Source organism: Corynebacterium sp. HMSC061H03, assembly GCF_001838215.1.
In the GTDB taxonomy this organism is placed as follows: domain Bacteria; phylum Actinomycetota; class Actinomycetes; order Mycobacteriales; family Mycobacteriaceae; genus Corynebacterium; species Corynebacterium jeikeium_D.
The window spans coordinates 57,672-114,056 of record NZ_KV836073.1; the positions used below are offsets into that span (position 1 = coordinate 57,672).

Below are 56,385 nucleotides of genomic sequence, written 5' to 3' on the forward strand. Positions count from 1 at the left end.
TCTCGCCGGCTATGAACCGCAATATTCCGGTTCAGATTAAGGCGGCTACTGGTGGCGGCGATGCGTCCCTGTACATGCTCGACGGTCTGTGGGGCTTTAATAAGGGCGCGTCCGGTTGGATTTGGTCGGGTCACATTGCTCAGACCTTCGCCAATGACAACATCACTCTGGTTGCGCCGGCTGCTGGCGATGGCTCCTTCTACACCGACTGGAATACCCCGGCTGTGACTGCTGAGGGTCCGAAGATCCAGAAGTGGGAGACCTTCCTGACTCAGGAGCTGCCGGTCTATCTGCAGCGTGAGTTTGGTGTCAACCCGAACCGCAACGCAATCGCTGGTTTGTCCATGGGTGCGGCTGCGGCGGTTTCTTTGGCAGCCCGCCACCGTGACCAGTTCAAGCATGTTACTTCGCTGTCCGGTTACTACCAGATGTCGAACGAGGTAGTTGCTACGGGTACCACTGCAATGGTGGCTAGCACTGGTGTAGTGAATCCGACTGGCATGTGGGGTCTTCCGGTTCCGGCTTCGGCGGAACGCCAGGCCCATGACCCTTCGATGCTGCTCGACCAGCTCAAGGGGCTGCCGATGTATGTTTCCTCCGCCCAGGGTGTTCAGAGCCTGTGGAGTGATCCGGAGGTTTTGAACCGTCCGGTGCCGCAGCTCCCTGACACCGTCTGGCGTGCCGTGATGGAGTCCGTATCCCGCGCTTCGACGCAGCGCTTTGAGCAGGATGCTCGCGCTGCCGGCCTCAATGCGCAGTTTGTCTACAGCCCGAACGGTATCCACTCGTGGGAGCTGTGGGGTCGTGATGCCGCGCTTGCTCGCCCGCACATTCTTCGGGCGCTGGGCCTTTAGGTCGATAGTTATTTCAGGGCGCTCTGGCGCGCTGACCTAGCGCTGGTGCTGGATGACTTCTTAAAGGGGCTAGCTTCTTAAGAAGTCTCAATTTTGAAGAAAGACCAATCCTTTTGTTGGGATTGGTCTTTTTTCTGTGTCGAGTCCGGGTTTGGATGCTGAGCGGAAGGTGTGGGTAACGGCCTACAGAGGGGCGCAAAGAGTTGCGCTGTCAAAGCTTGAATTCAGTTCCTTTTGCGTGTGTCTCCACGGTTTTTACCCGTAAGAGGGTAAACATGAGAGTCGAACCTTAAAGTAAAGGGTGAAGCTATTCAGGTAGCTATACCGTTTGTTTCGCAGAACGTGTGTGAGATTCTTCGTGCAGCGGCACGCCGGAGGAGGGGAACCTTCGGATACGTTGCTGGTCACCACGTAATTCTGCGAAGCCGAACGGTAAACGCATAGCTCTAGCGCCGCGTGATGCTATCTGCAGGTGCCTAACCGGCGCCGGTGCAACACTCAACGTCTCAAATAATTTCAACCAGCGACTTTGTAAAGGGAAGCCCTCTTATGCGCGTAACCGCTAGATTCCTCCGTGGTGGCCTCGGCAACAGCCGGAAGTCATCGCGGGCGTTGACCGCACTTTTGGCACTACCGTTGACTCTCGCTCTCGGTGCCCCTGCTGCAGTGGCGGCTCCCGAGCCAGCTCAGCCAGGTCTGCCTAGCTACGAGGAACTTCAGGCCGTTCAGGGGCAGTTGGCGCAATCTGGAGACCTGGGAGACCTTGCTAAGGCCGCTGAAGCAGCGCAAGCTGCTGGTGCGCAGCTACCTGGCCTGGGTATGCCGAAGCCGATGCCAGGGCCGGAGCGTACGCCATTTAAAGTCGATACTCCCGCAGTGGCGAACCTCCCCAGCGGAGTCAGCGTAGACAAGGTCGAGTGGTACACAGATCACCACGTCATTGCGCACATTCGCTCGGCTGCCATGCCGGAGAAGCCAATCCAGGTTGAGATTTTGCTGCCGCGCGATTGGTATCGCGACAAGGACCGCACATTCCCGAGCGTCTACCACCTTGACGGTATGGCATCGTTTGATGACTACTCCGGTTGGATTCGCGCTACTAATATCGAGCGCTTCTACGAGGACAAGAATGTCCTGGTGGTTATGCCTGCCGGCGGTACATCGTCCTTCTACTCTGACTGGGATCAGCCGGATAACGGTCAGAACTACAAGTGGGAGAGCTTCATCACTAAGGAGCTCGTGCCGGTTATCACCAACGGCTTCCGCGGCAACGATGAACGCGGCATCATCGGTATCTCCATGGGAGCCACCGGTGCTTACAACGTCGCAGCGCACTCGCCGGAGCTGTGGAAGTTTGCCGGTAGCCTCTCTGGTTACCTGGACATGACTTCGCCGGGCATGCCGCAGGCAATCTCTCTGGCGATGAAGAACACCGGTGGCTATGACGCGACGAAGATGTGGGGCCCGCTCGGTTCGCAGCGTTGGAAGGACAATGATCCGAAGCTGAACATCGACAAGCTCAAGGGCATGTCGCTGTACATCTCGGCGGGTAACGGCAACACCGGTGAGTGGGACGTGCCGTCGCAGATCGATCCGACGAAGCCGGACAATCCGACCGGTTACGCATTGGAAGTGCTTTCCCGCATGACCAGTGAGACCTTCATCCGAAATGCTCGCGAAAAGGGCGTCGAGCCGGTTGTGAACTTCCGGAGCTCGGGTACTCACACCTGGCCGTACTGGCAATTCGAGGTCAGTCAGGCCTGGCCAACGCTGGCCGATGCACTGCAGTTGCCGGAGTCCGATCGTGGCGCGGTCTGCCGTGTAGGCGGCGAGATTGAGAAGGCCGTCGCATCGCTGCCAGGAATTGGCACCTGCCTGTCGGATGAGTATGGCGTCGCCAAGAATGGCGTGGCTCAGGACTTTACCGGCGGTACCGCCTACTGGCACCCGGATTCCGGGGCACATGTGGTCTGGGGGCGCATCGGTTCCCGTTACAACGAGCTCGGTGGTCCGTCCTCGCCGCTCGGCTACCCAGTGACCAACGAACTGGCTACGCCGGATGGCTCGGGACGCTTCGTTCACTTCGAAAAGGGCTCGATTTACTGGACTCCGGAAGGCGGAGCCCACGAAGTCACCGGCGACATTATGAACGTCTGGGGCAAGGCCGGCTTCGAGACCGGTCCGCTGGGCTACCCAGTCGCCAACCACCGCGATATTCCGGGCGGTGTCGCCCAGGACTTCCAGGGTGGCACCATCGTCAAGATCGGCGGCGAAGAACCTCGCATCGTGCGTGGTGAAATCGGCCGTGTCTACAAGGAGCTCGGTGGCGCTGAGTCCGATTTGGGTCTGCCTGTCGACGGCGACGAGGTCAAGCTCGCCCGCGGCGCTTTCCAGCGCTTCGAACACGGTGCCATTTACTGGACTCCGGAAACTGGTGCACAGCCGGTGCGCTCCAACGACATCACTGACCACTGGGGCAGCACTGGCTACGAAAATGGCCCGTTCGGCTACCCGGTCGGCCCACTGCAGCCAGTCAAGGCCGGCGGTCTTGAGCAGCAGTTCGAGGGTGGCTGGATTCGTCAGCTCAACGGCAAGATTGTCGAAGAGCGCAATAAGCCAGAAGCGCCGGCCCCAGCCGCCGACAACGGTGATGACAAGTAAGCCAACCAAAGCAGGGCACTGAATAAGGGATAGACAAATGTCCATGAACAAGTCCTTCCGGACACTGGCTACAACCACAGCTGTTGCGCTGCTGACCTTCGGAGTGGCCGCCTGTGGCAGTTCCACAGTGGAATCTTCGGAGGTCACCTCGTCAACGACTACGAAGACCTCCACGACGTCGTCAAGCACGAAGACTTCTGCGCCGAAGTCGAGCGAAAAGTCTGCGCCGGAGATCACAGATCCCCAAGCTAAGCGCGTGGACGAAGCGCCCGATGGGCAGATGAAGCTCAGCGAGGCGGACGATTCATACCTCGGAGCGCTGGAAAAAGCGGGAATCGATGTTGATGGGGTGGAGGATCAGCTCATCGGTACAGGTCGCGCGGCATGCGCGGACGCACCGGAGGAGGAGCGTCAAGTCATCGCGCTGGCGATTGCCGGCCAGCTGGTCGCACAGGGGCGCTCACAAGAAAGCGCCGAAGAAGTGGCGAAGACTATTGCAAGCTCCGCTAAAAAGGCGTATTGCTAGCACTCATGCGTAAAGTGCTGACAATTCTGGCGGTCATTGTGCTGGTGGCCGCTATTGGCTTCGGCGTAGTGCAATGGCTCAACGACGACCAAGGCGGTCAAACCCCACCGACCCCCGGCGACGATGGCGGGGTTCTGGCCGAACAACCCGAGTGGTGCCCGGCGGTAGAAGTTATCGCCGTGCCCGGAACTGCGGAATCGCGTGCTGACGATGATCCGATGGCCCCGACCGCGAACCCGCATTCGCTGCTGCTTGGCCTGACGAACTCGATCTCAGGGTCCTACTCGGAGGGTGATGTCAAGGTCTGGACTACGCCGTACCCGGCACAGATTAAGACGCATCAGCTGCCCGACCAACTCACTTACGATGATTCGCAGGCAGTCGGGCGCGATGTCACCGCTAAGGAAATGGCTGACTTGCACGGGCAGTGTCCACTGACGGACTTCGTCCTGATGGGCTTCTCCCAGGGGGCAGCTATCGCAGGTGATTTGGCCTCTGACATCGGCAATGGCCGCGGTGTAGTTCCGGCCGAGCGCATTGCGGGCGTGGCTCTGTTGGGCGACCCGCGGCGTGACCCCAACCAGGGCGTGAACCAGGGCGTTCCGCTGGCTGGTGTGGGCGTCGAGCTGTCATTGCAGCCGCTCGGCGGTATTGTGCAGGCTGTGGTTCCGGGCGCAACGATGCGCGGTCCACGAGACGGCTTTGGGCCACTTAATGACAAGATCCAGAATGTCTGCGTGCCATCGGACTCCTTCTGTGATGTGCCTCCGGGAGTGGCCGATGCGATTGCACGAGCGCAGGAGATGATTGCCGGCGCGGGTGCGCACGCAACCTACGCCACCAATGATGTTGCAATTCCGGGGACGACTCCGCTGGCCTGGACTGAGGGTTGGGCTCGCGAACTGATTGAGCAATCGCTGGCGCGGTAGTAGGTGCAGCTCAAAATGTGCGAGACGCCCCCGACGGGGACTTGCTGTTAGAATCTTGCTCAAGAACTGGTGTTTAATATTCCAAAACAACAGTTTCACTAAAATTTCGAAAGAAATTGACAAAGTTGCAGGAAGCAGTCTGACGGAACCGGTTATTATCGCCCAAGGAACTGCTGTTCATGACCGGGGAAATCTAGGCGAAAAGGTAGGGTGCAATGACGAATCCGACAAACCCATATGGAGATTTCGACGAAGACGGTATGCCGAGGTCCAAGGGGAAGTTCGCTAACAGCTCAGGTGCTTACAGCTCCGGTATGCCGTACTCGGATCCATACCCACCGCAGCAGCCGAACGTGGGGCAGGGCTATCAGGACCCGAGCCAGCACAATTTCCACAACGGGTACTCGAACCCGTATCAGAGTGGTTACCCAAACCAGCAGGTGCCGGCGTATTCCGCTGGCTTCAGCGGCCCGAACCCGCACCAGGGCTACGGGGTCGCAGGTTCCCCTGTCTCGGATAAGTCCAAGATTGCAGCGGCTCTGCTTGCCTTCTTCCTGGGCACCCTCGGTGTTCACAATTTCTACCTGGGGCACAACTCGCGTGGTGCTATTCAGCTAGCACTGACGGTATTCGGCTGGATTACCGCCATTTTCCTGGTTGGCTTCTTCCTCATTATCGGCGTCAGCATTTGGGCATTTATCGAGTTCATTTTGATTCTCGTCGGTAGCGGCTCCTACGCCTATGACGCAAATGGGCGCCGCCTGCAATCGTAGGAGCCTCGTCCGAAGCCACTAGTTCCTGAAGCCGTGCACCGGCGCGGGGATGTAGCCGCCGCGGGCAATGAACTCGGCATTGCCCTTGGCATTGACATCAATGACCGGCGCGTAGCCGAGCAGACCACCGAAGTTCACCTCATCGCCCGGGTTGGTACCCGGCACCGGAATGAGGCGGGCTGCGGTGGTTTTGTGGTTCATCACGCCGATGGCGGCCTCGTCGGCAATCATGCCGGAAATCGTGGTCGCAGGCGTGTCTCCCGGGATCGCAATCATGTCGAAGCCCACCGAGCAAATAGAGGTCATCGCCTCCAGCTTGTCCATGCTGATCGACCCCGCGCGCACAGCGTCAATCATGCCCTTGTCCTCAGAGACCGGAATGAACGACCCGGACAGTCCACCGACGCGTGAACACGCCATCAGGCCGCCTTTCTTGACGGCGTCGTTAAGCAGTGCCAGCGCGGCAGTGGTGCCGTGCGTGCCGACCTGCTCCAACCCCATATGCTCGAGAATATGAGCGACGGAGTCGCCCATCTCGGCGGTCGGCGCGAGCGAGAGATCCACGATGCCAAAAGGCACGCCCAGGCGCTCCGACGCCATCGTGCCGACCAGCTGACCCGTGCGTGTGATCTTGAACGCTGCCTTCTTAATCTCCTCGGCGACTTCGTTAAAGCTGGCGCCATGCAGATCGCCGAGCGCGCGATCGACCACACCCGGACCCGAAACGCCGACGGACACGACACAATCCGGCTCTCCAACGCCGTGGAACGCGCCGGCCATGAAAGGATTGTCGCCCACCGCATTGGCGAAAACCACCAGCTTGGCACAGGCAATCGAGCTGCGGTCAGCGGTTTGCGCCGCAGCTTCCTTCACTACCTCGCCCATGCGGCGCACCGCATCCATGTTGATGCCCGCGCGTGACGACGCAACGTTGACCGAACTGCACACCAATTCGGTCTCGCTAAGAGCGTGGGGAATGGAGTCGATGAGCCGCTTCTCGCTGGTGGTCGCGCCCTTTTCGACGAGCGCCGAGTAGCCGCCGAGGAAGTTCACCCCAGAATCGCGGGCGGCGCGGTCGAGCGCCTTGGCAACCACTGTGGGATCGCCTTCGCAACCGGCCGTGATGAGGGAAACTGGTGTGACGGAGATGCGCTTATTGACGATCGGAATGCCCAGCTCCGCCTCGATACCCTCGCAGACCTCCACGAGGCGAGCGGCCTGCCTGGTTACGCGGTCATACACCGCCTGTGCGGTGGCTTCCATTTCAGAGCGAGAGCACTCGAGCAGGGAAATGCCCATGGTGACCGTCCGGATATCCAGACGGTACTTCTCGATCATGTCAATGGTGTCGAGGAACTTAGATTGCGCGAAGTTGAAATCCATCCTGGTCGCGCCCTTTAAATCTCGTTGACGGCGTTGAACAGCGCCTCAGACTGGATTCGAATGACAAGCCCCTCCCGCTTGCCGACGGAATCCATGTAACCCTGCAGCGTGCTGATAGGGGTGGCCTTCTCGTTGAACTCCACCCGCAGGATCATGGTGAACCATTTATCCATGAGGGTCTGGGAAACATCGACGATGTTGACGTCCTGCTCCGCCAGAGCAGTGGTGACGGCGGCGATGATGCCGGTGTGATCCTCGCCGGTGACGGTAATGATGGCAAACATGGCCTCAATTTTAGCCGGTGGGGAGGTGGGAAAAATCTGTGGATGGCGGTTGTGCTGGTGGCAAGTTTGTGGCGAAGCATGTTCAGGGCCACCCAAAACACTTCACGACACCTATGTCACCTCGTGCCATCTGTGGAGGCGGCATGAGGTGACATAGGTGTCGTGAAGTGGGGAGGAGGGGGAGGGGCGTGGGCGTGGGCTGTGCCAGAGCGGGGGCCAGCCTTACGGAGCCAGCCCTACCGGACGTCGACGAACTCCTTGACAATCCACTTGCGCAGTGCGAGCAGAATCAAGCCCAGGACAACCGAGGCGATACCCAGGGTGATGAAGAAGGTGTTCTCAGCAGCGGCATCCTCATAGTTGTAGAAGCCGGCCAGGGTGCCTGCCAGTGAAGTACCCATAGCGACTGCCATCAGCCAGACGGCCATCATGCGCGACGGGAATGCTGCCGGAGCGACCTTGGTAGCAAGGGCGTTGCCGACCGGGCTCAGCATGAGCTCACCCATGGTGAACAGGAAGAGAATCCAGATAATCGCATACAGCGGAGTGGAGTTCTCACCGCCACCGGAGAATGGGATGAAGAAGAACAGCGAGATACCGATGATGATGTTGGCGACACCGAACTTCACTGGGGTGGACCACTGGCGGTCACCAAGCTTGGACCAGGCGGCTGCAAAGACCATCGAGAAGGCGATGATGAAGATCGGGTTGATCGAGTTAATCCAGGCCGGGGACATTTCCCAACCGAAGATCTCGCGGTCGAGGCGGATATCTGAGTAGATGGCCAGCACCGTGAACTGCTGCTGGAAGATACCGAAGAACAGCACGCCTGAGACGAACATCGGAATAAAGCCAATCAGGCGAGTCTTCTCCGGAGCCGTCGTAAGTGGCGAGGAGTACATCTGCCACCACAGCACCACAGCGGCGATCAGTGCAATCACTGTGACCACAGTGGAAAGAGTCGTGACCGGAACAATTCCGGTGGAAACCAGCGTAACCGAGACAACAGTGATCACCACTGCGATGCCAATCCATACCGGGTACTGCTTCTTCGGCAGCGGGTTCGGAATCTCATGGCCAGCCTCGGCGATGGTGGACTTGCGCATCAGGATGTACTGAATCAGACCGGCAGCCATACCGATAGCGGCCAGGCCGAAGCCCCAGTGGAAGCCCTTCATGCCCCAGATCCAGCCGGTGAGCAGTGGGCCGAACAGGGCACCGATATTGACGCCCATGTAGAAGATGGAGAAGCCGGCATCACGACGCGGGTCGTCCTTGGCGTAGAGCTGACCCAGCACGACCTGTGCGTTGGTCTTCACACCGCCGGAGCCGATTGCGATGGAGACAAGGCCAATAGCCAGGCCAATCACGCCGGGGATGAATGCCAAGGAGATGTGGCCAAACATGACCAGGATGGCGGAGTAGAACAGTGTCCGCTCCGAGCCAAGGATACGGTCAGCAACCAGAGAGGCAACGAGTGCGGCCATGTAGACAAGACCGCCGTAAGCACCGACGATGGAGGTAGCAGCACCCTTGTCCAGGCCGAGACCGCCCTGAGTGGTCTCGTAGTACATGTAGAAAGCCAGGATGGCCTGCATGCCGTAGAAGCTGAAGCGCTCCCACATTTCGATGCCGAAGAGGTTGGCGAGACCCCACGGTTGGCCCATGAAGGTACGGTCTTCGCTGGACCCTGCGGGGTTATGAGTTCGTTGGGTCTCAGCAGTTGGTTGATTGCCGAGAGCCTCGTCAGAAGATTTGTCCATTCTTCAATTATCGAGGCGGAGTGCAAAAATTAAAAACCAGATTTAGTCAGTGAACTAAACCGAAGGGCTAGGGATGGGTCCGAAGGCTTAGTCCAGAGACTTACGAGCAACCGCATTCGACGCTGCTCGCCAACCCAGCAGCAGCAAGGCGCTCATGACTGAGGCAACCAGAATGAAGGACCAGTGCGGGACTGCCGAATTGCGGGTGGCCCACACAGCTAGGCCGACGACGACAGTGCCGAGCCACACAATTGCGCCTGAACTCACTGCACGCGGGTTCGGCTCGTTCTTAATCAGCGCGGTGCCCAGGAGGACACCGAATGCGAACGGCCACCAGGTATCGAGGATATTGATGAAGGTAAAAGAATCCTCGGGAGTGTTGTGAGCCAGGCGCGCTAACACGGCGAAAATAAAGATGGCGAGGATGTCAATCAAGAACGTCGATACGCGTGTGTTCATGCTTCTTAGTCTAGCGACCCCTCAGATTGGTGGGGGACCAGCGACCAGCGGCGAGGAAGCCATTAGCGGTCAGCGACTGGCTGATGCTCGGGCTGATCCTTGTGGTCGAAGCCGAGGGCGTAGATAATCCAGCCCACAATTGCCACTAGGACGAAGGAAACGATGCGGTAGACCAGCACCGCTGCAAAGGCCTCGGCGCCGGTGGTGCCGCCTGCGATGAGAGCCGCGGTCAAAGCGGCCTCGACAGTGCCGATGCCGCCCGGTGTGGCCTGGATGAAACCTGCGAGCTTGCCGGTTACGAAGGCCAGCAGCACCTTCGTAGCGGAGATGTCATCGACACCAACGGCCCGGATGGCGGCGTAGAGACAGACGATTTCCGCGACCCAGTTGATAAAGGACCAGGTGAAGGAAAGGGCCAAAGTTTGTACGGGCAACTTCACGCTGGTCAGCTGTTTGACGGACTCTTCAAGTCGGTCGACATCGGTGTCCGCGGGCTTCTTTCGAATCTTGTTAAAGACACGTAGACACCATGCACCTGCCTTGTTGAGGAAAGCCGGGTTCTGCGAAATCCGCCACAGCAAAATGGTGGCTAGTAAAACCGCAATTGCCATAGCGATGAGCACTGCGGTCGTGCCACCCTGTCCGACGAAGAAGAGGCTGCCAAGCCCCAGAAATGCCAGACCTAAAAACGACAACGCGCCCGAAAAAAGCACGAACCAGCTGACAAGGACCGCGGATGCGCCCCACTGCATCATGCGCTTAATCTGCAGCGCCGTGGAGAATGCGGCACCACCGGGAACGGTGACCGCCCACGCGTTGGATGCGAGGGTTAGCGCATTGGTGCTACGGCGAGTGGCTGCTTTTACGCCTCCAGCCCGCAACAGCAGACGCATCACTTCCGCCATCGCGTAGAGCGAAAAAGCCACGGAAAAAATGGCGATGAACAGCCACTTAGCGTCGACATCCGCAAGGATTTGGAGCCCCTGGACGACGCTGTCCCAGTTTCTTACCGTCAAGACGATACCGGCAATCACGAGGGCCACGAGGATTATCGATCGTAGCCAGCTCGAATTGCCGGTTTTGAGGACTTTTTTAAGTCGTGACATAAATAAGAAGCCTGTTCGTCTTCCTGTTCGTCTCCCTAGACGTCGCCGCGGTGGTCTCCCTAGTCGTCGTTCTTGCCGTCGCGCTCCTTGAGCAACGACGTGAGCGGACGGAACGGCTGCAGCCACGCACCGCCATCAGGCAGGCGGTCGAGATCGATACGCGGTAGCGGCTCGCGGAAGACGCCCTTGATTTCCTCCAGGTCAACGAAGCGAATCGCATCGGAGGCCAGCGCCCAGGAAGCGTGCTCGTGAAAACCGATGACGGTTACCCGAATCCCCTCGGATGCGAGCTTTTCCAGCAGCTCCTGGAAATTCTGGCCATCGGCGGACGCAACGACGACACTGCGCAACACGCCCTCGTCGTAACGCCGTTGGATGTGCGCAATCATGTCCGGGTCAACGTCGGTGTCCTCTTCGATCTTCGGCTTTGCGAAGACCGCGAAACCGACATTGCGCAGAGCCTCGACCCAGGGGCGGACAATCTCCGCTGAGCCCGGGTTGACGTTGGTGAATACCGTGGCCTCGGGGAGGACATCGGAACCGATGTTGTGGGATACGCGCTCGGCTTCGTCGATAAGCCATTTGCCCACGGCGTCGAAGCGCGGGCGGTGTGCGGCGGTCGGGCGGGATCCCAAAATGGCGCCGAGCCCCATGTCCAAGTTCGGGGCATCCCACACGAGCAGTGCGGTGGGGTGCGTCTCGGTGGTGTTGTAGCTGGCAGAGGTGTTTTGGGTAGTGCTCATGTTCCTATGCCTCTTTCTTGCGCCAGATGAACTCGTGGATGTCGTGGTCGAGGTTCAGGCCGCGGGCTTCGAACTTGGTCGTCGGTCGGTCGAGAAGCATGGGGGATTCCGGCCAGGGCCAGTCGATAGGCTCGAGCGTCGGCTCGACCTCGCGGAGCTCCTCGATCCACTCTGCGTAGTCCGCATGGTCGGTGGCGGCGTGGAAAATGCCGCCGGGCTTCAGGCGCGAAGAAATCAGGCGCAACGTGCCGGACTGTACAATGCGGCGCTTGTGGTGGCGTGCCTTCGGCCACGGGTCCGGGAAGAACAGGCGCACGCCGGCCAGCGACTCCGGCTCGATCATGCGCTGCAAAACCTCAACGCCGTCGCCGCGGACCATGCGGATGTTCGACACCTCATTGCGCACGGTGGCGGAGAGCAGCTTCGCCAGGCCAGGGCGGTAGAGCTCAACGGCGATGATGTTGTGGTCCGGTTCTTGCGGAGCCATAGCCACGGTGGATGTGCCGGTGCCGCAGCCAATCTCGACGATGGTCGGGCCCTTGCGGCCGAACCATTCCTCCACGTCAATAACTTCGTCGGAGAGGACCTTGCCGTAAGTGTCCCAGTTGTCTTCCCAGATTTTTTCCTGGTTGGGGGTCAAAGTGCCGCGGCGGAAGGACAGATTGCCGATGCGCGGGTAGTCAAGACCGTCGTCGAATTGGGTCTTTTCCGGACGACCTGCAGGCAATTCGCCCTTCTTCGGCTGGCGCTCATGCGATTGTTCCGTCTGCTTGTCGCCCTGTGTTGGCAATGGTTCAGATTCCCGCGAAACCGCAGGCTGTTCGATATTTTCAGAAAAATCAGAAGTAGTCACGCTCCCTATTGTCCACGACAACGGTCAACTATCCAATCATTGCCCCTAGGATTTTTGTTGTTGTCCTGGCGGTTTCACTTCGGTTGACGATGCCGCGTCGTCCCGAACTGGCGGCATGGCGGGACAAGTTGTTTTGTCGACTTGCCGAATCCGCGGTCCGCTGTAGGCTGAACGCGAAGCCGCGCTTATTCGTTGGTTGAAGCGGTGCTTGGGGTCTGCCTAGTGCAGTGTTTCAGGGCGCGGATTCTGGCCCACGGGCCGTATGGGGGTTACGCAGGTTTTTAACTAAACCACGCAGGGGATTTATGGGAGGGGACTAGGCCGGATGGACCTTATTTCCGCAACTGACGTCACGGAAACAACACAGCCGTCAACAGGATCTACATCGTCGTCGTTGCGCGCCGCTGTGGTGGACTGGCTGTCAGAACGGCAGGTCACGCACTCGGACACCACACACACGAGCGGTGCGGAGGTATGCGTCGCCAAGGCGCTTGAGCGTGAGAAACGGCCATCGATAATCTGCGCGCGATTGCGCAGGGGCGTGCGCGAAACCGCTGTGCGCGAGGCGTTTTCGCAATGTCACGCGGAGCTGGCCGACAAGCTGTCCGTCCCTGTCGCGCTGGTCATCGAGCAACAACCGATTCGCCATTCGCTTGCCGACGAGTATTGCGACATCACCACAAACGAGACAGCTGAACACACCTTTTTGTTCAGCTCCGCGTTGCGGAAGATTGCTGAACGCCACGGGGCGAAAGGCGGATCACGCGATGATGACAGGCTACTCGCGGTGCAGTTGACTGAGATCGCGGCGGCCTTTCCCGCGGCTAGAGACAGCCTGGAGGAGCTGTTATGGCAGCACCGGACGTAGTTGAGCCACTCCCGGTCTCGGCGGAGGGGTCTGAGCAGCCACCGCTTCTTGTCACCAAAGCCGGGGACGCAGCGGACCGCGCGGAATTCTCGCAGATTGTTGATACTGCGACTCCGCCACGTCGCCTGGAGTTCGTGGATAAACGCAGCGCCGTCGTGCTCTATGTTGCAGACAGCGAGGTGCAGCCCACGCGGGAGTGCGTCAGCACGATTGCAGCAATTAGCCAAGCCACCGGCCGTGTTGCAGTTGGCCTGATTGGCAATGGTGAGTATGCCGAGGCCTGGCGTCAGGAAATCGACAGCACAATCCCGATGGGAGCGCTGGACGAGAGGATGGCCAGAACCCTGGTTCTGCTGGCAGAAGGCCCGCCCAGAAACCCGGGGGAAACACTGAGTGCGCGCCGGGCTCGAAATGTGCGAGCTCAGCTGGCACAGGAGCGATCGCGCGGAGCCGGGGCGGCGGCGCGATTGCAGCGGAAGATGCAGTTGGCAGCTGAGAGTGCAGTGCAGGATGCACTCCAGGAAGTGGCTGACGGCTCCGCAGGTGATCAGGCGGAACTTCAGGGTCGTGCCGAGGTCGCAGCGACGTGGCTGCAACAGCGGTGTGGCGACGAATTGGGTCTTCGTGTGGAAGTCTCAGTGCCCGCTCCAGCAAGCCCGGCTCGCCCCAGTTATGCCATGGACGCTCTGGTGGCGGTGGCATCGCTTGGCGTGGCGGTCGGTGCAGTGCGGATCGTCCACGGATTGCTGATGTGGATTGGGGTGCCGACGCTTGCGGCGCAGCTGGTCGCACTTGCAATAGGCCTCGGTGTTGCGGTGGTGGCGGTGGGCGCAACGATTCGTCGTAACGCACGCCAACGCACCGCGCAGTGGCGGGCAAATTACCTTGCCCATCTGCGACGAAGATGGACACAGTCCGTGGAGATGACGGTGCGTGAGGCCCTTGGTGCGCGGGGTCCGGGATGGCGAATAGAGCAGCTGGCGGAGTACACCGGAACGCCTGCACGATAGCTGTGACAGCGAAGAGAAATAGGGGGATATTACGATGGATGAGTTTTCTTTACTGCAGTACTTTTCCGATCAACCCGCGTCCGATGGCGGGGTGGAGGCGCGTTCGCTCGCTACTCCGTGTGGTTTGGAGGCGGCGACACCGATTGATGGGCAGTCGGCGGACGTTGGTGGCGCCGGGCTGGTTGTGGAGGTCGATGGGCAGCTGTACGACCTCGGCGACGACGAGGGGTCAATTACGCTTGCCGACGATTCCGGGTTGTCAATCTATTCAGATCTGGACGGTGACGGCACGGTGGATCACGTTACGACGGTCCGTTTTGACGGCACTTGGGAGTCTTGGAGCAGTGATGATGTGAGGGCTGCTGACGCGATGGGCGAAGCAGCAGTGGAACCGGCATCAGCCGCGGGGAAGTGGGATGCGTACTCATGGGAGCAATCCGCTCGGGGCAGCTGGGACTAACGACTTTGGAACCACGGTGCGCGGGGGTACCCGTGTCTCGGTTGCTTACAAATGGGGGTAACTGCACCCAAAGGGTTAATGGTTGTCAATTTATGTGGTGAGGCTGGCCTTATTCACTGGTTATGGCCGTAAATGAACAGGTCGCAAGAATGGGGCGAGGAAAATTATTTGTTGTAAAGCTGTGATGTAACGGCTTGTAAATGCGGGAACGAGCAGATTGTCGATGTGGGGCCCGGCAACTTTCGGTATCCCCCGGTAGCCTTAAATTAAGACGCGAATCAATGAGTCAGGAGAACTGATGTCCGCACCTTCTATTCCTGGTCTCGAGGGCCAGGCCCCGACCGAGAACTCCGAACTGCTGCGCTGGATTGCTGAGGTCGTAGAACTGACCCAGCCAGACAAGGTTGTCTTTGCTGATGGCTCGGAAGAAGAGTGGAACCGCCTTACCCAGGACCTGGTTGATAAGGGAACTCTTATCAAGCTGAATGAGGAAAAGCGCCCGAACTCTTTCCTTGCCCGCTCTAACCCGAAGGACGTTGCTCGTGTGGAGTCCCGCACGTTCATCGCTTCTGAAAAGGAAGAGGACGCTGGCCCGACCAACAACTGGGCGGATCCGGTCGAGCTGAAGAAGGAAATGACCGAGCACTACCGCGGTTCCATGAAGGGCCGCACCATGTTCGTCGTTCCGTTCTGCATGGGTCCGATCACCGACCCGGAGCCGAAGCTGGGTGTTCAGCTGACCGACTCGGAGTACGTGGTTCTCTCTATGCGAATCATGACCCGCATGGGTCAGGATGCCCTGGACAAGATTGGCCCGGACGGAGACTTCGTCCACGCTCTGCACTCCGTTGGCGCTCCGCTGGAGGAGGGCCAGGAGGACGTTGCATGGCCGTGCAACGATGAGAAGTACATCACCCAGTTCCCGGAGACCAAGGAGATTTGGTCCTACGGTTCCGGCTACGGCGGAAACGCCATCCTGGCCAAGAAGTGCTACGCACTGCGTATCGCTTCGGTCATGGCCAAGGAAGAGGGCTGGATGGCTGAGCACATGCTCATCCTGAAGCTCACTAATCCGGAGGGCAAGGCCTACCACATCGCCGCTGCATTCCCGTCTGCATGTGGTAAGACCAACCTGGCTATGCTGACTCCGACCATCGAGGGCTGGAAGGCCGAGGTCGTCGGCGACGACATTGCATGGCTGAAGTTCGGTGAGGACGGTCGCCTGTACGCTGTTAACCCGGAGAACGGCTTCTTCGGTGTTGCGCCGGGCACCAACTACTCCTCCAACCCGAACGCCATGAAGACCATGGAGGCCGGTAACACCCTGTTCACCAACGTCGCACTGACCGACGATGGTGACGTCTGGTGGGAAGGCGTGGAAGGCAAGCCGGATCACCTCATTGACTGGAAGGGCAATGACTGGACTCCGGATTCCGACGAGCTGTCCTCGCACCCGAACTCCCGTTACTGCACCCCGATTTCGCAGTGCCCGGTCGCCGCACCGGAGTACGACGACCCGCAGGGTGTCCCGATCGACGCCATCCTGTTCGGTGGCCGCCGCCCGGACACTGTGCCGCTGGTAACCCAGGCACTGTCCTGGAACCACGCAACCTTCATCGGTGCAACCCTGGCTTCCGGCCAGACCGCTGCTTCCGCTGAGGCCAAGGTCGGCTCCCTGCGTCACGACCCGATGGCAATGCTGCCGTTCATTGGCTACAACGTCGGTGACTACCTGCAGCACTGGATCGACATGGGCGCCAAGGGCGGCGACAAGATGCCAGAGGTCTTCCTGGTCAACTGGTTCCGCCGTGGCGAAGACGGCCGCTTCCTGTGGCCGGGCTTCGGTGACAACTCTCGCGTTCTCAAGTGGATCATCGACCGCATTGAGGGCCGTGTTGGCGCCAAGGAGACCGTTGTTGGTCACACCGCTAAGGCAGAGGACCTGGACCTGACTGGCCTGGACATCGACTTCGCCGATGTCAAGGAAGCCCTGAAGGCACCGGCTGCTAAGTGGCAGGGTGACCTCCCGGACAACGAGGAGTGGCTGAAGTTCCTCGGCGACCGCGTTCCGCAGGAGGTCTGGGACGAGTTCGAGGCTCTGAAGGCCCGTATCGAGAAGAGCCTGCAGGACTAAGATCTTGCTAGCTAGCCTTGCTAAAAGCTAGAACCTAGAACCACCCCCTTGTTGCCCGAAGTGGCTGGCAAGGGGGTGGTTTGTGCAGTACAACGATGAAGGGTGACACGCAATGCAATTAACGCTTTTCTCTGATTTGAGCCTGCGTGTCATCACTTTGATGGCGATGGGGGAGCCGGGGCGCAAGTACACCGCTGCCGAGGTGGCGGAGTCTCTCAATGCGTCTCGCGCGCATGTTTCCAAGGTTGTCTCACGACTTGTGGAGCTCGGCTTCTTGGAGGCGGTCAAGGGGCGCAATGGTGGCATCTATCTGCGCGAGTCGGCTACGGAAAAATCCGTCGGCAAGCTGCTGCGCACTTTGGAAAACAACGAGGTCGTCGATTGTGTCGGCACTGACTGCCCATTACTGCCGACGTGCCTGTTGCGTGGCAAGTTAGCGGCTGCGCAGGAGGCGTTCTTTGCCGCACTGGATCCAGTGTTGATTGCTGATCTCATTCCGCCCAAATCGGCTAATGGTGTGGATGCCAATCGCCCCGAGGGAGGCGGTCCGCAGGGGAGTACCCAGCTCAATATTCGTCCGGTTTAGGTGCAGAGCTGAAGGCCTGACCGCGGGTTGAAAAAGCTAAAAATGGTGCTGTCGAAGTTTTCTGGTGAAGTTTTCGACATTGCCATTTGTGCAGTTCAAGACGGGTAAAACTCAACCGCATAGAGTAGTTAGGGACACCATTGGGTGATAATACGCAAACGGAATGCGCAATATGGTGTTATTGTGAAGTCATGCCAAACCTGAATGTCAACAAGAACGGCCTGACCCCAGAGCAGGCTGAAGTCATCACCCAAACCCTGCCCGTTGTCGGTGCCAACATCGAGAAAATCACGCCGAACTTCTATAACCGGATGTTCGCTGCTCACCCGGAGCTCATTGCCGATACCTTCAACCGCGGCAACCAGAAGCAGGGTGCTCAGCAGAAGGCGCTGGCGGCATCCGTCGCTACCTTCGCAGCTACCCTGGTCGACCCAGATGCTCCCGCCCCGGAAGAACTGCTTTCCCGCATCGGCCACAAGCACATCTCCGTTGGTATCAAGCCGGAGCAGTACCCAATCGTACACAAGCACCTCTTCGATGCCATCGAGGAAATCCTCACCCCAGAGGTCTTTCAGGGAGCTGTCCGCGATGCGTGGGATGCCGTCTACCTGGAGATGGAGCGTGTTCTCATCAACTTCGAGAAGGGGCTCTATGACGACCTCGGTGTCGAAGCAGGCGATGTCTTCCGCGCCGCTCACGTCGTCTCCCGTGAAGAGCGCGGTGATGACGTCGCAGTGTTCTCCGTCAAGCTTGACGACGAAACCCCCGTTTCCTACCTCCCAGGACAGTACATCTCTGTGCGCCAGACCATGCCGGACGGCGCCGGCCAGCTACGGCAATACTCTCTGGTCGGCGGCGAGGAAGTTGTTCTGACCTTCGCGGTTCGTCGTGTCGATGCCTCCGAGGACCTGCCGGCTGGCGAAGTTTCCACACAGCTGTGGGAAAAGGTGCAGTCGGGCGATGCCATCGAAATTTCTCTGCCTGCAGGTGACCTGGTGTTGGATGCAAAGTCCGATGACCCGGTAGTGCTCATTTCCGCAGGTATTGGCGCCACCCCCATGATCGGCATGCTGGATGCCCTGGTGGCCGCCGACTCTAAGCGTGATGTTGTCGTCCTCCACGCGGACCGCGCCGAGAACACCGACGCACTGCGTGCAGAACGCAATAACGCAGTCTCTGCGCTAGCCAATGCCCGCCAGCAGGTGTGGTACGAGCCGGATTTGATGAATCTGGCTGATACGGAGCTGCCGGAGGGTGCTCAGTTCTACCTCTGTGGTGGCAATGGTTTCCTGCAGGCCATTCGCCAGCAGCTCGCCGATCGCGGTATTGACCGCAATAACGTTCACTTCGAGCTGTTCAGCCCGAACGATTGGCTGCTCGACGCCTAACGCCACAACTGCGCCGTCGGCATAAAAGCCATCGTCACAAATAAAGCCGAATGACCAGCCACGATGTATGCCCGGGGCTGGTCATTGTGCTGTTTGTAGCTTCGGTGGCTTCGTATTACTCGGCTGAGCCGGAAAGCTCCGCAACAACCTCGCCCGCAGTTTGGTTCTCGCACTGAGAAAAAGCAATACCCGCCCATAAGTTGAGATATTCTGGATCGCCGGCCTGATTCGCGGTACCACGGATTGGCGTGGTCAAGTAGTGCAATTGCGGATAAAGTTCCGGCGCGACCCTAGAAAACTCCCGGGTAAACGTGTTCTCAATTGCCCGCGCGGGCTTGCCGGAAAAGGCGTGGGTCAAAACGGTGCCGCGCTCCGTGAGCTCACGCAATGCCCGTCGGTGCGTCTCCTTCGTACCCGCCTCTGCGGTGGTGAGGAACCGTGTGCCAACTTGTACAGCTGTCGCACCAGCACCCAAAAGCTTGACGACGTCCTCTCGGTTACCCACCCCACCAGCGGCGATGATGGGTGCATCGGTAACTGCACTCGCCTCGGTGACTGCTTGGGCGAGCTTCTCTACAGAGGCCCCAATGTTGTCGGACGAGTCCTTGCCCTTCACGAATGCGCGGTGTCCACCCGCAGCTAATCCCTGCAGAACAATGCGATCAGCGCCGGCTGCAGCCGCCGCCCGCACCCCCTCAATTGAGGTCGCATTCAGCACCACTTTGCGGCCAGATTCCTTTACCCGAGCAATGACCTCTTTATCTGGATAGCCAAAGGTGAAGGAGACGAACTCCAGCGCGTCGGGGTTGGGCAGAAAATCATCAGCGAGAATTGCCTCGACTTTCGCCGAGAAGTAGTCATCTGACCAGGTCGGAGCATCGGGCAAGTCGATGTCGAAGTGGTCTGCTGCCGGTGCTAAGTGGCCGCGAAACGTGGTCCACTGCGCAAGCCCCTCCTCGGAGGTTCCGCCACCGGCGTCAGCCGTGTTGGGGCAGAAGAGGTTGATGCCGAAACCTTTGCCGTCGTCAAGCAGTGCGCACGTCTGCCGTGCCTGTTCAGTGAGCTTTTCAACAGTGAGATAGCCGGCGGCAAGCGTGCCAACCCCACCAGCATTGGAAACTGCAGCGACGAGTTCGGGCGTGGATGGACCACCGGCCATCGGAGCCAAGATGATTGATGAGCGTCGTAGGTTTTCGGGTGATTGCGAGGTTGTGCTGCTCATAGGGCGAGAGTAACACTAAGGCCGGATTCCCCCATGTGGGAGAACCCGGCCAATGCCGACGAACGGCGTTGCGCAATAGACTCCGCGCTACCCGCTACCGCCTCAAGAACTACTTATTGTTCTCCGGTGGATCCAGCGGCATGCCCTGGCCGGCGCGGTAGAACGGAATGTCCTGCGGTGCCAGCGGAGTCTTGTCGGCGATGAGGTCAGCAGCCTTTTCGGCAATCATCATGGTCGGTGCGTAGATATTGCCGTTGGTGATGCCCGGCATGACCGAAGCGTCAACCACGTAGAGGCCCTCGGTGCCGTGAACCTGCATGGTTTCCGGATCGACCACGGCCATCTCGTCGGAGGCCGGTCCCATCTTGCAGGTGCAGGATGGGTGCAGTGCGGTCTCGGCATCCTTGCGGACCCACTCGAGAATCTCCTCGTCGGTCTGCACATCTGCACCCGGGGAAATCTCGCCGTCGGTGTACTCCTTCATTGCCGGAGTGTCCAGCAGCTTACGGGAGACCTTCACAGCCTCGACCCATTCACGGCGGTCCTGATCAGTGGACAGGTAGTTGAACAGAATCGACGGCTTGACCTTGATGTCCGAGGAGGTGATGTGGACATGGCCACGGGCATCCGAGTACATCGGACCAACGTGGAACTGGAAACCGTGCGGGCTATCGATCTTCGTGCCGTCGTAACGCATGGCCAGCGGCAGGAAGTGGAACATCAGGTTCGGGTAGGGCTCGTTGTCGTTGGAGCGCGCGAAACCGCCACCCTCGAAGTGCGACGTTGCCACCGGGCCCTTGTGGGTGAGCAGCCACCACAGGCCAATGAACGGCCAACGCCACTTCTCCAGGTACGGCTGTGAAGACACCGGCTGGGTGGCGTTGTACTGAATGTAGACCTCCAGGTGGTCCTGCAGGTTCTCGCCGACGCCAGGCAGGTGCTTGACGACGTTCACTCCGGCGGCATTCAAGACCTTCTCATCGCCAATGCCGGAGACCTCGAGCAGCTGCGGAGAGTTGAAAGCGCCACCGCAGAGGATGACCTTGTCTGCTCGCACCTGACGTGTGCGCCCCTTCCAGGCGTACTCCACGCCGACGGCCTTGGTGCCCTCGAAGAGAATGCGGGTGGCTTCTGCGCGGGTGCGGAGCTCCAGATTTGGACGCTGCAGGGCTGGGTGTAGGTATGCGCGGGCAGCGGAGAGGCGACGGCCCTTGTCGATGTTCGCGTCGAAGGGGCCGAAGCCCTCCTGGCGGTAGCCGTTGACGTCCGGAGTGTAGTTGTAGCCAGCCTGCTGAACAGACCTGAAGAAGGCCTTGAACAGCGGAGAATCGGCCGGACCGCGCTTCATGCGCAGTGGGCCGTCGTGGCCACGGCGCGGGTCGTCCTTGTCGGAGCCGAGTGCATTTTCCATGCGCTTGAAGTAAGGCAGAACGTGGTTCCAGCCCCAGTTCTCTAGCCCCTTGGTGTCGCCCCACTTGTCGTAGTCCATGGGGTTACCGCGCTGGTAGATCTGGCCGTTGATGGAGGAGGAGCCGCCGACGACCTTGCCGCGGGCGTGGTAGATGCGGCGACCGTTCATCTCCGGTTCCGGCTCGGATTCGTACTTCCAGTCGTAGTACTTGTTACCGATTGGGAAGGAGAACGCCGAAGGCATGTGAATGTAGAGATCCCAGAGGGAGTCCATGCGGCCGGCCTCGAGTACGAGCACCTGCTGAGTGTGGTCTGCGGACAGCCGGTTAGCCAGCACAGAGCCGGCAGAGCCCGCGCCAACGATGACGACGTCGCGGTGTTCGACTGTGGTGTTGCCATTCTTTTTACCGAAGTTGAAGACAGCCGGGAAAGCTCCCATGTTCTGGTGTACCTCCGTAGGTTGTTTGCCGATGTATATCGGAATGGTTTTCAAGGACTGTGATAAGCCCCGATAAGCCCCAAGTAATATTTAAAGGCGGGCCCTATATATTGATATTGGAATAAGTGGCCGGAGGCGTATCTCAAATCCCCTTCACCTATATAGAATGCCACACAATTGGTATTCAATTCCAGTTGGAATGATTTTAAACGCCTTGAAAACTGGGTAAATATGCAGGTGAAGGTGTTGATGTTGGTATTGGAGAATTCTTCTGAATCGATTCTTAAACTTGAGGGATTATTCAAACTAGGTATGCTGGGTTAGTTCCCGAATATGAAGGATTTTCCTATGTCTGATACTCCGCCAACTGAGAAGGTAACGGAGGAAAAATCTGGATCGTCGCAAGGAATGCAGCGATCGCAGTCGGCCCCTCCACAACAAGCGCAAGCGAGTGTGACCTCCGAGCCTGAGGTCAACTGGCCTGTATTTATTATTTCAGGTGTTGGCATTCTTGCCATTGCCCTGTGGGCTATTTTTGCCCCGGACAATGCAGCGGACACCCTAGCTGGCATTGTCGCCTGGGTATCGAAGAACTTCGGCTGGTTCTATATTGTGACCGCGACGGTGGCAGTGCTCTTCATGCTCTACGTCGCTATCTCGCGAACGGGACAGATTAAGCTCGGCCCCGATCACGCCAAGCCTCAGTTTGGTCTGTTCTCCTGGGCCTCTATGCTCTTTGCGGCGGGTATCGGCATTGACCTGCTCTTCTTCTCGGTAGCGGAGCCGGTGGCACAGTTTTATGGCCCGCCGACCGGAGACGCGGAGACCATCGAAGCTGCACGTCAGGCAGTGGTGTTCACGCTCTTCCACTATGGCGTGACCGGTTGGGCACTCTACGCCCTGATGGGTATGGCATTCGGCTACTTCGCGTATCGCCTGAACATGCCGCTGACCATTCGTTCGGCGCTCTATCCGATTATCGGCAAGCGCATCCACGGCCCCGCTGGTGAAGCGGTCGAAATCGCGGCGATGCTGGGTACCGTTTTCGGTGTCGCAACCTCGCTGGGTATCGGCGTCGTCCAGCTGAATTACGGCCTGCGTGTGCTGTTCGGGGTGGATGAGAGTACGTCCTGGCAGATCGCTCTAATCGTCGTGGCCGTATCGGTGGCTATCGCCTCCGCAGTTTCCGGTGTCGACAAGGGAATTCGTCGTCTCTCGGAGCTCAACGTTGGCCTGGCCATCTGCTTGATGCTCTACATCCTGGTTACCGGCCGCACCGCGTTCCTGTTTGACGCACTGGTGATGAACGTCGGTGAGTACGTCTCGAAGTTCCCGTCCATGACTATGGATACCTACGCGTTCTCCGGAGCGCAGGAATGGTTGAACTCCTGGACCCTGTTCTTCTGGGCTTGGTGGGTGGCCTGGGCACCGTTCGTCGGTTTGTTCCTGGCTCGCATTTCCCGTGGCCGTAGTCTGCGTCAGTTTGTCGTCGGCACGCTGACCATTCCATTCCTCTTCGTTCTGATGTGGGTATCGGTGTTCGGTAACTCGGCTCTGGACCTGGTTATCGGTGGCGATTCGGAGTTTGGGCAGACTGCATTGGATTACCCGGAGCGCGCCTTCTACCTTCTGCTAGAGCAGTACCCGGCACCGATGTTGGTGGCGGCAGTCGCCTCCCTGATCGGTCTGCTGCTCTACATCACCTCGGCTGACTCGGCAGCACTGGTGATGAGTAACTTCACTTCGAAGATCACCGACACACAGCAGGACGGTAAGAAGTGGACCCGTATTTTCTGGGCTGTCGTGGTCGGTGTGCTGACCATCGCGATGCTCTACGTCGGCGGTATTCCGACACTGCAGTCCGCGACGATTGTGATGGGCCTGCCGTTCGCCTTTGTCATCTATCTGGTGATGTATGGCCTGTTTAAGTCGCTGCGACTGGAGCTGTTGCAACAGGATTCGACACGTCGGGCCCTCCATGGGGCGATGTCGGGCCGCGCCGTAGATGGCGAACAGGGCGACTGGCGTAAGCGACTTGCCCGCTCCATGTCCTTCCCGGGTAAGAAGCCAGTCATGCGCTACCTCGACCGAGTGGTACAGCCCGCGCTTGAACAGGTGGCAGAAGCTATCAGGGACCGTGGCGGCGAAGTGACGCTGCACCGTGAACCAGCAGAAGAAGTTGGCATCGACCAGATTGACCTGCAGGTCGGTTTCGGCGAGGAGATGAGCTTCCGCTACCAGGTCTATCCGGTTGAACACTTGACGCCGTCTTTCGCTGGCCTGGTACACCTGGACAGTGATGCTGATATTTACTACTACCGTCTCGAGGTCTTCACGCTTACCGGCTCGCTCGGCTACGACGTCTATGGCTACACCCAAGAGCAGCTGATTTCCGACGTCCTCGACCTCTACGAACGGCACTTGGAGTTCCTGCATATGCAGTCTGATCTCCCGGGCACCTCAGATCTGTCCGATAATGCCGAACCTGTCCGCGAATGGTCTGATGACTACGCCAAGGAGGATTCCTAAATGACCTTTAAGCCTTCCACTACTGATAAGGCTCTCGCACCCGAGACCGCCAAATCTCACGAAGGGGCCACCACGCTGTTTATCAACGGCACCTGGTCCGCTGCAGCCGCTGGCAACACTCGCACCATCGAGTGCCCGGCCGACGGCTCTTTCATCGCCGAGGTCGCGGAAGCAGACGCCACCGACACCGAGCGCGCCATCGCCGCCGCCGACGCTGCTTTCCGACGTACCGGAGAAGGTTCCTGGGCATCCTGGAGCACAGCTGAGCGCAGCAAGTTGGTACTCGACATCGGTGCTGCCATCAGGCAGCGCAAGGACGAATTTGCCTGGGCAGAGGCCATGGATACCGGTAAGCGCCTGCCAGAGGCGGCAGCCGATATGGATGACATCATCGCCTGCTTTGAGTACTTCGGGAAGCTTGCAGGCAATGATGCCGGTCGTCTCGTGGATGCGGATGACCCGTCCGTCGTCGCGCGTCTTGTGCGTGAGCCCGTCGGTGTCTGTGGTCTGATTACGCCGTGGAACTACCCACTGCTGCAGACCGCATGGAAGGTCGCACCGGCGCTGGCCACGGGCAATACCTTTGTGCTCAAGCCGGCGGAGCTGACTCCGCACACAGCAATTCTACTCATGCACGTCATCGATGATCTGGGTGTTCCGGCGGGCGTTGCCAACCTCATTACCGGAGCTGGTGCCGAAGCGGGCGCACCGCTGTCCTCGCATCCGAAGGTGGACATGGTCTCCTTCACTGGCGGTCTTGTCACTGGCAAGATTATTGCTGGTGAAGCGGCTAAGTCTGTGAAGAAGGTCGCGCTTGAGCTCGGCGGCAAGAACCCGAACATCATCTTCGCCGACGCCGATTACGAAGCCGCTTTGGACAATGCCCTCAATGCTGCGTTCCTGCACTCCGGTCAGGTGTGCTCGGCGGGCGCTCGCTTGATTGTGGAGGAGTCCATCGCCGAGAAGTTTGTCGACGATCTGGTCGAGCGCGCCGGACACATCCAGCTCGGCGGTCCGCTCGACGAGAAGGCCGAGACCGGTGCGCTGATTTCGAAGCAGCACTTGGATAAGGTCGCGGCATACGTCGATCGAGCTCGTGAGCAGGGCGCTCGTGTGCGCGTAGGCGGCGAGATCGCCGCAGGTACCACCGCCGATGGTTCCGCCTCGCTTGCCGACGGCTACTTCTACCTCCCAACCGTGATTGACCAGGTCACCCGCGATATGGACTGCGTCCACGACGAAGCCTTTGGCCCGGTAGTGACGGTGGAGACCTTCACCACGGTTGACGAGGCCATCGAGATTGGCAACGACACCGAATACGGCCTGGCCGGTGCGGTGTGGTCATCCAACCGCGAGGTGTCTGAGCGCGTTTCCCGCGAGCTGCGTCACGGTACCGTCTGGATCAACGACTTTGGCCCCTACCTGCCACAGGCCGAGTGGGGTGGCTTTGGTCAGTCCGGTATTGGCCGTGAGCTGGGCCCGACCGGCCTGGAGGAGTACACCGAAGCCAAGCTGGTCTACGAGAACACAGCACCGGCTGTTACCGGTTGGTTCGAGGATCGTCGTTAAATAACTCGGAACAAGCCCGAGTAAAAATACGGGAAAACGACCCATCGGCCGTTATACTCACCGATTGAAAAAATCGACTCTGCGCACAACTGCGATAAAGGTTTGCAGTTGTGCGCATTTGTTCTCTAAAGGACATCTGCCGTGAACGCTACTACCCGCTCCGACAATGCCAGTTCTAGTGCCGCCAGTGGGCCAGATACTGCCTGCGCCGATACTGCCAGCACCGCCGCGACCTTCACCCGCTTCACCCGGCGCCAGCATGTCATCGCCTGGGCTGTGCATGCCTTTACGCTGACCGGTTTGGTGTGGGCAACGCTGGCTGCGGTCGCACTGTTGGAGGGCCGCCCACATTGGATGTGGTTTTGGCTGGGCATTGCCCTCGTCGTCGATGGTGTCGACGGCAATATGGCGCGTAAGCATCACATCAAGGAAGTCGTCCCGTGGTTTAACGGCGCAGTGGTGGACAATATCGTCGACTATCTCACCTGGACCGCCATACCCGCGGCTTTCATGGTTATGTATCTGCCGCTGGGGCCACGGCCGTTGGCGATTGCCCTGATCATTTTGGTCCTGGTGTCGTCGATGTTCTGCTATGCCAACGAAGCCGCCAAGTCCGGCGACTACTACTTCGTTGGTTTCCCCGCCGCGTGGAATATCGTGGCGGTCTTGCTGTGGGTATGGAACGCGCCGATGGCGGTGTGTATCTCTGCCATTTTTATCTTCAGCGCAATGACGTTGGTGCCGCTGCACTACACGCATCCATTCCGCGTGGAACGCGGCCGGATTGCCAACATTGCCGCAACGTTCATCTGGATTGTCTCGACCGGCATGCTTATCGCAAGTGAGACGATGGCAGCGTCGTTAAGCAAGGCGTCTATCCACGGGCTTGTGGCTGTCAACGTTGCCGCCGGTGCCTGGCTGATTATTGGCGGCGTGCGGCGCTCGCTTAGCGGTCGCTAGCGGCAGTTGGTGGGTGGTTGGCGCAGGATTGCGGAGATGGCGCGGTCGCGCAGCCAGCGGACGTATTCGACGGCGCAGGCTGCAACAATTAACGCAATGACAAAGATGGTGACCCACACCGGATAATCGCGTCCGTTGGCCCAGAAATAGACATAGGGCGAGACGAAAGTCACTACGGTGATCAGGAGCCCCAGCATTCTTCGGCCGAATGAGCGGCCGGTGATCATCTCGACAATTCCCCAGGTGTAGGGGATAGCGGTAATGATGTCGATGCTCCACAGCACCCAGACATTGCCGTGGAATCCGGGGACGAAAACCACAGGTAGCGCGCGGAGCGAAGAGTAGACCATCACCACCAGGTAGGCCAACACTTTCGGGTTGTAGAGCAGGCGCCACACGGGGTTGCGCTCGATGAGTTTGGTCCCGACTTTGCGTAGTGCATGCAGATCCTTTTGCTGCATGACCAGCGTATTTGTTCCCTCCAGCAGGTAAGCGAGCAGTTTTTGCTGCACGCGACTGCCGTGTGCCCAGGCCTGTACCAGCTCGCTTGGCGAGATAGCGATGGGCACCAGTGGTTCTCCGCGCTGCTTCAGTGCAGTTGGAAGCTCGAGGGTACTGTCATCGAGCTTATCGACGGCCAGTTCCGGGCCCACCACATGAACGATGTCGCCGCCGAGGATGTTTTGTACCTTGTCCACATCACTTTCGGGCAGCGAGCTGAACCAGAGTAGCTGCCGGGAGGAAATTGCCATCCGCAAGGCGGTGCCCAGAGCTTCTGCCGCGTCATCGATGGCGTAAAAGTCCTGCGTGTTGGTGTGGGCGAGTGAACGCAAGCTGTCGATTGTCACGACATTTTTGGCATTGAGCTCGCTGAGGCGGGCCACGCCGGAAATATCGATGACCGCCTGAGGGTCAAGGGCGAAAGCATGGGTAAAAGGAAGGTCGAGTATCGAGCGCATCGCAAGGAGCCGCTGGTGTCGCTGGTGTCCAACCAGGGCTGAATTCTGTGCGCTCATAGTGTTTTAGCTTGCCACAACTTGCGCTTCTCACCAGCAACTATACGGTTCGGTCTGTCTATTGGCAGGTGTTCTACCCTGTGAAAACTTCATTAAGTTGGACTTTTTTCGCTGTGTAGAGTAGCTTCTAATCCACTAATAGACAGGTCTGTTCATTATGGCTTTGATGGCGGACTGGCTCATAAATTTAGGAGAAACACTCTCATGCTCATCTCAGGACTAGCGCTGGGCGCCGTGCTCGGCTTTGTTATGCAGCGAGGACGCTTCTGCGTCACCGGCTTCTTGCGCGATATCTTCACTCAGCGCAGCTGGCGCGGCTTTGTCGCCCTGCTGATTGTTATTTCCGTCCACGCCATCGGCCTGGCCGCACTGACCAGCGCCGGCGTGATTACTCCCGAATACAACGAGCTGGCACCACTGGCCGTTATCGTCGGTGGCGTTATCTTCGGGCTGGGTATCGTCCTGGCCGGTGGCTGTGCCTCGGGTACCTGGTACCGCTCCGGTGAGGGCCTGATCGGCTCCTGGATCGCACTGGTCTTTTACGCCCTATCCGCTGCTGCCATGAAGACTGGCTTCCTCAACGGCCTGCAGGATTCCCTGAAGGACCGCACCGTCGGCCTGACCAGCATCCACGCCTCTCTGGGCATTAGTATCTGGCCCCTGGTCATCGCGTTGAGCGCCGTCACGGCATACTTCGCCGTACGCTACCTGCGTGAAGAATTCTCCGGCCCGCGTCCGGTGACTCTGGCGCCGCGCAAGTCCGGTCTCGCGCACATTCTGACTGAAAAGGCCTGGCACGTGTACGCCACCGCCGCCATCGTTGGTGTGCTTGGCGTTATCGCATGGCCGCTGTCCGCCGCGACCGGCCGCAACGACGGCCTCGGCATCACGACTCCGTCCTCCAACCTTGCCAACTACGTTGTTACTGGTGACACTGAGCGTTTCGACTGGGGCGTCCTCCTCGTCCTCGGCATCCTCGTTGGCTCCTTCATCGCGGCTAAGGCCTCCGGTGAATTCCGCCTCCGCGTCCCGGACGCAACCCAGGGCGCACGCTCGGTCGTCGGCGGCATCTGCATGGGCGTCGGCGCTGCATGGGCCGGCGGCTGCACCGTCGGCAATGGCATGGTTCAGACTTCGCTGTTCAGCTACCAGGGTTGGCTTGCGCTGGCGTCCATCGCCGCAGGTGTCGCTATCGCCGCAAAGCTTTGGCTGAAGCCGTCCGCACCTTCGCTTAACGACGTCCCGAGCACCCCTTCCACCACCAACGACACGGCGGTATCGGCAACGGCTCCGGTCACTTCGGATGCTACTTCGCCTGTGTCCCTGCCGGGTAGCGACAGTGCAGGTGCCGGTGCCGGTGCCGCTGGCACCGAGGCCTCCCCTCTGGCAGGTGCCTTTGCTGTCGCGCCGGTGGCGTTGCTCGACCGGAGCGTCGTAAAGCAGGAAGACGGCAAGCTCAAGCCGCTGGGCGGCGGGCGTTACGAGCTCGACACCGTCGGCGCGGTGTGCCCATTCCCGCTGATCGAGGCCAAGGACGCGATTGGCAAGATTGAGATCGGCGAGGAGCTGGTGATTCCATTCGACTGCACCCAGGCCACGGATGCGATTCCGCGGTGGGCTGCGAAGGATGGCCACGAGGTCACCAATTTCGAGCAGACCGGTGAGGCTGGCTGGACTATCTCTGTTCGCCGAGGGCGATAAGTCCTGGTGACGCTGGGGGAGCGTTGTTAGGCTGAGGTCATAGATTGATTGACACCAACAACAAAGGAGCTCAACCATGGCAAAGAATATTCGACCACTAGATGCTCTCGTAGCCGCGGGTGCCGCCAGCGTCCTTGTGCTGGCCGGTTGCTCCTCCGATGATTCGGCTAGTACTGAGGCAAGCAGCACTGTTAGCGAGACCAGCTCTTCCGTGTCGGCCACCAGCACTGAGGGCCATGACGACATGGATGATATGGACGATGCCGATGATCATGGCGGTCATGGTGACCACGGTGATGACGCGATGGCCGGCCATGACCATCCGGCCGATGGTGGTCCGGCTCCAGAGGGAATGATTGCGGCGGACAACGCGAAGTTCCCGGTCGGCAGTGAAGTGCAGGTTCTCGCCGATCACATGCCGGGCATGAAGGGTGCAGAAGGCAAGGTTGTTGGTGTTTTCAACACCACTACCTACTCCGTTTCCTACACCCCGACCGATGGCAGTGAGCCGGTGAAGGACCACCGCTGGGTCGTTCATGAGGAGCTGGAGAACCCAGGCGAAGCACCGCTTGCCGACGGCTCCGAGATCACCATCAACGCCGAGCATATGGCGGGCATGAAGGGGGCCAAGGGCACTGTTGACTACTCCACCCAGGAGCCGGTGTACATGGTCGACATTGACGATGATGGTATGACCATGAAGAACCACAAGTGGGTTACTGAAAGCGAGCTTGCTCCGGAGGACTAACTAGTCAGGCTTAGTCAGCCACTTCTAGGTTGGTTGCTTCGGGCCGGTTGCTTCGGCCTAACTTAATCCATTAAAACCGGGTATCACGCAGGAAGTGTGGTGCCCGGTTTTTTTATGCTTCGCGCCTATGCTCCGTGTCCAAAAACCTTCGGGTAGCGCGTGGTCCGGCTGGGTGCGGAGACGGCGGGGACGGGGCCGGCGAGGGCAGGGGCGGTCGGCCACTTGTCGATGAGCTATTCACCTGTCGATGCGCTATAGCGTGGCCATCAGTGAATAACGCATCGACAAGTGCTCAGGTAGACCCCACAACGTGCGCATAAGTGGCGGAAAACCATCGATAAGACAACGGAAGTCATCGACAGGTCACGGAAAACCATCGATAAGTCGGCAACACCAGTGCGCCTGCTCAGTCCACTCAGCCCCGAAACTGGTATTAATTCGCCGCGTACCTGCATTGGCACTTTCTTAATCAGAAGTGCATTCGCGCATCTCTAAGCGCATAACCCCAGTTCAGTCGGGTGTTAAAAAAGCGTTAATAGGTGCCCGCCGCAGTAGGTATGGGTGTTTTATAACTGTCATGTTCGTAGACATTTTGCTTCTTCTACTCACCATTGCGGCCTTCCTGCTACTGCAGGGCTGCGCAAAGGCGGTGAAGAAACTATGACGTGGGAATTGATCGTCGGCGCCATTTTAGGTTTGGCGGCATTGGGCTATGTCCTGGTCGCCCTGATTGATCCGGAGCGATTCTCGTGAGCAACGTCATTATGGGATTTGTCCCGGTAATCATCGTGATGGCCACACTGGCCATCCTTTACATCCCGCTCGGCAATTACATGGGGCGGGTATTCACCACTGATAAACACTTGGGTGTTGAGCGCGGTTTCTACCGCGCCATCGGTGTGCGCCCAGAGGCCAACCAGCACTGGACAAAGTACACCGCCAGTGTGTTGAGCTTCTCCGCTGTCAGCGTCATCTTCGTCTACCTGCTGCAGCGAGTGCAGCAGTGGCTACCGCTCAACCACGGCAAGGGCCCAGTTTCTCCGGACCAGGCGTGGAACACCGCGGTGTCGTTTACCACCAACACCAACTGGCAGTCCTACTCCGGTGAAGAAGCCATGACAGTGCTAACCCAGATGGCTGGCCTGGCAGTTCAGAACTTCGTCTCCGCCGCAGTCGGTATTGCAGTGGCGGTGGCGCTGGTCCGAGGCCTGGCCAACCGTCACGGTGACGGCAACATCGGCAACTTCTGGGTAGATCTGACTCGTACCGTCCTGCGAGTGCTGCTGCCCATCGCCGCTATTGGTGCAATTCTGCTGATTTCGCAGGGTGCCATCCAGAATTTCTCGGCCCCACAGACTATCCAGACTGTCACCGGCGGCAGCCAGACTATCCCGAGCGGTGCCGTGGCATCGCAGGAGGTCATCAAGGAATTGGGCACCAACGGCGGTGGCTACTTCAACGCCAACTCCGCGCATCCATTTGAAAACCCGAATGCGTGGACCAACATGCTGGAAATCTTCCTTATCCTGTTGATTCCGGTCTCGTTGACCAGGGCATTCGGTGTCATCATCGGTGACAAGCGCCAGGGCTGGGCAATTCTGTCCACCATGGCGGTGCTCTACTTCATCTCTCTGGCTGTCGTTATGTCCAGCGAGACTGCGCTGCAGACCTTCCAAGGTGGCGGCATGGAGGGCAAGGAAATGCGCTTTGGCGTGCTGCCGAGTTCCTTCTTTGCGGTGACCACCACCATGACGTCGACAGGCGCGGTGGACAGCTTCCACTCCAGCTACTCACCACTGGCAGGCGGCATGCTCATGCTGAACATGCTGCTGGGCGAGATCAGCCCTGGTGGTGTGGGCTCCGGTCTCTACGGCATGCTCATCATCGCCATCCTGACCGTATTCATCGCCGGCCTGATGGTCGGCCGTACCCCGGAATACCTGGGCAAGCGCATTGGTGTTTCGGAAATCACCAAGGTTTGCCTTTACGTCCTGGTCATGCCAGTGCTGGTGCTGGCAGGTGTCGGTATCTCCACCATGCTGCCGTCGACGCTGGACTCCGTGTCCGCTGACGGACCGCACGGTTTCTCCGACCTGATCTACGCCTTCACCAGTGCGTCCAACAACAATGGTTCGGCATTCGCGGGCTTCGGTGCCGATACCCCGTGGTTCAACATGAGCCTCGGTTTCGCCATGCTGTTTGGTCGCTTTCTTCCAATTGTCATGGTGCTGGGCCTGGCTGGTGACTTCGCCAAGCAGCGACCAGCCGCCGAGACCGCTGGCACCCTGCCAACTCACCGACCGCAGTTTGTCGGCCTGACCGTTGCCATCGCAATCATCGTCAGCGCCCTGACCTTCCTACCAACCCTCGTCCTAGGTCCGCTGACGGAGGCCCTGTCATGAGCAAGAATTCCAACGCATCTTCCGCATTTTCTCCCAGCGCACTGAAAGCGGCTCTGCCGCTGGCGCTGAGCAAGATGAACCCGCGCCAGCTCATCGCCACCCCGGTGATGTTCCTGGTCGAAGTCGGTGCCGCATTTACGCTGGTCCTGGCCATTGCGCACCCGTCGCTGTTCAGTATTTCCATCACGGTGTGGCTGTGGTTGACGGTACTTTTTGCAACGCTGGCGGAAGCCGTCGCTGAGGGCCGCGGCAAGGCACAGGCGGAATCGCTGCGCGCTTCGCGCACCACCTCTGATGCCTTCAAGCTCAACAACAGCGCCAACGCCGCTGCAGCACTGGAGAACCCAGCCGCGCAGACCACCAAGGTCGCGGCCACGGACCTGGTTCCGGGTGACATCGTCATCGTCTCCGCCGGCGAGCCGATTCCCGCCGATGGCGACGTGATCGTCGGCGCTGCCAGTGTCGATGAGTCCGCCATTACCGGTGAGTCCGCGCCGGTCATCCGCGAGGCCGGCGGTGATCGCTGCGCGGTCACCGGTGGTACACGCGTGCTTTCCGACGCCATCGCCATCGAGGTCACCACCATGCCCGGTGAGAGCTTCATGGATCGCATGATTGGTCTGGTCGAAGGCGCACAGCGCAAGAAGACTCCGAACGAGCTGGCACTTGGTTCCCTGCTGCACGTGTTGACCCTGATCTTCCTCATGGTCGTCATCGCCTTGGCACCAATGGCTGTCTTCAACGGCGCTGAGCAGGACCCATTGGTACTGGTCGCACTGCTGATCTGCCTGATCCCGACCACTATCGGCGCGCTGCTGTCCGCTATTGGTATCGCCGGTATGGACCGCCTGGTTCAGCACAACGTGTTGGCCATGTCGGGCCGTGCGGTTGAGGCCGCTGGTGACGTCGCCACGCTGCTGCTAGACAAGACCGGCACCATCACCTTCGGTAACCGTCAGGCTGCGGAGTTCTCCGAGGTCGGCGACACCACGCACGCTGAATTGGTACACGCCTGCCAGCTTTCTTCGCTTGCCGACGAAACCCCCGAGGGCCGCTCCATTGTCGAGCTCGCGGAAACCGAATCGAATGAACGCATCGACGAATCCGTCTATGCCAATGCGACCTTCATTCCCTTTACCGCTCAGACTCGTATGAGTGGTATCGAGTTCCCCGCTACCGGCGGCGAGAAGAAACGCAAGGTAGTCAAGGGTGCCGCAACGGAGATTGTGAAGCTGATGAAGTGCATCGGTGCCACCGTGCCGCCCGAGGTCGATGGCATTGTCCAGCGCATTTCGGAAGCGGGCGGTACCGCGCTGGTGGTCGCCGAGGTATTTGGCGGCGACGAAGTAACCAGCGGTGAGTCCGGACGAGTGCTGGGTGTTATTTATCTCAAGGACGTCGTTAAGCCTGGCATGCGTGAGCGTTTCGATCAGCTGCGTGAAATGGGCATTCGTACCGTCATGATCACGGGCGACAATGCGGTGACGGCGCATGCGATTGCGAAGGAGGCCGGCGTCGACGATGTGCTCGCTGAGGCCACCCCGGAGCAGAAGCTAGAGTTGATCCGCAAGGAGCAGTCGAAGGGACGCCTGGTCGCCATGACCGGTGACGGCACCAACGATGCACCGGCATTGGCGCAGGCAGATGTGGGCGTGGCAATGAACACTGGTACGTCGGCGGCGAAGGAAGCGGCCAACATGGTGGACCTGGATTCGGACCCGACCAAGCTCATTGACGTGGTGGGAATCGGCAAGCAGTTGCTGATCACCCGCGGTGCGCTGACCACCTTCTCCATTGCCAATGACGTGGCGAAGTACTTCGCCATCATTCCAGCCATGTTCGTCACGGCGCTGCCTGGCCTGGACAAGCTCAACATCATGAACCTGCACTCGCCGGAAAGCGCCATCCTGTCTGCAGTGATCTTCAACGCGCTGGTGATTGTCGCCTTGATTCCGCTGGCTCTCAAGGGCGTGAAGTACCGCGCCGGGTCGGCTGCCTCACTGCTGAGCCGCAACCTGCTCATCTTCGGTGTCGGTGGCATCATCGCACCGTTTGTCGGCATCAAAATTATTGACCTCCTGCTCTCCGGAGTGTTCGGGATGTAAGTGCCTTGGCCTCGCGCCAAACGGCGCAGCCGGCACACAGCACTTGGCATCTCGCAACATGTGAAAAGAATCGAGAAGGACATGAACAAGAACTTTCGGTTGGTATCCACCACGATCAAGGCATATTTGCTGCTCACCGTGGTTATCGGCCTGCTGTACCCAGCCGCAATCTGGGTAGTGGGGCGAATCTGGTCCGATAACGCTGATGGCTCGATGATGTATGACTCCGTAGGCAAGGCCCAGGGCTCGGAGCTCATTGCCCAAGAAGTGACAAAGCCGGGATTTTTCTACCCGCGCCCGTCTGCTGCGGGGGATAATGGCTACGACGCGATGTCGTCTTCGGCATCGAACGTGTCGCCGTATAGCAAGGAGTTCCAGGCTGAAATCGAACAGCGCCGCACCGATGTCGCTGCCCGCGAGGGCATCGACCCGGCCCAGGTACCGGTGGAGGCAGTCACCGCCTCCGGTTCCGGTCTGGATCCGCATATCTCCGAGAAGTACGCACAGCTGCAAGCACCGCGCGTGGCCAAGGAGCGCAACCTGCCACAGGCTGAGGTGGAGCGTCTAATCTCTGAAAATAGTGAGAACACAATGACGGAACAGGGCTCGCAGGATGGTGGGCGACTGGTCAACGTCGTAAAGCTGAACGCCGCTCTGACAGACGGACAGTAAGCATCCTGCGATTGGGCAAAGTATGGCAAGTAAAGGTCTGTAAGAAATGGCCAAGCGAGGAAAACTGAAGGTCTACCTGGGGTTCGCCCCGGGCGTGGGCAAGACGTGCGCCATGTTGAGCGAGGGGCACGATCTGTACTCCCGTGGGCACGAGGTAGTCATTGGTCTGGTGGAACACCACGGTCGCGAGCGGACGAAGAAGCTCATCGAAGGCCTGCCAGTGTTGGATTGTCGAAAGGTGTCCTACCGCGGCAACACCTATCGTGAGCTGGATGTTGATGCGATTATCGAGATGCGTCCCGAGGTCGCCCTCGTCGATGAGCTCGCGCACACCGTCGTTACCGATGAGCCGGACAACGAGTTCGTTCAGCAACGCAAGCGCTGGCACGATGTCTACCAGCTTCTCGACGCAGGCATCGACGTCATCTCGACGATGAACATCCAGCACTTGGAATCGCTTAACGACGTCGTTGCGGCCGTCACCGGCGTGCGCCAGATGGAGACGGTACCCGACCGTGTCCTCCGCGATGCGGACGAGATTGAGCTCATCGACTTGAGCCCGGACGCCCTGCGCATCCGCCTGTCTCGCGGCGAAATCTACCGCAAGGAGCAAGCGGAACTAGCGCTGCGCAAGTACTTCCGCCCGGGCAACCTCAGCGCCCTGCGTGAGCTGGCACTTTTGTGGCTGGCTGACAAGGTCGAGGAGGTGCTCGATGCCTACCGCGAAGACGAGGAGATCGACGACCACTGGACCACGCGTGAGCGCGTCGTGGTGGCCGTGCGCGATGATGAGAACGCGGAGTCCATGATTCGTCGCGGTGCTCGTATGACCGGTCGCGTGGCCGGCCGCGAGATGATTGTCGTGCACATCACCGGCGAGGACGACGGCCTTGACCGCGGGTATCTGCGTCGGCTGCGCAAGCTGCAGGATCTCACCGAGTCGCTGGGTGGGCAGTGGCGCACCATCGTGGGCGATGATGTGCCGGGAATTCTGCTGGAGTTCTCCCGCACGGTCAATGCATCGCAGCTGGTCATTGGCTCGGAGCGAGGACTGCGGCGCTACGTGGGCTTAAGTACCTCGCAGCGCATCATCGACCAGGCTGGGCCCATCGATGTGCACATCATCTCCTCAAGCTCAGAGAAGAAAGCCAAGCGGCGCAAGAAACTGCGCTCTCGCTTTTCCAAGGAGCGACGTATCACCGGTTGGCTGCTGGCACTGGTGGGGCCAGTGCTACTGACGTTGCTGCTCTACCAGCTGGACACCGGCCCGGAGTTCCTGGGCGTACTGCTGCTGACCTATCTGATGCCGATAGTCTTCGCCGCTATGGCGGCAGGGTTGGTGCCAGCGCTGGCGGCAGTGGTGGTCTCCTCAATTCTGGCAAACTGGTACTTCACCGCCCCGGTGAGAACACTGACCATCACCGAGCCGGCCAGCTTGGCTCAAATCCTGCTCTTCGGTGTGATTGCGGCAGCTGTGGCGACGGTGGTGGAGCGTTCCGAGCGCCGCCGCGAGATGGCGGACAGGAGTTTGCATCAGGCAGTCGTAATGTCCGAGTTGGCACACGGTGTCGTCCACGATGGCGACAACATGTCCAACCTGGTCCACAGCTTGGCGGATACGTTCTCGATGGAGCGCGTGGACGTGCAGCGTTACTCCTCAGAGCGCAAGAAGTGGTTGACCATTGTCACCACCGCCGAACACGGCTTGTCCGAACCGTGGCCGACAGAGCTGCCGATGACTAAGGTCAGCTCCGGCGATGACCTGCGCTTTGTGCTCAGTGGCCGTGAACTCACCGCCGCTGAGACTGCCATGATTGCGGCTCACGGTTCCCGCATCCGGGCGCTCATGGACATGGAGGAAATCGCCGCGATGCGCCGCGCCACCGCTGCCCTCGAGGCGGGCAACCGCGTGGGCAGCGCGGTGCTGACCGCCGTTTCACATGACCTGCGCACACCGCTGGCCAGCATCAAGGCTGCGATCTCCAGCATGAACATGGAGGACGTCGAGCTTGACGACGAAACGCGTCTCATCCTCATGGAGACAATCGAGAGTTCCGCTGACCGCCTAGAGGTGGTCATTGGCAACCTACTCGATGCCAGCCGCATCGACTCCAGCACCAAGCGGGTGGAAAGTGTGCCGGTTAGCGTCTCCGATGTTGTGGACGCGGTATGTGCGGAGCTGCCGGAAGCCGCAGGTCACATTGACCGCGATATTGACCATGACGCCTGCATGGTGGAAGGCGATCCTGGGCTGATCCAGCGCATTGTTTCCAACATCGTCATCAACGGCCGTCAGTACGCACCGGAGTCGAGCCTGACCATTCGTACGCGGCCCAGCGAGCGCGGTGTGCGCGGTCCCGCCGACATGCCGGTTATGGGCTCGCTGGGTGCTATCGCTGCGAGCGCATGCATAGACATTTTGATCATTGACCACGGTAAGGGCATCCCGGAGGATAAGTTGGAGGAGATTTTTCAACCGTTCCAACGCCTTGGCGACTACTCGGCACAATCTCAGGGCCTTGGTCTGGGACTTGCCGCCGCGTCGCGTTTTGCCGACGCCATGGGAGGCGCCATCCGCGCCGAACAGACACCCGGCGGCGGTGCTACCTTCGTGCTGACGTTGCCGCGTGCAATGGGCGAGAGAAAGTAGGATTCCATGAATCTCAGTTCAGGACAACCCGCTGGTCAGGCTGGCAACAAACCCGGGCGAAAGATACTCATCGTCGAGGATGATGTCGCCATGGCCCGCACTGTGCTTGTCAGTTTAAAAGCCCGCGGTTACGAGCCACGTGTCGCGCAAACGGCCACGCGGGCGTTAGCCGCGGTCAGCGAGTGGAAGCCCGACGCCGTTCTCCTGGATCTGGGCTTGCCCGATGTCAGTGGCCTGGAAGTTCTGCGTTCTTTGCGCAGGTGGAGCGATATTCCAGTGCTGATTGTCTCCGCACGTCACGACGAGGCGGGGAAAATCAACGCCCTCAATGAAGGGGCCGATGACTACGTCACCAAGCCTTTCTCGATGGGGGAGTTGTTGGCTCGGCTGCGTTCAACCATGCGGCGTGCTAGCAAAGTAGTGGTCGAAGAGGTGCCGAAGGTGACCTCCGCAGATGGTCATCTAATGGTTGACCTGGCCAAACGGCAAGTTCTCGTGGCGGACGAGCTCGTGCATCTGACCCCGCGCGAGTGGGACATCCTGGTCTACCTGGTGCAGCATCGTGGCGAACTGGTGACCAAACTGGAGCTTCTCAAGGCCGTCTGGGGTGGCCAGTACGAAAAAGAGACCAACTACCTGCGCGTTTACATCTCCCAGCTGCGCCACAAGATTGAGCCTCAGCAGGCTCACAACAAGTACTTGCGCACTGAGGTGGGGGTCGGTTATCGCATGGTGCTGGACGAGGAGTAGCAGCCGGCTGCTTGCCCGTTCTTGCTTGCCCGCCTGCACGTTCCCGCCTTCCCGCTCGCCTGCCTGCCTCTCCTCGCGACTTCACGACACCTATGTCACCTCATGCCGCCTCCACAGCTGGCACGAGGTGACGCCTGTGTCGTGAAGTGGCCCAGAAGGGGGGCGGAGCGAAGTGCCCTGGGGAAACAGGCCACCGCCCAGCTACAGATCCAAATCCAACGACGCACCAGGGATGGCGTCCAGCAGCCGCTGGGTGTATTCCTTCTCCGGGTGATCGAAGAGATCGTCGGTCGGACGGTGTTCAACCATCTTGCCGTGCTCCATCACGATGACCTCATCAGCCACCTGCCGCACCACAGCGAGGTCGTGCGTAATAAACAGGTAGGCCAAATCCATCTCTTCCTGCAGCTCGGCGAGTAGTTCGAGCACCTGAGCCTGCACCACCACGTCGAGTGCTGACACCGCCTCGTCACAGACCACAACCTCAGGGTTCAGGGCCAGTGCACGCGCAATCGCCACACGCTGACGCTGACCACCCGACAGCTCACCGGGGAAGCGGCGCCCCATTTCCGCGGGAAGAGCGACGCGGTCGAGAAGCTCGAATACGCGCTGCTCACGCTCCTTCTTGGTGCCAATCTTGTGAATCCGCAGCGGCTCCTCGATGGAGGAATGCACCGTGCGCATCGGGTCCAGCGTCGCATACGGGTTCTGGAAAATCGGCTGAATGCGACGCCGCAGCTCCAGCTCCTCTTTACGATTCCGGCCCTGGACGCGTTTGCCGTCGAAAAGCACTTCGCCTTCGGTCGGATCGAGCAGCCCCAGCGCCATGTTGGCGACAGTGGACTTGCCCGAACCGGATTCGCCCACGATTCCAATGGTGCGACCGCGACGCAGCGTAAAGCTGATGTCATCGACGGCGCGGAAGGAATCCTTGCGCCACGGACGGTCGCCGCGGATGGCAAAGTCGCGCACCAAGTTCTTCGCGACCAGAATCTCCTTCTGGTCCGCATCCGATGTCGTCGGCGCCGCCACCACGCGATCACCGCGCCGGGCAGCCAGCGATGGAGCCGCCGCGATTAGCTGCTTGGTGTATGGATGCTGCGGGCGGGTGAGAACTTGCAGGGCAGGGCCGGTCTCCACGACACGTCCTGCTTGCATAACGACGAGTCGGTCAGCGCGCTCGGCAGCCAAGCCGAGGTCATGGGTAATAAGCACCACGGACGTGCCGAGTTCGCTAGTGAGCTTGTCGAGGTGGTCGAGGATTTTCTTCGCCACGGTCACGTCGAGAGCGGAAGTGGGCTCATCGGCAATCAGCAGCTTTGGGTGCGCGGCCAAGCCCATCGCGATAAGCGCGCGCTGGCGCATACCACCGGAGAACTCGTGCGGGTACTGGTCGATGCGCTTCTTAGCGTTTGGCAGGCCGGCCTGTTCCAGCAGCTCAATCGCCTTTTTGTGGGCCTCAGAGCCAGTGGCGATGTTGTTAGCGCGCAGCGCCTCCTTAATCTGGGAACCGACGGTCCACACCGGATTGAGATTGGTCATCGGGTCCTGCGGAACCAGGCCGATGCCGTTGCCGCGGATGCTAACAAACTCGCGGTCGGTCAGGTGTGTGATGTCACGGCCATCGAAGGTGATGGTGCCACCGGTGACTTCACCATCACCGGGCAACAGCCCCAGCGCGGCGTGGACAGTGGTGGACTTACCCGAGCCGGACTCGCCGACAATGGCGACCGTCTCACCGGGGAAAACCTCCAGGTTGACGTCATGCACCACATCGGTCAACGATTTACTGCGGCGGCCGGACGCTGTGGTCGTCGGAAAGCCAATGCAGACATCCTTCAAGGTGAGAATGGGCGCTGCGGAAGTATTGGTGTCGGTGCTCATCGACGACGCTCCTTCGGGTCGAGAGAATCCTTCAAAGCGTCACCCATGAGGATGAAGCCGAGAACGGTAATCGCCAGGGCGAGTGCTGGCCAGAACAGGTTGGACGGGGCCTGGCGGAGCACCTGCTGTGCGACAGAGATGTCGTTGCCCCAGGAAACGGTGGTCGTCGGCAAGCCAATGCCCAAGTAGGACAGCGTGGCCTCGGCGACGATGTAAATACCCAGCGAGGTCGTGGCCATGACGATGACAGGGGCGAGGCAGTTCGGCAGCACATGGCGGAAGAGAATGCCAGTGCTGGACAGACCGAGCGCCTTGGAGGCGGTGACGTATTCCTCGTTTTTCACTGAGATCACCGAGGAGCGCACCACGCGCGCCATCTGCGGCCAGCCGAAAGCAGCGAGCACGAAGACCACGGACCAAATGGTGCGTTCGGTAAACAGCTGCATCAGCACGATGCCGGCGAGAATCAGGGGGATGGCAAAGAACATGTCCGTGATGCGGGAGAGCACCGCGTCGACCCAACCGCCAAGATAGCCAGCGATGGCACCGAGGATGATGCCCACCACGGTCACGGCCAGGGTGACGCCGATGCCGACGATGACCGAGGCGCGGGCACCGTAGATGACACGGGCGTAGACGTCGTAGCCCTGCTGAGTGAAGCCCATCGGGTGGCCGTCGCGGGCTGGGGCCAGCGAGTCACGCAGGTTTGCCGCCGTCGGGTCCACAGAGGTGAACAGCGACGGGAATGCGGCCACTGCGATGGAGAGCAAAATAATGAATGCGGAAACCCAGAACAGTGGGCGGTAACGCAGGTTCTGCCAGGCCGAACCCCAGAGCCCCAGTGGTGGGGTATCCGGCAACTGCTTGTGGTCGGGGTTCGTCGCCTGTGCGGCGGGGGCCTGCGCGGTGTTGGCCTGCGCGGTGCCGGTATGCACGGCGTTGGCCTGCTTTTCTGGCTGAGTCGAATCTAACTGCGTCGAATCTGGCTTAGGCATAACGAATCCTCGGATCCAGGACTGCGTAGAGCAAGTCGATGAGCAAGTTGGCGAACATGTAAATAACCACCAGGATGGTCACGATGCTGACCACGGTGGGAGCTTCACCAATCTGGACGGCGTGGAAGATCAGGCCACCGATACCTGGCACGTTGAAGATGCCCTCGGTGACAATTGCGCCGCCCATCAGAGCCGCGAGATCAGCGCCGATGAAGGTCACAACGGGAATTAGCGAGTTGCGCAAGATGTGGCGACGGGTGACTTCAGAGGTTGGCAAGCCCTTGGCGCGGGCAGTGCGTACGAAGTCAGCATGGCGTGCCGACGAGACCTCGGAGCGCGTCAGTCGCAGAACATAAGCAACCGAGACGAGACCCAGCACGAATGCCGGCAGCAGCAGGGAGGTAAAGGAGGCATCGCTACCAACGGTGGGGGAGACAATCTCCCAGCGCACACCGAAGAGGTAGCGGGCCACGAAGCCGAGCACGAAGGTCGGAGTTGCGATAACCAGCAGGGACATCACCAGAACGGTGGAGTCGAAGAAGCCGCCCTTGCGCATACCGGCAATAACGCCGAGGCCGATACCGAAAATGGCCTCAATGGCAACGGCCATCAGAGCCAGGCGAATTGTAATAGGGAAGGCCAGCGCGATTTCCTCGCCGACCGAGCGACCGGAGAAGGTCTCGCCCATATCCAGGGTGAACAGGCCCTTGAGGTACTCCCAGTACTGGACGAGGAAAGGCTCATCCAGGTGGTAGTGGGCGCGCAGTGCTGCGACCTGCTCCGGTGGCAGCTGCTTATCGCCAGCCAGTGCAGCGATGGGGTCGCCTGGCATGGCGAAGACCATTGCATAAATCAGCAGTGTGGCACCGAAGAATACCGGCACCATCTGCAGGAGTCTCTTTCCGATATACCAACCCATGGTGCTAGTCCTTCTCAATCATCGGGTAGTCCAAGATGCCGTCCCACATCACTACGGCATTGCGCAGCTTCGGGTTCCACGCCACCGAAGCATTGGGGTACCACAGCGGAATCGCTGGCAGGTCCTCCATCAGCACAGACTGAGCCTTGACATAAATTGGCTTGGCATCGTCTGCGCTCTTTGCCGAGGCCGCCTCCTGAATCAGCTTGTCGAACTCCGGATTGGAGTAGTGGTTGTCATTCGAGGAACCACCGGTGACGAACTGCGGGATCATGTAGTTGGCCACAGATGGGTAGTCAGCTGCCCAGCCAGTGCGGTAGCCGCTGGTGATGGTCTCGTTGGAGATTTCATCGCGCAGCTGCTTGAAGGTCGGGTAGGCCTTGCCGTGGGAATCGATGCCGAGGGTCTCGCCAATCATGTTGGTCACCGCTTCGACCCACTGCTGGTGTCCGCCGTCGGCGTTGTAGGCGATGTCGAACGAGCCGGTAAACGGCGCAATTTTGTTGGCTTCGGCCCACAGTTGGCGGGCCTTCTTCGGGTTGTATTCCAGCACCTCTTGGCCAGGTACGTTCGGGTCAAGGTCGCCGAGCGTCAACGAGCTGAACTCGCGCGCCGGGGTGCGGGTGTCGAAGAAAATCTTCTCAGTGATTAGTTTCCGGTCAATCGCCATGGAAATCGCTTGACGACGAAGCTTGCCCTCTTCACCCGAAAAACCTGGCAGATTTCGCGGAATTGCGAAGTACTGCGAAGAGGAGGTCGGGACGTTTGCGCTGGAGTCGGGGAAGTCGGTTTGGAAGCTGGCGAGAGCCGTTGGTGGAATTGTGCGTGGTAGCGTGTCCAGGCGGCCGGCCTGGAGGTCTGCATATGCGGTGTCCACGTCCGAGTAGAAGCGGTATACCAGGCCGTTGTTACGGGCCTTGTGCTCACCGGCGAAGTCATCATTGCGAACCACAGTTAGCTGGTTGTTGTGCAGCCAAGCGCGGCCTTCGGCCATCTTGTACGGTCCATTGCCGATTGGGTGTTCACCGAAAGCCTTCTTGTCTTCGAACGCGGCCTTCGGCAGCGGCATAAACGCGACATAGCCGAGGCTGAGCGGGAAGGAAGAATCTGGGTTGGTCAGATCCACGGTGAACCTCAGGTCATCGACCTTTTTCAGGCCGGAGAGTGTTTTCTCCGTGGCCTTTTCTCCCGAAACAGCATCAAAACCCTGCACGTTGGCGAAGAAGGACTGCTGCTTCTGCAGGTTCGGTCCGTAGGCAGCGTAATTCCAGGCATCGATGTAGCTCTGCGCGGTGACTGGTTCGCCGTTGTGGAAGGTCCAGCCCGGTTTCAGCGTGATGTCGAAATGGGTCGAGTCCTCGTTGGGCTTAATTTCTGCCGCATGATCCAGGATCATCGAGCCGTCGGTGTCGTAGCGCACCAGACCCGAGTAGAGCATGCGGAGGATATCGCCACCACCGGTTTCATTGGTGTCAGTGGTGTACAGCGGCGACTGCGGTTCCGAGTTCTGGACCACAATGAACCCCGCGCCGACCTGTTGCTGGTCAGTGCTGCAGGCAGCGAGCGCGCTTCCTGGCAAGGCGATTACCAGCAAAGCCGCCAGGATCTGGCGGACATGCAGCGTGAACTTTCCTTTTCCGCTGAGCGTTGTTGCGTGCAGTTTTGTGGCACGGGACTTCTCTCGCTGTCGGAGCTTCCGCCGGAGTTTCTGCCGGGTGTGGAAGAGGCCGGAGGCAACGGGTCTATGCATCGCGAGCCTTTCTAGATTCTGCCAGATAGGCGATATGAATTTGGTGATCGGCTCACTCCAAATGACTTAGATACCCACCTCCCACCTGCATAGGCAATGGTGGTGGTGACAACTTGGGTGTGGTGGGCTCTAAGGTTTGGATACGACCGTTCAATACAGTCTCTAACCATACAAGCCCAAAAAACATATGAGTATTAATCAGGCGAACCATCCCTTATTTGACGGTGTCTTTTACCCTCGATTGGGGAGTTAATCCTGTGCAGTGGTGCAACGTTGTAACATCCTGGCACCCCCGCAGGGGTTGGGGCTGCTGAATTTCTGGCTGTCCCACCGCCGGGCTCCTGTCCGGCCCCATCCGCGACTTCACGACACAGGTGTCACCTCATGCCACCTCCACAGCTGGCACGAGGTGACACCTGTGTCGTGAAGTGGGCTTTGGAAGAGGAAGTGGACTTTGGAGGAGGCGGAGAGGCAGCGCATTAAGTCCCACAGTACGAGTGGAAAGCACCCAACTCCCGCGGTGCCGGCTCCGTGAACTCCGCTGGGACGTCTTGCGACTCAAAGGGGTTGGTTACCGCCTCCAGCAGGTGCCGGTAGTCGGTCAGATCCCCCGCCCCTGCCGCCGCTAACGCTTCCGTGACCAGGTGGTTTCGCGGAATATACAGCGGATTCGTTTCCTCCATAAGTGCCAGGGCCGTCGTCCGGTCGATTCCCAGCTCCTCCCGCGTCTGCTTCCACAACTGTCCCCACTCAGCCGCGGCGGCGGGGAACGCAGGATCAGCGGTCAGCCTGGTCAGCGCAGCCAACGCAGCAACTGTATCCCCACCACCATCGGCCAGAACCTCAATCAGCGCCCGATGAGCATTCGTGTGGTCGAGCCCAAACTTCGCCAGCAACGCCTGCCACTGCTGTACCAAGGGGATGGCCAGCGGGTCGTCGTAAAGCGAGGGGAGAATCCCCAACTTGGGCAGCCACCTGCGGCTGAGCGCATCGGTGAACTCGTCGGCGAATTCTCCCAGGATGTCGCGGGCGCGTGTGAGGGCATCCTCCGGGGTGCCTGCGAAATGCGGTAGCAAAGTCTCCGCGAGCTTCGACATGTTCCACCCCGCGATTGTTGGCTGCGCGCCGAACGCGTATCGACCGCCGCGATCAATGCTGCTAAACACCGCCCGCGGATCGTGCGCATCCAGAAACGCACACGGCCCAAAGTCGATGGTCTCGCCCGCGATGCTGGCATTGTCGGTGTTCATCACGCCGTGGACAAAACCGCAGGCCAGCCACGCCGCAACGAGATTGGCTTGCCGCTTGACGACGTCCCGGAGAACCGATTCCGCCGAACCCTCGTAGCCATGCCGCTGCGCGGCAAAGTCGATGAGCCGGTCCATGATTCCGGTGTCCGCTCCGGAGCGTGCGACCAGCTCGAACGTGCCAACTCGCAGGTGGCTGGATGCTACGCGCACGACAATGCCGCCCGGTTGAAGTTCGGTGGTGGGGTCGGTGTTGTCGAATGGGGTTTGCGAGCCGCGGTAAATCTCTTCGCCGGTTTTGATGACCGCCAGCGCGCGGGTGGTGGGGATGCCGAGCGCATACATGGCTTCGCTGATGAGGTACTCCCGCAGGGCGGAGGTCAGCGTGGCTTTGCCGTCACCGCCACGGGAGAAGGGTGTGGGGCCGGTGCCTTTCGCCTGAATCTCGTAGGCCTGGGTGTTGTCGCTGCGGGTTGTCTCTTTGGGGTAATCCGGCAGTCCAGTTAGCCCCGATTCAGCCTCAACAGTGGCAAGCAAGAGCGCGCGACCATCACCGAGTAGGCCTGCGAAGTTGCCGAACTGGTGGCCGGCATAGGCCGTGGCCACCGGGGTTGTGTATGCGCCGGGTGGGGTATCGGTTTCCTTGCCGACTCCGCGGCCAGTGAGGAACTTCAGGCCAGCGTCTGACCGGAGCCACTGTGGGGAGAGACCGAGCTGGGTCGCGAGTTCGTCGTTAAGCATGATTAGCTGCGGCGATGGGGCGTCAAACCCCTGCTGGTCGATAGCGAGTTCAGGCAGTGCGGAGGGCAGATCAACGACGTTTCTAGCCATGTGCGCAGTTTAACGGGGATGTCCTTACAGGTGTTGCCGCGCTCGTGCGTTCAGCGGTGCTATGCGCCTTGCAGGGCCTCGAAGGCAGAAAACCCCGGTTACTGGAACAATTCCAGCAACTGGGGTGGATGCGCGAAGAAACTTACTTCTTCAGGGACTCCGGAGCGTTGAAGCGCTCGCCGTGCTTAGCGGCCAGCTCTTCGGCGCGCTCGACGAAGCCTGCGACACCGCGGCGCTCTGGGTGAGCTGCAGCCGGGTCGACGACAGTGGCGCCGTCGTAGTTCTTGATGAACTGGCGAGTACCACCGGTCCAGGCCGGGTAGCCGATACCGAAGATGGAGCCGATGTTGCCGTCGGCGTCGTGAAGCAGAACGCCCTCGTCGACGCACTTCTGAGTCTCGATGGCCTCGATGAAGAGCATGCGGTCGACCAGCTCCTGCAGGTCGGTGTCTTCCGGAGCGATTGGGGTGATGTTCAGCTCCTCGCGCAGCTCGTTGAACAGGCCCGGCCAGAGACCGGAGCGCTTGCCGTCGACGTACTCGTAGAAGCCCTTGCCCTCGAGCTTGCCCGGGCGTTCGAACTTGTGCAGCATGGCCTCGACCAGAGCCGGCACGCCGCCCTCGTCCAAGGTCTGACCTGCGGCCTCGGCGGCAGCGCGGGTCTCGCCAGCGATCTTCTCCATGAGCTTGAGGTTCAGCTCGTCGGCAAGCTGGAGCTGCGGTGCCGGGTAACCAGCCTGGCGACCAGCGGCCTCGATGATGGCCGGGTCGTAGCCCTCGGCAACCATGCGCAGGGCCTCGTTGATGACGGTGCCGATGACGCGGGAGGTGTAGAAACCGCGGGAGTCGGTAACGACAATCGGAATCTTGCGAATTGCAACAGCGAAGTCCAGCGAAGCGGCGAGGATTGCCGGGTCGGTGTTGTCGCCGGAGATGATCTCAATCAGCTGCATCTTGTCCACCGGGGAGAAGAAGTGCAGACCGATGAAGTCCTTCTCACGCTTGACGTGGGAAGCCAGCTCGGTGATTGGCAGGGTGGAGGTGTTGGAGCCCAGGATGCAGGTCTCCGGAACCGCAGCCTCGATTTCGGCGTGAACCTTGTGCTTGAGGTCGGTGTTCTCGAAGACGGCCTCGATGACCAGATCGACGTCGGACAGGTCGTCGTAGGACTCGGTCGGCTTGATGCGGTTCAGCAGTGCTGCGGACTTCTCCTCAGTGGTGCGACCGCGCTTGAGAGCCTTGGCCTCCAGCCCCTCGGAGTAGGACTTGCCACGCTCGGCGTTCTCCAGGGAAATGTCCTTCAGGACAACTTCCATGCCAGCCTTTGCACACACGTATGCAATACCTGCGCCCATCATGCCGGCGCCGACAACGGCAACCTTCTTGAACTCGCGCTTCGGGTACGGGGTGCCGTCAGCCTGCAACGGACGGGAGCCGCCGCCCTGAGCGTGATTGAGGTCGAAGAAGAACGCCTGCATCATGTTCTTCGACTGAGTGCCGGTGACCAGCTCGGTGAAGTAGCGGGACTCGACACGCAGTGCGGTGTCGATGTCGACCTGAGAGCCCTCGATGGCAGCCTGCATCGCAAGGCGCGGAGCCTTCATCGGGGAGCCCTTGAGCTGCTTGGTCAGGTTTGCCGGGAAGGACGGCAGGTTCATTGCGAACTTAGGAGTCTTCGGGTCGCCGCCCGGAATCTTGAAGCCCTTCTCGTCCCACGGCTGTGCGGCCTTGGCATCTTCGCTGGTCAGCCATGCTCGAGCAGTGTCAATGAGCTGCTCCGGAGCAACAACCTCGTCAACGAGACCAGCTGCGAGGGCCTTGCCCGGGTTCATCTGCGCGCCGGTCAGAATGACCTTCATCAGCGCGTCCTGAATACCCAGCATGCGAACGACGCGGGAGACACCGCCGCCACCCGGCAGGAGGCCGAGGGTGACCTCTGGCAGGCCAATCTTGGAACCGCGGGCATCAGCCGCAACGCGGTGGTTAGCAGCCAGCGCGACCTCGAGGCCGCCGCCCAGTGCTGCGCCGTTGATGGCGGCAACAATCGGCACCGGGAGCTTCTCCAGGCGACGCAGGGAGGCCTTCATGTCCTCGACCATGTTGAACATGTCAGCTGCATCGTCCTCAGTGGCCTTGGACATCTGCTTGATGTCGCCGCCTGCGAAGAAGGTCTTCTTCGCAGAGGTGATGATGATGCCCTTGATGGAGGTCTCAGAGCCGTCGCCAATTTCGTTTTCCAGGCGCTCCACGGTGGCGCGGATGTCGTCCTGGAAAGTCTTGTTCATGGTGTTGACCGGTGCGTTCGGGTCATCCATGGTGAGGGTGACGATTCCGGCGTCGTCCTGATCCCACCGGAACATGCTATCTGTGCTCATAAATCAGTCAGTCCTTTGTGGTTATCGCGGTGTGGCCGCGGTAATTGTCGCTGTGAGTTTCGTTCCGGTTTGCTTTAGACGCGCTCGATGATGGTTGCAACACCCATGCCGCCAGCCACGCAGAGCGAGATGAGGGCGTAACGGCCACCGGTGCGGTGCAGCTCGTCGATTGCGGCGCCGGTGATCATGGCACCGGTTGCACCCAGCGGGTGACCCATGGCCATTGCGCCACCGTTGATGTTGAGCTTGTCGTAGTCGATGCCCAAGTTCTGCTGAGCATGCTTGACGACGGCGGCAAACGCCTCGTTGATTTCCCACACGTCGATATCGTCGACCGTCAGGTTGGCCTTGGCCAGAGCCTCGCGGACAGCCGGCTCGATACCGGTGAGCATGATGGTCGGCTCGACACCATTGACGGCGGTGGCGACAACGCGTGCGCGCGGGGTCAGACCCATGTCTGCGCCGGCCTTCTCAGAGCCGACCAGAGTCAGCGCAGCGCCATCGACGATGCCGGAGGAGTTACCTGCGTGGTGGACATGGTTGATGCGCTCAAGCTGCGGGTACTTCTTCAGTGCAACTGCGTCGAAGCCACCCTGCTCGCCCATCATGGTGAAGGCTGCGCGCAGGCCGGAGAGGGATTCTGCGGAGACACCTTCGCGGATGGTCTCATCGCGGTCGAGGATGGTCAGGCCGTTAGCGTCCTTGACTGGGACGACGGAGCGGTCGAAGCGGCCCTCAGACCAAGCCTTTGCGGCACGGGCGTGGGAGAGTGCTGCCATTTCGTCGAGGGACTCGCGGTCAAAGCCGTCAAGTGATGCAATCAGGTCAGCGGAGATACCCTGCGGGACGAAGTCAGTTGCGAACGAGACCTGTGCATCCATTGCCATTGCGCCGCCGTCGGACATCATTGGCACGCGGGACATGGACTCGACGCCACCGGCGAGGACGAGCTCGTCCATGCCGGAGCGGACCTTCTGAGCAGCCAAGTTGATGGCGGAGAGGCCGGAAGCGCAGAAGCGGTTGATCTGGACACCGCCGGTGCGGTACGGCAGGCCTGCGGTGAGTGCTGCGGTGCGGGCAATGTCCGCACCCTGGTCGCCGACCGGGCTGACGCAGCCAACGATGAGGTCGCTGATGCGTTCTTCATCCAGCTCCGGGAAGCGGTTGCGAATTTCGTCGATGAGGCCGACGAGAAGTGATACCGGGCGTACCTCGTGGAGGGAGCCGTCCTTCTTGCCCTTGCCGCGCGGGGTGCGAATTGCCTCGTAGATGAAGGCTTCGCCGCCCGGCTGAATGGTGGCGGAAGTCATGTGTTTTTACCTCACAGATTCGTCGTAAAGTGTCGTGCGTCACTCTATAACGAATGCCGGATTGCCGGGGGTGATTTGAGGGGTACTGGGGAGAAAGATGATCCGTTGCAGTCATTTACCTGCGGTTATGGGAGAAACCGGGGGTAATTACATAAGTAGTTTGGGGCGCAGAGTCGCGGAGGCAGACCGGCAAAAGTCGAATTTCCGCAAACGTCCGCCCGCAACCATCATGCCGCCTCTCCATCATCCTCGGCGAACCCCAAGTTCTGATAGCGTTCGACAAAGGCCTGGATGCGCTGCAGCACCCGCGTCTTGACCTTTTCACGCTCATTACCTGGGGTAAACCGCGACATTGGTGGAAGAACTCGAACAATTCCGGTGCCAAGCGTGCTGACAATGCCGGTGGTCAGCGCCTCTTCAATGAAAGATTGCGCAGTGGGCATCCGCAGTCTTTCTTCCGTGATGATCGCATTGAGTTCTTCCGTGCGTTTGGTCCTGATGAACTCCTCCCACTGCTCATCAACGGGCTGTGTCAGGCTCACGGTGCTGACGAACTCTTCAATCAGGTCGCGCTTGTTCCGCAGCGATGGGCTGGAGTTTGCAGCACGAGAAATCTGGGCACGAATTTCTTCTCTCTCGTCGCTGCCGTGGGTTTCACGGTATTGCTCGACGAGCATGAGAATGTAGTCGACATTGATCTCGACCTGCTTGATTAGCTCCATCTCGAAGACGACATCGTCATTGATGGACTCCCGGTCCCCGTCGCTTTCAGTACGGAATTCCGCAAAAAGGTCGAGGTAGATACTGCGGTAATCCTGCTCCTGGCGCGGCGTCAACAGCGCGTCATCAGCGAATTGGTCGAAGGAAGTCAGGATGTTTTGGACACGCAGAATCGCGCCGAAGAGCTTGATGAACTCCTTCTTCGCCTTCTCGCCAACAATGACCTTATCCAGCGGGTATTCCTGGAGCAGTCGCTTCACTAGCTTGGCATATTCGGCAAAGTACTCAGCGTAGGGCTTAAGCAGTACCACGCTTTGCGCCTTGGTATCGCCGAAGAGCCGCAGCGCCTGATTTGTGGCGTCTTCGAGGTCTCGGAAGCAGACAATGTTGCCGTACGTCTTGACGGAATTGAGGATTCGGTTGGTACGCGAGAATGCCTGAATCAACCCGTGGTATTTCAGGTTCTTGTCCACGAACAGCGTGTTCAAGGTAGTGGCGTCGAATCCGGTGAGGAACATGTTGACCACGATGGTCATATCGACTTCCCTGTTCTTCATTCGCAGGGAGAGGTCTTTGTAGTAGTTCTGGAATTTCTCGGCGGAGGTGTCGTAGTTGGTCTTGAAATACCCGTTGTAGTCGGCAATCGCCGCTTCCAGGTAATCGCGCGCAACCTTGGGTAGCTGCTCGGGCTCCATGCCTTCTTCACGGAGCAGGCCTGCCTCGTCGGCCACGGCAGTAGCTGCCGCATCGCTTTTCTTTTCGCTTGACGACGGAATCGTCGGTGACTCATCCTTTTCGGCCTCATTTGGTGCGAATGAGTAAATCATGGCAATCTTCAGGCGCTCTGCTTCTGGCAGTGATACTTGCGCTTTTTTGAAGAGGTTGTAGTAAGTGTAGGCAGCCTCAACAGAAGCGGTGGCGAAGATAGCGTTGAAGCCACGAACTCGTTGTTCTTTCTTTATTTCCTTAATCCGACCGCGGTGCCGGGCCTTTGCTGAGGCGGATACGTTCTCGACAACGCGGTGTTCGTAGAAGGTTTCCCGCTTTGTTTTCTGAGCGAAGTGTTCGAGCGTGTAGTCGACGACGTTTTTCAGGCGTGGCTCCGCCAGGAGTGCGCCTTCGGTGTCGATGCCTGCGACTTCCTTGTCCTTAACGCTTCCAACCGAGATGGTGTTGACGTAGTCAATCCGGAAGGGCAGGACATTCTTATCGTTGATGGCGTCAACGATGGTGTAGGAGTGGAGTCGTTTGCCGAAAGCCTGCTCGGTGGTTTTGAGGTTGGCTTTGGTTCCGCTGGTGGAGTTGTCGGCGAAGATGGGCGTTCCGGTGAAACCGAAGAGGTTGTATTTCTTGAACGCCTTCGTGATGGCAGTGTGCATGTCACCGAATTGGGAGCGGTGGCATTCGTCGAAGATGATGACCACGTGCTTGCCGTAGACATCGTGGTGTTTGTTGCCTGCGATGAAGTTCGACAGCTTCTGAATTGTGGTGATGATGATGGATGCGTCGTCGTCTTCCAGCTGCTTCTTCAGCACGGCGGTCGAGGTGTTGGAGTTCGCAGCGCCCTTTTGGAAGCGGTCGTACTCACGCATGGTTTGGTAGTCGAGGTCTTTACGGTCGACGACGAAGAGAACCTTATCTACATGCGAAAGTTTGCTAGCCAGCTGTGCGGCTTTGAATGAGGTGAGGGTTTTCCCCGAACCGGTTGTGTGCCAGATGTAGCCGCCAGCCTCCGTGGTGCCAAGGCGTTCACGATAGTTATTGGAAATCTCAACTCGTTGCAGAATCTTCTCAGCAGCGACGATTTGGTATGGGCGCATCACCAGTAGTTCTTCCGCAGCGGTGAAGACGCAGTACTTGGTCAGAATATTGAGAAGCGAGTGCTTGGACAGGAATGTCTTAGTGAAGCCAACAAGATCCCGGATGGGTTGGTTGTTTGCGTCAGCCCACCACGATGTGAATTCAAAGCTCTTAGCACCGCGCGCCGCGCGGCCTTTTCCTCCCGTTTCCTTGATGTGCAGTTCACGGGTGGTGTTGGAGTAGTACTTGGTCAGAGTGCCGTTACTGATGACAAACAGCTGCACATAATCGAACAAACCGTCACCAGACCAGAAAGAGTCGCGCTGGTAGCGCCTGATCTGGTTAAAGGCTTCACGCAGCTCCACGCCACGGCGCTTGAGTTCGATATGCACCATGGGAAGGCCATTGACCAGGATGGTGACGTCGTAACGATTGGAGTGTTTCGCACCACCTTCGTCCTTTTCCACCTCGTACTGGTTAATGACCTGCAGCCGGTTGTTATGGACATTTGCTTTATCCAGCAGTCGGATGTTTTTGCTCGTGCCGTCGTCACGCGTAAGAACCTGAATGTGGTCTTCGTGGATACGACGGGTCTTTTCCTTGATTCCGTCGTTGGCGCTGGTGATGCAGGTGCGATAGAACCGTTCCCATTCCGCGTCGCTGAAGGTGACGTGGTTGAGGGTTTCTAGTTGGCGGCGAAGGTTGGCAACGAGGTCTGCTTCGCTGTGGATAGGCAGGTAGTCGTAGGCCTGCGACTGGAGGATGTCGATGAGTTCCTGCTCCAGTTGCGCCTCGGTTTGGTAGTCCTCTGAGGTGCGCTCCTCGGCCTGGTACTCCGCTACGACGGTGCTCTGCTCACCGACAGCGATCGGGTCGTACTTGGTTACTCGTCGCTTGCCGACGCCGTCCTGGTTCATGCTGCCAGCACCTTTTCCATAGTGTTAATTTGAAGCGTTACTTTTATGAGTCTCTATCTTAGAGAGTCCGGGGTAGCACGGGGTCGTGCAGCTAATCCACCAAGGTTCCCACAAAAACCACAACCGCTGTTAGAATAAGGGGGCTCTAATCTAACAATCCCCAGGTGGTGGTTCGCTGTGGCTCCGACTTTGCCGGGAATGAAAGCTCGCCGGGAGCAGCTGATAGCTCAAGTTGACGCTATTTTGGAGTCGGCAATCGACGATTGTGTGCGTAAAACCAAAGAGACCCAGTCGATTGATTTCAAAGAGGAAGCTGGCCGACGTAGAGGTTCCCAGATTGAACCTGGTAAGTCGGAGAATCCGACAGCTGCCGACAAACTTGCCGACGAAGTGGCCTGCATGGCCAATACTCCTGGTGGCGGTGCCTTGATTGTTGGAATCGAGGATAAAACAGGGCGGATTATCGGTACCGAACTGGACATAGATTGGTTGCGGCAGGCTATCTATAGCCGGATTGATATTGCGCCTGATGTTGTCGAAAAGCGTGTGCAGGGCCAGCGAGTGCTTGTCATCTATGTTGCGGCAGCCTCTGAACCCGTTGAAGATACTGGGAACAGGCTGCGTTGGCGTGTTGGTGATTCGTGCAAGCCGGTGGCCCGGTCGGAATGGTGGGAGTATCGGCGTGCGCAGGACGGCTTTGATTCAATGGCACAGGTTAGTGCCGCAACACTTTCCGATGTCCGTCCCGGTGCCCTGGCATTGGCCAGGAAATGGGACCCAGTGTTTGCCGAGCTTACCGACCAAGAAGTGCTGCACGGCATTGGTGCTCTTGATGCCAATGGATTCCTATCAATGGCAGGAAAGCAGCTATTTACTTCGGCAGGGCGTACGGTTATTGAGCTCAGCATCTTTGATGTTCACGGTGGTCAGGTGCTTAACAGAGTAGTGCCGGAACCTGAGAAGTCGTGTCTTGAGCAGCTTGCGTACATAGAGCAGGCTCTGAATGTGGTGAATAAAAACAACACTGTGGTGGAGGGGTTCGTACATAAGCCGGTACCAGAGATTCCACGCGGTGCAGTGCGTGAGGCGATGCTAAATGCCATGATTCATCGCGATTGGAATCGAAGTGAAGCCATTGATGTGCGATGGATTGAGCTCGACAGCACCTTGATTGTGCGAAGCCCCGGTGGTTTTCCAGGAGCAATCACCGAAAACAATGTGTTAAGTAACCGTTCTGCTCGTTACCCCGCTCTGGCTGATGTGTATCGCGCAATTGGGCTCGTAGACAAGCAGGGTGTTGGGGTGGATCGCATGTACCAATCGATGATTGCCCTGGGGCATCGGCCGCCCACCATTGAAGAAGTAGCGGGCCCGTTTGTGGAAACGACTTTGGTGGGTGGCAGCCCCGTGCTGCCCGTTCTTGAGCTGATGTCAAGGATAATCCCTCAAGCACGGCAGGAAGATTACCGCATTGCAATCGTGTTGTATTTGCTTTTTCAGCGCCCATTTGTCACGGTTGCGGAAGTAGCGCGTGGGCTGCAAGCCGGGCCTGAATCGGCTCACAATGCCCTGGATGCAGCCCGACAAACGACGGTACTGGGTGAACCGCTGATTGTCCCCCATGCTGGAGTGTGGGTGCTTGGCGAAGCATGCCGAGCAATCTTGCGCAAAGCTGAACCGACGCCATTCTTGCCTGCGCGGTACCTCACCACCGATCAGGATGAACTCCAGAAAGCAGCGATGTTGTGGCTGTGTGAGGTTGGGGATATCGCTACAAGTGACCTCATGGTTCTGTCTGGAAGCTCCCGCGGCACAGTGAAGGCCTGTATCGACGTCATGGTAGAAGCCGGCATTGTCACTGCCATTGGCAACGGCCGATCGCGCAGGTATCGGCTCACTAATCCGTCAAGGTCCCTGTAGGAACCGAAATCATTGTCAGATTAGACACTACCTAATCTGACAATCCGGAGGTGGGCGATGAATGCGGAAGTATCGCTGACCTGATGGAGCGAGGGAAGTCCGGCGTTCCGCTGGGACTCTCCGATGCCTCCCTGGTTTATGCCGAAAGCTCCTTAAACGTGAGTAGTTGATCCCGGTAGAACTCGTATTGCTTCCGGCGAGCTTCAATCTCGGCAGGCAGACCGGAGGTGAGGTCGTTCACGAGTGCATCAAACTTGTCGAGAATATTTACGATGCGTTGCTGTTCTTCGAGGGGAGGGATGGGGATTGGGAACTCGACGAGCATCTTCATTCTGACGGAAGTTACCGACGCATGAACTGATTTACGCTCCATATATTCGAGAAATTGCGCATGCATAAAGTAGTAAATAAATTTTGGAATAATAGCATCAGAAGTTGGATGAATTCGATATGCACGTTGATGGAGTGCGTATTTTCCATCCATAAAATGGATGACTTTCCCCACTCCTACACCGTCGCCTGCGGTAATGATTGCAATCTCGTCAAAATCATATTTATCTAAGTATTTAATAGTTTGGCCTCGTGTGTAAAAACAGTATTTCCCGGATTCTTGTGCTTCGTTGCTATTTCTACTTCCAGTCCCAATATCGCTGAGGTTTCCTAATGGTTCGAATCTAGAAAAGTTCTCATTTGAAAAGAATGAGTGAAGATAAAATTCATACTGCTTCTTCCTCGCTTCCAGCTCCGCTTCCAGCTCCGCTTCCA

42 protein-coding genes (1 of these 42 cut by a window edge) are annotated in these 56,385 nt (G+C 59.1%); 23 read left to right on the forward strand and 19 right to left on the reverse strand.

Going from position 1 to position 56,385, the window contains the following annotated elements:
- The 5 genes from HMPREF2787_RS06250 to HMPREF2787_RS06270 all read left to right on the forward strand — a co-directional run.
- Positions 1-854, forward strand: the 3' portion of a protein-coding gene (locus HMPREF2787_RS06250; protein ID WP_049193152.1) for an alpha/beta hydrolase. Its footprint begins 190 nt before the window's first position; 854 of the gene's 1,044 nt are visible here — the last part of the coding sequence; its start codon lies off the left edge, out of view; the stop codon is at positions 852-854.
- Between the two features lie 549 nt (positions 855-1,403).
- Positions 1,404-3,515, forward strand: coding sequence for an alpha/beta hydrolase-fold protein (locus HMPREF2787_RS06255; protein WP_070858784.1), 2,112 nt, complete (start codon positions 1,404-1,406; stop codon positions 3,513-3,515).
- Between the two features lie 37 nt (positions 3,516-3,552).
- Positions 3,553-4,041, forward strand: a complete 489-nt coding sequence (locus HMPREF2787_RS06260) for a DUF732 domain-containing protein (protein WP_070858787.1) — start codon at positions 3,553-3,555, stop codon at positions 4,039-4,041.
- Positions 4,042-4,046: 5 nt separating this feature from the next.
- Positions 4,047-4,970 (forward strand): cutinase family protein, encoded by a 924-nt coding sequence (locus HMPREF2787_RS06265; RefSeq protein ID WP_070858789.1) that lies wholly within the window; start codon positions 4,047-4,049, stop codon positions 4,968-4,970.
- A gap of 215 nt (positions 4,971-5,185) precedes the next feature.
- Positions 5,186-5,743: a TM2 domain-containing protein gene (locus HMPREF2787_RS06270; protein ID WP_070602329.1), complete on the forward strand. Its 558-nt coding sequence runs from the start codon at positions 5,186-5,188 to the stop codon at positions 5,741-5,743.
- 18 nt (positions 5,744-5,761) lie between these two features.
- Here the strand turns inward: HMPREF2787_RS06270 and HMPREF2787_RS06275 are convergent, their stop codons facing one another.
- The 7 genes from HMPREF2787_RS06275 to trmB form a co-directional block, all read right to left on the reverse strand.
- The gene (locus tag HMPREF2787_RS06275) at positions 5,762-7,126 is read right to left on the reverse strand and encodes a PFL family protein (protein ID WP_070858791.1); all 1,365 of its coding nucleotides are present in this window, start codon (positions 7,124-7,126) and stop codon (positions 5,762-5,764) included.
- 14 nt (positions 7,127-7,140) lie between these two features.
- Entirely contained in the window at positions 7,141-7,410 is a 270-nt protein-coding gene (locus HMPREF2787_RS06280; protein ID WP_016421638.1) for an ACT domain-containing protein, read from the reverse strand.
- Positions 7,411-7,646: 236 nt separating this feature from the next.
- The gene (locus HMPREF2787_RS06285; protein WP_070858793.1) at positions 7,647-9,173 is read right to left on the reverse strand and encodes a peptide MFS transporter; all 1,527 of its coding nucleotides are present in this window, start codon (positions 9,171-9,173) and stop codon (positions 7,647-7,649) included.
- An 87-nt stretch (positions 9,174-9,260) separates the two neighbouring features.
- Complete coding sequence (locus HMPREF2787_RS06290; protein ID WP_049171813.1) at positions 9,261-9,632, reverse strand: DUF3054 domain-containing protein; 372 nt, start codon at positions 9,630-9,632, stop codon at positions 9,261-9,263.
- 62 nt (positions 9,633-9,694) lie between these two features.
- Positions 9,695-10,675: a lysylphosphatidylglycerol synthase transmembrane domain-containing protein gene (locus tag HMPREF2787_RS06295; protein ID WP_246824231.1), complete on the reverse strand. Its 981-nt coding sequence runs from the start codon at positions 10,673-10,675 to the stop codon at positions 9,695-9,697.
- Positions 10,676-10,797: 122 nt separating this feature from the next.
- Positions 10,798-11,481 (reverse strand): NYN domain-containing protein, encoded by a 684-nt coding sequence (locus HMPREF2787_RS06300; protein ID WP_049171810.1) that lies wholly within the window; start codon positions 11,479-11,481, stop codon positions 10,798-10,800.
- A gap of 4 nt (positions 11,482-11,485) precedes the next feature.
- Positions 11,486-12,271 carry a tRNA (guanosine(46)-N7)-methyltransferase TrmB gene (gene trmB / locus HMPREF2787_RS06305; protein ID WP_070858852.1) on the reverse strand — a complete coding sequence of 262 codons (786 nt, stop codon included), beginning with the start codon at positions 12,269-12,271 and terminating at the stop codon, positions 11,486-11,488.
- A 388-nt stretch (positions 12,272-12,659) separates the two neighbouring features.
- Here trmB and HMPREF2787_RS06310 point away from each other — a divergent pair, with 388 nt between their 5' ends.
- The 6 genes from HMPREF2787_RS06310 (at position 12,660) to HMPREF2787_RS06335 (ending at position 18,780) form a co-directional block, all read left to right on the forward strand.
- Positions 12,660-13,202 carry a hypothetical protein gene (locus HMPREF2787_RS06310; RefSeq protein ID WP_070858796.1) on the forward strand — a complete coding sequence of 181 codons (543 nt, stop codon included), beginning with the start codon at positions 12,660-12,662 and terminating at the stop codon, positions 13,200-13,202.
- Positions 13,184-14,212 (forward strand): hypothetical protein, encoded by a 1,029-nt coding sequence (locus HMPREF2787_RS06315; protein ID WP_070858797.1) that lies wholly within the window; start codon positions 13,184-13,186, stop codon positions 14,210-14,212. The genes HMPREF2787_RS06310 and HMPREF2787_RS06315 overlap by 19 nt, the downstream gene beginning before the upstream one ends.
- 34 nt (positions 14,213-14,246) lie before the next feature.
- A complete protein-coding gene (locus HMPREF2787_RS06320; RefSeq protein WP_070559850.1) occupies positions 14,247-14,672 on the forward strand; it encodes a DUF6802 family protein in 426 nt (141 codons plus the stop codon).
- 298 nt (positions 14,673-14,970) lie between these two features.
- Positions 14,971-16,806: a phosphoenolpyruvate carboxykinase (GTP) gene (locus HMPREF2787_RS06325; protein ID WP_070858799.1), complete on the forward strand. Its 1,836-nt coding sequence runs from the start codon at positions 14,971-14,973 to the stop codon at positions 16,804-16,806.
- A gap of 112 nt (positions 16,807-16,918) precedes the next feature.
- Entirely contained in the window at positions 16,919-17,392 is a 474-nt protein-coding gene (locus HMPREF2787_RS06330; RefSeq protein ID WP_070549952.1) for an Rrf2 family transcriptional regulator, read from the forward strand.
- A 191-nt stretch (positions 17,393-17,583) separates the two neighbouring features.
- Positions 17,584-18,780: a globin domain-containing protein gene (locus HMPREF2787_RS06335; RefSeq protein ID WP_070858802.1), complete on the forward strand. Its 1,197-nt coding sequence runs from the start codon at positions 17,584-17,586 to the stop codon at positions 18,778-18,780.
- A gap of 115 nt (positions 18,781-18,895) precedes the next feature.
- On the opposite strand, the gene HMPREF2787_RS06340 is transcribed toward HMPREF2787_RS06335, so the two are convergent.
- Positions 18,896-20,002, reverse strand: coding sequence for an NAD(P)H-dependent flavin oxidoreductase (locus tag HMPREF2787_RS06340; RefSeq protein WP_070858803.1), 1,107 nt, complete (start codon positions 20,000-20,002; stop codon positions 18,896-18,898).
- Between the two features lie 109 nt (positions 20,003-20,111).
- Entirely contained in the window at positions 20,112-21,851 is a 1,740-nt protein-coding gene (betA, locus tag HMPREF2787_RS06345; RefSeq protein ID WP_070858806.1) for a choline dehydrogenase, read from the reverse strand.
- A gap of 348 nt (positions 21,852-22,199) precedes the next feature.
- Here betA and betT point away from each other — a divergent pair, with 348 nt between their 5' ends.
- From betT to HMPREF2787_RS06360, 3 genes are all read left to right on the forward strand, one after another.
- Complete coding sequence (gene betT / locus HMPREF2787_RS06350; protein ID WP_049190998.1) at positions 22,200-24,380, forward strand: choline BCCT transporter BetT; 2,181 nt, start codon at positions 22,200-22,202, stop codon at positions 24,378-24,380.
- A complete protein-coding gene (locus HMPREF2787_RS06355; protein WP_070858808.1) occupies positions 24,381-25,949 on the forward strand; it encodes an aldehyde dehydrogenase family protein in 1,569 nt (522 codons plus the stop codon).
- A 141-nt stretch (positions 25,950-26,090) separates the two neighbouring features.
- Positions 26,091-26,909 carry a CDP-alcohol phosphatidyltransferase family protein gene (locus tag HMPREF2787_RS06360; protein WP_083295729.1) on the forward strand — a complete coding sequence of 273 codons (819 nt, stop codon included), beginning with the start codon at positions 26,091-26,093 and terminating at the stop codon, positions 26,907-26,909.
- Here the strand turns inward: HMPREF2787_RS06360 and HMPREF2787_RS06365 are convergent.
- Positions 26,906-27,925 carry a hypothetical protein gene (locus tag HMPREF2787_RS06365; protein WP_070549958.1) on the reverse strand — a complete coding sequence of 340 codons (1,020 nt, stop codon included), beginning with the start codon at positions 27,923-27,925 and terminating at the stop codon, positions 26,906-26,908. The genes HMPREF2787_RS06360 and HMPREF2787_RS06365 overlap by 4 nt on opposite strands.
- 204 nt (positions 27,926-28,129) lie before the next feature.
- On the opposite strand from HMPREF2787_RS06365, the gene HMPREF2787_RS06370 reads away from it, so the two are divergent.
- From HMPREF2787_RS06370 to HMPREF2787_RS06405, 8 genes are all read left to right on the forward strand, one after another.
- Positions 28,130-29,626, forward strand: a complete 1,497-nt coding sequence (locus HMPREF2787_RS06370) for a YeeE/YedE thiosulfate transporter family protein (protein ID WP_070858810.1) — start codon at positions 28,130-28,132, stop codon at positions 29,624-29,626.
- 76 nt (positions 29,627-29,702) lie between these two features.
- Positions 29,703-30,374 (forward strand): YdhK family protein, encoded by a 672-nt coding sequence (locus tag HMPREF2787_RS06375; RefSeq protein ID WP_187404924.1) that lies wholly within the window; start codon positions 29,703-29,705, stop codon positions 30,372-30,374.
- Between the two features lie 660 nt (positions 30,375-31,034).
- Entirely contained in the window at positions 31,035-31,127 is a 93-nt protein-coding gene (locus HMPREF2787_RS06380; RefSeq protein WP_016421618.1) for a potassium-transporting ATPase subunit F, read from the forward strand.
- A complete protein-coding gene (gene kdpA, locus HMPREF2787_RS06385; protein ID WP_070858811.1) occupies positions 31,124-32,776 on the forward strand; it encodes a potassium-transporting ATPase subunit KdpA in 1,653 nt (550 codons plus the stop codon). The genes HMPREF2787_RS06380 and kdpA overlap by 4 nt, the downstream gene beginning before the upstream one ends.
- Positions 32,773-34,881, forward strand: coding sequence for a potassium-transporting ATPase subunit KdpB (gene kdpB / locus HMPREF2787_RS06390; protein WP_070858813.1), 2,109 nt, complete (start codon positions 32,773-32,775; stop codon positions 34,879-34,881). Before kdpA ends, kdpB begins: the two co-directional genes overlap by 4 nt.
- Positions 34,882-34,962: 81 nt before the next feature.
- Entirely contained in the window at positions 34,963-35,553 is a 591-nt protein-coding gene (gene kdpC, locus HMPREF2787_RS06395; protein WP_070858814.1) for a K(+)-transporting ATPase subunit C, read from the forward strand.
- A gap of 46 nt (positions 35,554-35,599) precedes the next feature.
- On the forward strand, positions 35,600-38,203 hold the full coding sequence (locus HMPREF2787_RS06400) for a sensor histidine kinase (protein ID WP_048734314.1): 2,604 nt from the start codon (positions 35,600-35,602) through the stop codon (positions 38,201-38,203).
- A gap of 6 nt (positions 38,204-38,209) precedes the next feature.
- Complete coding sequence (locus HMPREF2787_RS06405) at positions 38,210-38,953, forward strand: response regulator transcription factor (protein WP_070602356.1); 744 nt, start codon at positions 38,210-38,212, stop codon at positions 38,951-38,953.
- Between the two features lie 201 nt (positions 38,954-39,154).
- Here HMPREF2787_RS06405 and HMPREF2787_RS06410 read toward each other — a convergent pair whose 3' ends face one another.
- The 8 genes from HMPREF2787_RS06410 to HMPREF2787_RS06445 form a co-directional block, all read right to left on the reverse strand.
- Positions 39,155-40,837 carry a dipeptide ABC transporter ATP-binding protein gene (locus HMPREF2787_RS06410; protein WP_070858816.1) on the reverse strand — a complete coding sequence of 561 codons (1,683 nt, stop codon included), beginning with the start codon at positions 40,835-40,837 and terminating at the stop codon, positions 39,155-39,157.
- Positions 40,834-41,832: an ABC transporter permease gene (locus HMPREF2787_RS06415; RefSeq protein WP_049171781.1), complete on the reverse strand. Its 999-nt coding sequence runs from the start codon at positions 41,830-41,832 to the stop codon at positions 40,834-40,836. Before HMPREF2787_RS06415 ends, HMPREF2787_RS06410 begins: the two co-directional genes overlap by 4 nt.
- Entirely contained in the window at positions 41,825-42,751 is a 927-nt protein-coding gene (locus tag HMPREF2787_RS06420) for an ABC transporter permease (protein ID WP_016421610.1), read from the reverse strand. The genes HMPREF2787_RS06415 and HMPREF2787_RS06420 overlap by 8 nt, the downstream gene beginning before the upstream one ends.
- A gap of 4 nt (positions 42,752-42,755) precedes the next feature.
- On the reverse strand, positions 42,756-44,501 hold the full coding sequence (locus HMPREF2787_RS06425) for a peptide ABC transporter substrate-binding protein (protein ID WP_070858818.1): 1,746 nt from the start codon (positions 44,499-44,501) through the stop codon (positions 42,756-42,758).
- 479 nt (positions 44,502-44,980) lie between these two features.
- Complete coding sequence (locus tag HMPREF2787_RS06430; RefSeq protein WP_070858820.1) at positions 44,981-46,579, reverse strand: protein adenylyltransferase SelO family protein; 1,599 nt, start codon at positions 46,577-46,579, stop codon at positions 44,981-44,983.
- A 142-nt stretch (positions 46,580-46,721) separates the two neighbouring features.
- Complete coding sequence (locus HMPREF2787_RS06435; protein ID WP_070858821.1) at positions 46,722-48,953, reverse strand: 3-hydroxyacyl-CoA dehydrogenase NAD-binding domain-containing protein; 2,232 nt, start codon at positions 48,951-48,953, stop codon at positions 46,722-46,724.
- A 74-nt stretch (positions 48,954-49,027) separates the two neighbouring features.
- Positions 49,028-50,263, reverse strand: a complete 1,236-nt coding sequence (locus HMPREF2787_RS06440; protein ID WP_048734356.1) for an acetyl-CoA C-acetyltransferase — start codon at positions 50,261-50,263, stop codon at positions 49,028-49,030.
- A gap of 227 nt (positions 50,264-50,490) precedes the next feature.
- Positions 50,491-53,700: a type I restriction endonuclease subunit R gene (locus HMPREF2787_RS06445; protein ID WP_070858823.1), complete on the reverse strand. Its 3,210-nt coding sequence runs from the start codon at positions 53,698-53,700 to the stop codon at positions 50,491-50,493.
- 198 nt (positions 53,701-53,898) lie between these two features.
- Between HMPREF2787_RS06445 and HMPREF2787_RS06450 the strand changes: the two genes are divergently transcribed.
- A complete protein-coding gene (locus HMPREF2787_RS06450) occupies positions 53,899-55,620 on the forward strand; it encodes a DUF5635 domain-containing protein (RefSeq protein ID WP_070858824.1) in 1,722 nt (573 codons plus the stop codon).
- A gap of 136 nt (positions 55,621-55,756) precedes the next feature.
- Here HMPREF2787_RS06450 and HMPREF2787_RS06455 read toward each other — a convergent pair.
- Positions 55,757-56,385, reverse strand: a 629-nt coding sequence (locus HMPREF2787_RS06455; protein WP_210401200.1) for a restriction endonuclease subunit S, incomplete at its 5' end; no start/stop codon positions are given.

What these genes read in the sequence shown, in the direction of transcription:
- HMPREF2787_RS06255 (WP_070858784.1), top strand. Translation starts at nt 1,404, where the DNA reads ATGCGCGTAACCGCTAGATTCCTCCGTGGTGGCCTCGGCAACAGCCGG.
- HMPREF2787_RS06260 (WP_070858787.1), top strand. Translation starts at nt 3,553, where the DNA reads ATGTCCATGAACAAGTCCTTCCGGACACTGGCTACAACCACAGCTGTT.
- HMPREF2787_RS06265 (WP_070858789.1), top strand. Translation starts at nt 4,047, where the DNA reads ATGCGTAAAGTGCTGACAATTCTGGCGGTCATTGTGCTGGTGGCCGCT.
- HMPREF2787_RS06270 (WP_070602329.1), top strand. Translation starts at nt 5,186, where the DNA reads ATGACGAATCCGACAAACCCATATGGAGATTTCGACGAAGACGGTATG.
- HMPREF2787_RS06275 (WP_070858791.1), bottom strand. Translation starts at nt 7,126, where the DNA reads ATGGATTTCAACTTCGCGCAATCTAAGTTCCTCGACACCATTGACATG.
- HMPREF2787_RS06280 (WP_016421638.1), bottom strand. Translation starts at nt 7,410, where the DNA reads ATGTTTGCCATCATTACCGTCACCGGCGAGGATCACACCGGCATCATC.
- HMPREF2787_RS06285 (WP_070858793.1), bottom strand. Translation starts at nt 9,173, where the DNA reads ATGGACAAATCTTCTGACGAGGCTCTCGGCAATCAACCAACTGCTGAG.
- HMPREF2787_RS06290 (WP_049171813.1), bottom strand. Translation starts at nt 9,632, where the DNA reads ATGAACACACGCGTATCGACGTTCTTGATTGACATCCTCGCCATCTTT.
- HMPREF2787_RS06300 (WP_049171810.1), bottom strand. Translation starts at nt 11,481, where the DNA reads ATGAGCACTACCCAAAACACCTCTGCCAGCTACAACACCACCGAGACG.
- HMPREF2787_RS06310 (WP_070858796.1), top strand. Translation starts at nt 12,660, where the DNA reads ATGGACCTTATTTCCGCAACTGACGTCACGGAAACAACACAGCCGTCA.
- HMPREF2787_RS06315 (WP_070858797.1), top strand. Translation starts at nt 13,184, where the DNA reads ATGGCAGCACCGGACGTAGTTGAGCCACTCCCGGTCTCGGCGGAGGGG.
- HMPREF2787_RS06320 (WP_070559850.1), top strand. Translation starts at nt 14,247, where the DNA reads ATGGATGAGTTTTCTTTACTGCAGTACTTTTCCGATCAACCCGCGTCC.
- HMPREF2787_RS06325 (WP_070858799.1), top strand. Translation starts at nt 14,971, where the DNA reads ATGTCCGCACCTTCTATTCCTGGTCTCGAGGGCCAGGCCCCGACCGAG.
- HMPREF2787_RS06330 (WP_070549952.1), top strand. Translation starts at nt 16,919, where the DNA reads ATGCAATTAACGCTTTTCTCTGATTTGAGCCTGCGTGTCATCACTTTG.
- HMPREF2787_RS06335 (WP_070858802.1), top strand. Translation starts at nt 17,584, where the DNA reads ATGCCAAACCTGAATGTCAACAAGAACGGCCTGACCCCAGAGCAGGCT.
- HMPREF2787_RS06340 (WP_070858803.1), bottom strand. Translation starts at nt 20,002, where the DNA reads ATGAGCAGCACAACCTCGCAATCACCCGAAAACCTACGACGCTCATCA.
- betA (WP_070858806.1), bottom strand. Translation starts at nt 21,851, where the DNA reads ATGGGAGCTTTCCCGGCTGTCTTCAACTTCGGTAAAAAGAATGGCAAC.
- betT (WP_049190998.1), top strand. Translation starts at nt 22,200, where the DNA reads ATGTCTGATACTCCGCCAACTGAGAAGGTAACGGAGGAAAAATCTGGA.
- HMPREF2787_RS06355 (WP_070858808.1), top strand. Translation starts at nt 24,381, where the DNA reads ATGACCTTTAAGCCTTCCACTACTGATAAGGCTCTCGCACCCGAGACC.
- HMPREF2787_RS06365 (WP_070549958.1), bottom strand. Translation starts at nt 27,925, where the DNA reads ATGAGCGCACAGAATTCAGCCCTGGTTGGACACCAGCGACACCAGCGG.
- HMPREF2787_RS06370 (WP_070858810.1), top strand. Translation starts at nt 28,130, where the DNA reads ATGCTCATCTCAGGACTAGCGCTGGGCGCCGTGCTCGGCTTTGTTATG.
- HMPREF2787_RS06375 (WP_187404924.1), top strand. Translation starts at nt 29,703, where the DNA reads ATGGCAAAGAATATTCGACCACTAGATGCTCTCGTAGCCGCGGGTGCC.
- HMPREF2787_RS06380 (WP_016421618.1), top strand. Translation starts at nt 31,035, where the DNA reads ATGACGTGGGAATTGATCGTCGGCGCCATTTTAGGTTTGGCGGCATTG.
- kdpB (WP_070858813.1), top strand. Translation starts at nt 32,773, where the DNA reads ATGAGCAAGAATTCCAACGCATCTTCCGCATTTTCTCCCAGCGCACTG.
- kdpC (WP_070858814.1), top strand. Translation starts at nt 34,963, where the DNA reads ATGAACAAGAACTTTCGGTTGGTATCCACCACGATCAAGGCATATTTG.
- HMPREF2787_RS06400 (WP_048734314.1), top strand. Translation starts at nt 35,600, where the DNA reads ATGGCCAAGCGAGGAAAACTGAAGGTCTACCTGGGGTTCGCCCCGGGC.
- HMPREF2787_RS06405 (WP_070602356.1), top strand. Translation starts at nt 38,210, where the DNA reads ATGAATCTCAGTTCAGGACAACCCGCTGGTCAGGCTGGCAACAAACCC.
- HMPREF2787_RS06410 (WP_070858816.1), bottom strand. Translation starts at nt 40,837, where the DNA reads ATGAGCACCGACACCAATACTTCCGCAGCGCCCATTCTCACCTTGAAG.
- HMPREF2787_RS06415 (WP_049171781.1), bottom strand. Translation starts at nt 41,832, where the DNA reads ATGCCTAAGCCAGATTCGACGCAGTTAGATTCGACTCAGCCAGAAAAG.
- HMPREF2787_RS06420 (WP_016421610.1), bottom strand. Translation starts at nt 42,751, where the DNA reads ATGGGTTGGTATATCGGAAAGAGACTCCTGCAGATGGTGCCGGTATTC.
- HMPREF2787_RS06425 (WP_070858818.1), bottom strand. Translation starts at nt 44,501, where the DNA reads ATGCATAGACCCGTTGCCTCCGGCCTCTTCCACACCCGGCAGAAACTC.
- HMPREF2787_RS06430 (WP_070858820.1), bottom strand. Translation starts at nt 46,579, where the DNA reads ATGGCTAGAAACGTCGTTGATCTGCCCTCCGCACTGCCTGAACTCGCT.
- HMPREF2787_RS06435 (WP_070858821.1), bottom strand. Translation starts at nt 48,953, where the DNA reads ATGAGCACAGATAGCATGTTCCGGTGGGATCAGGACGACGCCGGAATC.
- HMPREF2787_RS06440 (WP_048734356.1), bottom strand. Translation starts at nt 50,263, where the DNA reads ATGACTTCCGCCACCATTCAGCCGGGCGGCGAAGCCTTCATCTACGAG.
- HMPREF2787_RS06445 (WP_070858823.1), bottom strand. Translation starts at nt 53,700, where the DNA reads ATGAACCAGGACGGCGTCGGCAAGCGACGAGTAACCAAGTACGACCCG.
- HMPREF2787_RS06450 (WP_070858824.1), top strand. Translation starts at nt 53,899, where the DNA reads ATGAAAGCTCGCCGGGAGCAGCTGATAGCTCAAGTTGACGCTATTTTG.